The sequence below is a fragment of the Staphylococcus arlettae genome (genome assembly GCF_002902345.1).
GTDB classification, from domain to species: Bacteria; Bacillota; Bacilli; order Staphylococcales; family Staphylococcaceae; genus Staphylococcus; species Staphylococcus arlettae.
In genome coordinates, this window is record NZ_PPQB01000010.1 from 315,174 (window position 1) to 372,844 (window position 57,671).

55 protein-coding genes and 2 tRNA genes (1 of these 57 only partly in view) are annotated in these 57,671 nt (G+C 33.0%); 41 read left to right on the plus strand and 16 right to left on the minus strand.

Features of this window, described 5'->3' with window-relative positions; all coding sequences use genetic code 11:
• Nucleotides 1–270: 270 nt before the first annotated feature.
• Nucleotides 271–462 carry a YjzD family protein gene (locus CD036_RS05280; protein WP_103388124.1) on the minus strand — a complete coding sequence of 64 codons (192 nt, stop codon included), beginning with the start codon at nt 460–462 and terminating at the stop codon, nt 271–273.
• Between the two features lie 228 nt (nt 463–690).
• On the opposite strand from CD036_RS05280, the gene CD036_RS05285 reads away from it, so the two are divergent.
• Together CD036_RS05285 and fabF are read left to right on the plus strand one after the other, a co-directional pair.
• The gene (locus CD036_RS05285; RefSeq protein ID WP_103388125.1) at nt 691–1,632 is read left to right on the plus strand and encodes a beta-ketoacyl-ACP synthase III; all 942 of its coding nucleotides are present in this window, start codon (nt 691–693) and stop codon (nt 1,630–1,632) included.
• Nucleotides 1,633–1,643: 11 nt separating this feature from the next.
• The gene (gene fabF, locus CD036_RS05290; RefSeq protein ID WP_103388126.1) at nt 1,644–2,888 is read left to right on the plus strand and encodes a beta-ketoacyl-ACP synthase II; all 1,245 of its coding nucleotides are present in this window, start codon (nt 1,644–1,646) and stop codon (nt 2,886–2,888) included.
• 143 nt (nt 2,889–3,031) lie between these two features.
• Here the strand turns inward: fabF and CD036_RS05295 are convergent, their stop codons facing one another.
• On the minus strand, nt 3,032–3,406 hold the full coding sequence (locus tag CD036_RS05295; RefSeq protein ID WP_002510175.1) for a DUF3899 domain-containing protein: 375 nt from the start codon (nt 3,404–3,406) through the stop codon (nt 3,032–3,034).
• A 245-nt stretch (nt 3,407–3,651) separates the two neighbouring features.
• On the opposite strand from CD036_RS05295, the gene opp3b reads away from it, so the two are divergent.
• From opp3b to CD036_RS05320, 5 genes are read left to right on the plus strand one after another with little or no spacing between them, the layout of a single operon-like run.
• Nucleotides 3,652–4,578 carry an oligopeptide ABC transporter permease gene (gene opp3b / locus CD036_RS05300; protein WP_002510174.1) on the plus strand — a complete coding sequence of 309 codons (927 nt, stop codon included), beginning with the start codon at nt 3,652–3,654 and terminating at the stop codon, nt 4,576–4,578.
• Nucleotides 4,578–5,645 carry an oligopeptide ABC transporter permease gene (opp3C, locus tag CD036_RS05305; protein WP_002510173.1) on the plus strand — a complete coding sequence of 356 codons (1,068 nt, stop codon included), beginning with the start codon at nt 4,578–4,580 and terminating at the stop codon, nt 5,643–5,645. The genes opp3b and opp3C overlap by 1 nt, the downstream gene beginning before the upstream one ends.
• A gap of 17 nt (nt 5,646–5,662) precedes the next feature.
• Nucleotides 5,663–6,748 (plus strand): ABC transporter ATP-binding protein, encoded by a 1,086-nt coding sequence (locus CD036_RS05310; RefSeq protein ID WP_103388127.1) that lies wholly within the window; start codon nt 5,663–5,665, stop codon nt 6,746–6,748.
• Complete coding sequence (locus CD036_RS05315; protein WP_002510171.1) at nt 6,735–7,679, plus strand: ABC transporter ATP-binding protein; 945 nt, start codon at nt 6,735–6,737, stop codon at nt 7,677–7,679. Before CD036_RS05310 ends, CD036_RS05315 begins: the two co-directional genes overlap by 14 nt.
• 19 nt (nt 7,680–7,698) lie before the next feature.
• Complete coding sequence (locus CD036_RS05320; RefSeq protein ID WP_103388128.1) at nt 7,699–9,348, plus strand: peptide ABC transporter substrate-binding protein; 1,650 nt, start codon at nt 7,699–7,701, stop codon at nt 9,346–9,348.
• A 107-nt stretch (nt 9,349–9,455) separates the two neighbouring features.
• Here CD036_RS05320 and trpS read toward each other — a convergent pair whose 3' ends face one another.
• Nucleotides 9,456–10,445 carry a tryptophan--tRNA ligase gene (gene trpS / locus CD036_RS05325; RefSeq protein ID WP_002510169.1) on the minus strand — a complete coding sequence of 330 codons (990 nt, stop codon included), beginning with the start codon at nt 10,443–10,445 and terminating at the stop codon, nt 9,456–9,458.
• Nucleotides 10,446–10,752: 307 nt separating this feature from the next.
• On the opposite strand from trpS, the gene spxA reads away from it, so the two are divergent.
• The 5 genes from spxA to CD036_RS05350 all read left to right on the plus strand — a co-directional run bounded on the left by spxA (nt 10,753) and on the right by CD036_RS05350 (nt 15,955).
• The gene (gene spxA, locus CD036_RS05330; protein WP_048792712.1) at nt 10,753–11,148 is read left to right on the plus strand and encodes a transcriptional regulator SpxA; all 396 of its coding nucleotides are present in this window, start codon (nt 10,753–10,755) and stop codon (nt 11,146–11,148) included.
• Nucleotides 11,149–11,379: 231 nt separating this feature from the next.
• On the plus strand, nt 11,380–12,096 hold the full coding sequence (mecA, locus tag CD036_RS05335) for an adaptor protein MecA (RefSeq protein ID WP_002510167.1): 717 nt from the start codon (nt 11,380–11,382) through the stop codon (nt 12,094–12,096).
• Nucleotides 12,097–12,199: 103 nt separating this feature from the next.
• Nucleotides 12,200–13,180, plus strand: coding sequence for a competence protein CoiA (locus CD036_RS05340; RefSeq protein ID WP_103388129.1), 981 nt, complete (start codon nt 12,200–12,202; stop codon nt 13,178–13,180).
• 52 nt (nt 13,181–13,232) lie between these two features.
• Nucleotides 13,233–15,041, plus strand: coding sequence for an oligoendopeptidase F (gene pepF, locus CD036_RS05345; RefSeq protein WP_103388130.1), 1,809 nt, complete (start codon nt 13,233–13,235; stop codon nt 15,039–15,041).
• Between the two features lie 299 nt (nt 15,042–15,340).
• On the plus strand, nt 15,341–15,955 hold the full coding sequence (locus CD036_RS05350; protein ID WP_002510164.1) for an NAD(P)-dependent oxidoreductase: 615 nt from the start codon (nt 15,341–15,343) through the stop codon (nt 15,953–15,955).
• A 59-nt stretch (nt 15,956–16,014) separates the two neighbouring features.
• Here the strand turns inward: CD036_RS05350 and yjbH are convergent, their stop codons facing one another.
• The 3 genes from yjbH to CD036_RS05365 all read right to left on the minus strand — a co-directional run bounded on the left by yjbH (nt 16,015) and on the right by CD036_RS05365 (nt 17,863).
• The gene (gene yjbH, locus CD036_RS05355; protein WP_103388131.1) at nt 16,015–16,803 is read right to left on the minus strand and encodes a protease adaptor protein YjbH; all 789 of its coding nucleotides are present in this window, start codon (nt 16,801–16,803) and stop codon (nt 16,015–16,017) included.
• A 16-nt stretch (nt 16,804–16,819) separates the two neighbouring features.
• Entirely contained in the window at nt 16,820–17,191 is a 372-nt protein-coding gene (locus CD036_RS05360; protein WP_002510162.1) for a truncated hemoglobin YjbI, read from the minus strand.
• 93 nt (nt 17,192–17,284) lie between these two features.
• Nucleotides 17,285–17,863 (minus strand): CYTH domain-containing protein, encoded by a 579-nt coding sequence (locus CD036_RS05365; protein WP_103388132.1) that lies wholly within the window; start codon nt 17,861–17,863, stop codon nt 17,285–17,287.
• 179 nt (nt 17,864–18,042) lie between these two features.
• Between CD036_RS05365 and CD036_RS05370 the strand changes: the two genes are divergently transcribed.
• From CD036_RS05370 to fabI, 7 genes are all read left to right on the plus strand, one after another.
• Nucleotides 18,043–18,390: a UPF0738 family protein gene (locus CD036_RS05370; RefSeq protein ID WP_002510160.1), complete on the plus strand. Its 348-nt coding sequence runs from the start codon at nt 18,043–18,045 to the stop codon at nt 18,388–18,390.
• Between the two features lie 16 nt (nt 18,391–18,406).
• The gene (yjbM, locus tag CD036_RS05375; RefSeq protein ID WP_002510159.1) at nt 18,407–19,042 is read left to right on the plus strand and encodes a GTP diphosphokinase; all 636 of its coding nucleotides are present in this window, start codon (nt 18,407–18,409) and stop codon (nt 19,040–19,042) included.
• Nucleotides 19,043–19,056: 14 nt separating this feature from the next.
• Nucleotides 19,057–19,866: an NAD kinase gene (locus CD036_RS05380; protein WP_002510158.1), complete on the plus strand. Its 810-nt coding sequence runs from the start codon at nt 19,057–19,059 to the stop codon at nt 19,864–19,866.
• Entirely contained in the window at nt 19,866–20,720 is an 855-nt protein-coding gene (locus tag CD036_RS05385) for an RluA family pseudouridine synthase (protein ID WP_002510157.1), read from the plus strand. Before CD036_RS05380 ends, CD036_RS05385 begins: the two co-directional genes overlap by 1 nt.
• Nucleotides 20,721–20,748: 28 nt before the next feature.
• Nucleotides 20,749–22,134, plus strand: coding sequence for a magnesium transporter (mgtE, locus tag CD036_RS05390; protein WP_002510156.1), 1,386 nt, complete (start codon nt 20,749–20,751; stop codon nt 22,132–22,134).
• A gap of 8 nt (nt 22,135–22,142) precedes the next feature.
• On the plus strand, nt 22,143–23,987 hold the full coding sequence (locus CD036_RS05395) for a monovalent cation:proton antiporter family protein (RefSeq protein ID WP_002510155.1): 1,845 nt from the start codon (nt 22,143–22,145) through the stop codon (nt 23,985–23,987).
• 190 nt (nt 23,988–24,177) lie between these two features.
• Nucleotides 24,178–24,948 (plus strand): enoyl-ACP reductase FabI, encoded by a 771-nt coding sequence (fabI, locus tag CD036_RS05400; protein ID WP_002510154.1) that lies wholly within the window; start codon nt 24,178–24,180, stop codon nt 24,946–24,948.
• Nucleotides 24,949–25,087: 139 nt separating this feature from the next.
• On the opposite strand, the gene cozEa is transcribed toward fabI, so the two are convergent.
• Nucleotides 25,088–26,173, minus strand: a complete 1,086-nt coding sequence (gene cozEa, locus CD036_RS05405) for a lipoteichoic acid biosynthesis protein CozEa (protein WP_002510153.1) — start codon at nt 26,171–26,173, stop codon at nt 25,088–25,090.
• Between the two features lie 206 nt (nt 26,174–26,379).
• Here cozEa and CD036_RS05410 point away from each other — a divergent pair, with 206 nt between their 5' ends.
• The 3 genes from CD036_RS05410 to CD036_RS05420 all read left to right on the plus strand — a co-directional run bounded on the left by CD036_RS05410 (nt 26,380) and on the right by CD036_RS05420 (nt 29,393).
• Complete coding sequence (locus CD036_RS05410; protein ID WP_103388133.1) at nt 26,380–27,951, plus strand: alanine/glycine:cation symporter family protein; 1,572 nt, start codon at nt 26,380–26,382, stop codon at nt 27,949–27,951.
• Nucleotides 27,952–28,041: 90 nt separating this feature from the next.
• A complete protein-coding gene (locus tag CD036_RS05415; protein WP_002510151.1) occupies nt 28,042–28,788 on the plus strand; it encodes an esterase family protein in 747 nt (248 codons plus the stop codon).
• Between the two features lie 95 nt (nt 28,789–28,883).
• Nucleotides 28,884–29,393 carry a YjcG family protein gene (locus CD036_RS05420; RefSeq protein ID WP_002510150.1) on the plus strand — a complete coding sequence of 170 codons (510 nt, stop codon included), beginning with the start codon at nt 28,884–28,886 and terminating at the stop codon, nt 29,391–29,393.
• Nucleotides 29,394–29,834: 441 nt separating this feature from the next.
• Here the strand turns inward: CD036_RS05420 and ltaA are convergent, their stop codons facing one another.
• A complete protein-coding gene (gene ltaA, locus CD036_RS05425; protein WP_031266501.1) occupies nt 29,835–31,025 on the minus strand; it encodes a lipoteichoic acid biosynthesis MFS flippase LtaA in 1,191 nt (396 codons plus the stop codon).
• The gene (locus CD036_RS05430; RefSeq protein ID WP_103388134.1) at nt 31,003–32,178 is read right to left on the minus strand and encodes a diglucosyl diacylglycerol synthase; all 1,176 of its coding nucleotides are present in this window, start codon (nt 32,176–32,178) and stop codon (nt 31,003–31,005) included. The genes ltaA and CD036_RS05430 overlap by 23 nt, the downstream gene beginning before the upstream one ends.
• Before the next feature lie 421 nt (nt 32,179–32,599).
• On the opposite strand from CD036_RS05430, the gene CD036_RS05435 reads away from it, so the two are divergent.
• The 7 genes from CD036_RS05435 to CD036_RS05465 all read left to right on the plus strand — a co-directional run bounded on the left by CD036_RS05435 (nt 32,600) and on the right by CD036_RS05465 (nt 41,988).
• Entirely contained in the window at nt 32,600–34,084 is a 1,485-nt protein-coding gene (locus CD036_RS05435; RefSeq protein ID WP_103388188.1) for a UDP-N-acetylmuramoyl-L-alanyl-D-glutamate--L-lysine ligase, read from the plus strand.
• A complete protein-coding gene (locus CD036_RS05440; RefSeq protein ID WP_172606422.1) occupies nt 34,074–34,304 on the plus strand; it encodes a YueH family protein in 231 nt (76 codons plus the stop codon). The genes CD036_RS05435 and CD036_RS05440 overlap by 11 nt, the downstream gene beginning before the upstream one ends.
• Before the next feature lie 12 nt (nt 34,305–34,316).
• On the plus strand, nt 34,317–35,879 hold the full coding sequence (locus CD036_RS05445) for a peptide chain release factor 3 (RefSeq protein WP_002510144.1): 1,563 nt from the start codon (nt 34,317–34,319) through the stop codon (nt 35,877–35,879).
• A 284-nt stretch (nt 35,880–36,163) separates the two neighbouring features.
• Entirely contained in the window at nt 36,164–36,961 is a 798-nt protein-coding gene (locus CD036_RS05450) for a TerC family protein (protein WP_103388136.1), read from the plus strand.
• A gap of 200 nt (nt 36,962–37,161) precedes the next feature.
• The gene (locus tag CD036_RS05455; protein ID WP_002510142.1) at nt 37,162–38,904 is read left to right on the plus strand and encodes a S1C family serine protease; all 1,743 of its coding nucleotides are present in this window, start codon (nt 37,162–37,164) and stop codon (nt 38,902–38,904) included.
• Between the two features lie 74 nt (nt 38,905–38,978).
• Nucleotides 38,979–40,283, plus strand: a complete 1,305-nt coding sequence (locus CD036_RS05460; protein ID WP_369946164.1) for a TrkH family potassium uptake protein — start codon at nt 38,979–38,981, stop codon at nt 40,281–40,283.
• A 196-nt stretch (nt 40,284–40,479) separates the two neighbouring features.
• Nucleotides 40,480–41,988, plus strand: coding sequence for a bifunctional metallophosphatase/5'-nucleotidase (locus CD036_RS05465; RefSeq protein ID WP_103388137.1), 1,509 nt, complete (start codon nt 40,480–40,482; stop codon nt 41,986–41,988).
• A gap of 49 nt (nt 41,989–42,037) precedes the next feature.
• Here the strand turns inward: CD036_RS05465 and CD036_RS05470 are convergent, their stop codons facing one another.
• Both CD036_RS05470 and CD036_RS05475 read right to left on the minus strand, forming a co-directional pair.
• Nucleotides 42,038–42,640, minus strand: coding sequence for a CPBP family glutamic-type intramembrane protease (locus CD036_RS05470; protein ID WP_103388138.1), 603 nt, complete (start codon nt 42,638–42,640; stop codon nt 42,038–42,040).
• A 4-nt stretch (nt 42,641–42,644) separates the two neighbouring features.
• The gene (locus CD036_RS05475) at nt 42,645–42,830 is read right to left on the minus strand and encodes a YkvS family protein (RefSeq protein ID WP_002510138.1); all 186 of its coding nucleotides are present in this window, start codon (nt 42,828–42,830) and stop codon (nt 42,645–42,647) included.
• 196 nt (nt 42,831–43,026) lie between these two features.
• Here CD036_RS05475 and lplA point away from each other — a divergent pair, with 196 nt between their 5' ends.
• Complete coding sequence (gene lplA, locus CD036_RS05480; protein WP_002510137.1) at nt 43,027–44,016, plus strand: lipoate--protein ligase; 990 nt, start codon at nt 43,027–43,029, stop codon at nt 44,014–44,016.
• 76 nt (nt 44,017–44,092) lie between these two features.
• Here lplA and CD036_RS05485 read toward each other — a convergent pair whose 3' ends face one another.
• Complete coding sequence (locus CD036_RS05485) at nt 44,093–44,311, minus strand: IDEAL domain-containing protein (protein WP_021458870.1); 219 nt, start codon at nt 44,309–44,311, stop codon at nt 44,093–44,095.
• Between the two features lie 246 nt (nt 44,312–44,557).
• On the opposite strand from CD036_RS05485, the gene CD036_RS05490 reads away from it, so the two are divergent.
• The 4 genes from CD036_RS05490 to CD036_RS05505 all read left to right on the plus strand — a co-directional run bounded on the left by CD036_RS05490 (nt 44,558) and on the right by CD036_RS05505 (nt 46,203).
• Entirely contained in the window at nt 44,558–45,121 is a 564-nt protein-coding gene (locus CD036_RS05490) for a competence protein ComK (RefSeq protein ID WP_031266496.1), read from the plus strand.
• Between the two features lie 142 nt (nt 45,122–45,263).
• Nucleotides 45,264–45,338 (plus strand) — tRNA-Asn (locus CD036_RS05495).
• Between the two features lie 3 nt (nt 45,339–45,341).
• A tRNA-Ser gene (locus CD036_RS05500) sits at nt 45,342–45,429 on the plus strand.
• Between the two features lie 285 nt (nt 45,430–45,714).
• Nucleotides 45,715–46,203: a GNAT family N-acetyltransferase gene (locus CD036_RS05505; RefSeq protein ID WP_103388139.1), complete on the plus strand. Its 489-nt coding sequence runs from the start codon at nt 45,715–45,717 to the stop codon at nt 46,201–46,203.
• A 62-nt stretch (nt 46,204–46,265) separates the two neighbouring features.
• Here the strand turns inward: CD036_RS05505 and CD036_RS05510 are convergent, their stop codons facing one another.
• Nucleotides 46,266–47,762 carry a glycosyltransferase gene (locus CD036_RS05510; protein WP_103388140.1) on the minus strand — a complete coding sequence of 499 codons (1,497 nt, stop codon included), beginning with the start codon at nt 47,760–47,762 and terminating at the stop codon, nt 46,266–46,268.
• Nucleotides 47,763–48,194: 432 nt separating this feature from the next.
• On the opposite strand from CD036_RS05510, the gene CD036_RS05515 reads away from it, so the two are divergent.
• Complete coding sequence (locus CD036_RS05515; protein WP_103388141.1) at nt 48,195–49,091, plus strand: ABC transporter substrate-binding protein; 897 nt, start codon at nt 48,195–48,197, stop codon at nt 49,089–49,091.
• A gap of 341 nt (nt 49,092–49,432) precedes the next feature.
• On the opposite strand, the gene CD036_RS05520 is transcribed toward CD036_RS05515, so the two are convergent.
• A complete protein-coding gene (locus CD036_RS05520) occupies nt 49,433–49,642 on the minus strand; it encodes a TM2 domain-containing protein (RefSeq protein WP_002510131.1) in 210 nt (69 codons plus the stop codon).
• Nucleotides 49,643–49,826: 184 nt separating this feature from the next.
• On the opposite strand from CD036_RS05520, the gene CD036_RS05525 reads away from it, so the two are divergent.
• Nucleotides 49,827–50,381 carry a GNAT family N-acetyltransferase gene (locus tag CD036_RS05525; RefSeq protein ID WP_002510130.1) on the plus strand — a complete coding sequence of 185 codons (555 nt, stop codon included), beginning with the start codon at nt 49,827–49,829 and terminating at the stop codon, nt 50,379–50,381.
• A gap of 101 nt (nt 50,382–50,482) precedes the next feature.
• Here CD036_RS05525 and CD036_RS05530 read toward each other — a convergent pair whose 3' ends face one another.
• Nucleotides 50,483–51,421, minus strand: coding sequence for a 1,4-dihydroxy-2-naphthoate polyprenyltransferase (locus CD036_RS05530; RefSeq protein ID WP_021459265.1), 939 nt, complete (start codon nt 51,419–51,421; stop codon nt 50,483–50,485).
• Between the two features lie 182 nt (nt 51,422–51,603).
• Between CD036_RS05530 and CD036_RS05535 the strand changes: the two genes are divergently transcribed.
• The 5 genes from CD036_RS05535 (at nt 51,604) to CD036_RS05555 (ending at nt 56,917) form a co-directional block, all read left to right on the plus strand.
• Nucleotides 51,604–52,956 carry an isochorismate synthase gene (locus CD036_RS05535; protein WP_103388142.1) on the plus strand — a complete coding sequence of 451 codons (1,353 nt, stop codon included), beginning with the start codon at nt 51,604–51,606 and terminating at the stop codon, nt 52,954–52,956.
• Nucleotides 52,949–54,631, plus strand: a complete 1,683-nt coding sequence (menD, locus tag CD036_RS05540) for a 2-succinyl-5-enolpyruvyl-6-hydroxy-3-cyclohexene-1-carboxylic-acid synthase (RefSeq protein ID WP_002510127.1) — start codon at nt 52,949–52,951, stop codon at nt 54,629–54,631. Before CD036_RS05535 ends, menD begins: the two co-directional genes overlap by 8 nt.
• Nucleotides 54,618–55,424, plus strand: coding sequence for a 2-succinyl-6-hydroxy-2,4-cyclohexadiene-1-carboxylate synthase (menH, locus tag CD036_RS05545; RefSeq protein WP_103388143.1), 807 nt, complete (start codon nt 54,618–54,620; stop codon nt 55,422–55,424). Before menD ends, menH begins: the two co-directional genes overlap by 14 nt.
• On the plus strand, nt 55,417–56,235 hold the full coding sequence (gene menB, locus CD036_RS05550; RefSeq protein WP_002510125.1) for a 1,4-dihydroxy-2-naphthoyl-CoA synthase: 819 nt from the start codon (nt 55,417–55,419) through the stop codon (nt 56,233–56,235). Before menH ends, menB begins: the two co-directional genes overlap by 8 nt.
• 229 nt (nt 56,236–56,464) lie before the next feature.
• A complete protein-coding gene (locus tag CD036_RS05555) occupies nt 56,465–56,917 on the plus strand; it encodes a MarR family winged helix-turn-helix transcriptional regulator (RefSeq protein WP_002510124.1) in 453 nt (150 codons plus the stop codon).
• A gap of 77 nt (nt 56,918–56,994) precedes the next feature.
• On the opposite strand, the gene CD036_RS05560 is transcribed toward CD036_RS05555, so the two are convergent.
• On the minus strand, nt 56,995–57,671 hold the 3' portion of the coding sequence (locus CD036_RS05560) for an aminotransferase class I/II-fold pyridoxal phosphate-dependent enzyme (RefSeq protein ID WP_021459254.1). Its footprint extends 490 nt past the window's final position; only the last 677 of its 1,167 coding nucleotides appear in the window; its start codon lies off the right edge, out of view; its stop codon occupies nt 56,995–56,997.

The following is a 57,671-nucleotide window of genomic DNA, read 5'->3' on the forward strand; positions in this document are numbered from 1 at the left end:
TTTTGAATAAAATATGGAGTGGGATAGAAATCTGATTTTGGAAAAATGATTTCGTCGTCCCACCCCGGCAAGGATGACTAGCGTTGAAAAAAGCTTGGTTTAAAGCGCATTTTCAATGCAGTCAGCTACTGCCAATATGAAAAGAGACTGGGAGGAATCAATATTGTCCCAGCCCCTCTTATTTGAAAATGGGGATTTATGTCCTAGCTACATTAAAAAAACAAGCCAATGCACTTCTTGTGCATTGGCTTGTTTTTATTTTTTAAATGTCTATTGTTGACTCGTATCTTTTTTTAGTGGCTTCATTGTCATGTCGAATAATACAACAATAATTGTGAAGATAACTGCTGCAACGATTGGTGTAATTAAGTTCAATGGACCACCGCCCTCTAAGCTGTTCAATACAAAGTTAACCATTTCGAGTAACAAAATAGCCCAAAATAATACTGCGAGGTATTTCATAGTATGATGCCTCCAATTAATCTGTATATATCTTCATTATAAGGAAAAGGTTATATTTTGTATAGTAGAAATCGATTACAATTGTTTTGATTTTGTGACGATGGGAAGTGTGATTAATAATAAAATGTGTATATTAACTTAAACCACTGCGCTAGTTCTTGTATTTAACTAAAAAAATATGTTAAATTAATACCTGGTATTAAATATATATTAAGAAGGTGTACAACCATGAATGTGGGTATCAAAGGTTTCGGTGCATATGCGCCAGAAAACGTAGTGGACAATGCCTATTTCGAGTCTTTTTTAGAAACTTCAGATGAATGGATATCTAAAATGACTGGTATAAAAGAAAGAAGATGGGCTGGAGAAGATGAAGATACTACTGATTTAGCTTATAAAGCCAGCGTCAAAGCAATTGAGGATGCTGGAATAGAAGCAAATGACATTGATATGATCATAGTTGCTACTTCAACTGGAGAATATCCGTTTCCAACAGTAGGTAACATGTTACAAAACAGACTAGGTATTAGTAAAGTAGCATCAATGGATCAATTAGCTGCTTGTAGTGGCTTTATGTATGGACTAATTAATGCAAAACAATTCGTACAATCAGGTGATTATAAAAACATCTTGGTTGTAGGTGTAGATAAATTATCTAAAATTACAGATATGACTGACCGTTCAACGGCTATCTTATTTGGCGACGGTGCTGGTGCTGCTGTTGTTAGTGAGGTATCTGAAGGTCGAGGTATTTTAAGTTATGAGCTTGGCTCAGACGGTTCAGGTGGAGAATATTTATACTTAAACCCAGATAATGGTAAAATATTTATGAACGGACGTGAAGTGTTTAAATTTGCGGTCCGCATCATGGGTGAAGCTTCCAATAGAGCGGTAGAAAAAGCTGGTTTACAATCTGAGGATGTAGATATGTTTATTCCACACCAAGCAAATATCCGTATTATGGAATCTGCGCGTGAACGTTTAGGCATTCCAAAAGAAAAAATGAGTGTATCAGTAGATAAATTTGGTAATACTTCTGCAGCATCCATTCCTTTAAGTATTGCTCAAGAACTAGAAAATAATAGAATTAAAGATGATGATGTATTAGTATTTGTTGGATTTGGCGGCGGCCTTACATGGGGTGCCATTACATTAAAATGGGGTAAATAGGAGGTCAATTTATGAGCAAAGAACAACGTGTGGTTATTACGGGTATTGGTGCTTTATCACCAATCGGTAATGATGCGAAAACATCATGGAAAAATGCATTAAATGGAGTAAGTGGAATTGACAAAATTACACGTATTGATACTGAACCATATAATGTACATTTAGCAGGTGAGCTAAAAGATTTTAATATTGAGGACTATATTGACAAAAAAGAAGCAAGACGAATGGATCGTTTTACGCAATATGCAGTCGTGGCTGCAAGAGAAGCAGTTGCAGATGCGAAATTTGAAATCAACGAAAGTACAGCTGATAAAATTGGTGTATGGATTGGTGCAGGTATCGGAGGTATGGAAACATTTGAAAATGCCCACAATACTTTATTAAATAAAGGTCCACGACGTGTTAGTCCTTTCTTCGTACCAATGTTAATTCCAGATATGGCAACAGGTCAAGTCTCTATAGACTTAGGAGCTAAGGGGCCGAATGGTTCAACTGTAACTGCCTGTGCGACAGGGACGAACTCAATTGGTGAAGCATTCAAAATCATACAACGTGGTGATGCAGATGCGATGATAACTGGTGGTACAGAGGCACCAATTACTGATATGTCGATTGCAGGATTCAGTGCAAGTAGAGCACTTTCAACAAACGACGATCCTGAAACTGCTTGTCGCCCATTCCAAATTGGCCGCGATGGTTTTGTTATGGGTGAAGGCGCAGGAATAGTAGTGCTTGAATCATTAGAGTCTGCACAAGCGCGTGGCGCAGAAATTTATGCCGAAATTGTTGGCTATGGTTCAACTGGTGATGCATATCATATTACAGCACCAGCACCTGAAGGTGAAGGTGGTTCTCGTGCTATGCAAGCAGCAATTAAAGATGCTGGTATTGAAGCACAAGACATTCAATATTTAAATGCACATGGTACAAGTACGTCTGTAGGTGACTTAACAGAAGTGCAAGCTATCAAAAATACTTTCGGTGACGCCGCTCATTCATTGAAAGTAAGTTCTACAAAATCTATGACAGGACACTTATTAGGTGCTACTGGTGGTATAGAAGCTATCTTCTCAGCATTATCTATTAAAGAAGGACGTGTAGCACCAACAATCCATGCAGTTACACCTGACCCAGAGTGTGACTTAGATTTTGTACCTAATGAAGCTCAAGATTTAGACATTACTTATGCTATGAGTAACAGTTTAGGTTTCGGCGGACATAATGCAGTAATTATTTTGAAAAAGTTTGCTGATTAATCTATATAACACACATTAGTATCATAACTTTAAACCGTAAAAACCTTTTTATAATGGAGGTTTTTACGGTTGTTTAATTTTACTAAATTCAAAATAAAGTAACGCTTCCTATTGAATGCAATAGGAAGCGTTTTGTGTAGTTACTATATAATATAGGCTAAAGCAATACTAATTAGAAAATAGATAATGTTACAAGCACAGGCATATTTTATCCAAGATGTGATAACATAATGGTCCTTTTTAGCGCTTTTAGGATTGAAAAAGGAATCGTCTGCTACAGATTGTCTTCGTTTTTTTGTAGATAGTTGATATGTTAAACGGCGAAATCCATAGCTTGTAGGATCTAAAACACCTTCTTGAATAATAATCATTACAAAAGATAGGATTGCGATAATGCTAGATAATATAAACAAAATATTTATGTAGTTTGTTAAAGTGAAATCACTAATGAGCGAAAATATAAGTGTTAACACAGGTGTTGCGAGTAACCAAAGTATACTTTTTTTAAAAAAGCGCATAACTCATTATCCTCCAAATAAGCATTTCCACAATTATAACTGAAAATTTGAAAAAACAAAATATTAATATGCTAACGCTTTAATATATTAAAATCACTCAATTAATATAAAAATAATAATGCTATCCTTTAATAATGTGAAGCGAAACTATATTGATTAATACGTAAATTAACTATATAATATGTATAATATTTCTGAAAATTTTGAAAGGAATGTTAATTTTGAACATTTAAGGGGGATGAGCTATGCTTAAATACATTTTAAAAAGATTAGGTTATATGTTTCTATCGTTATTTATTATTATAACGATTACCTTTTTCTTAATGAAATTGATGCCTGGATCACCATTTAATGATGAAAAGTTAAATGAGTCACAAAAAGAATTATTAAACGAGAAGTACGGTTTGAATGATTCGATACCAGTGCAATACGGTAACTATTTAAAAAATGTAGTTACTGGTGATTTTGGAAATTCTTTCCAATATGATAATCAACCTGTGTGGGAATTAATTCAACCACGCTTATTGCCATCGTTAGAAATGGGTATTGCAGCTATGGTTATAGGAGTAATTTTAGGATTGATACTAGGGGTTATTGCAGCAGTTAAACAAAATACATGGGTTGATTATACTGCCACCGTTATTTCAGTTATTGCAGTTTCGGTACCATCATTCGTTTTAGCAGTATTACTGCAGTACGTATTCGCAGTACGATTACAAATATTCCCAGTTGCAGGTTGGGAAGGTATTTCTACAGCTGTATTGCCATCATTAGCACTTTCGGCAGCTGTATTAGCAACCGTAACGAGATACATAAGAGCGGAAATGATAGAAGTGTTAAGTTCGGACTATATATTAATGGCGAGAGCTAAAGGTAATTCGACAATGCGCGTATTATTTGGACATGCATTACGTAATGCATTAATACCAGTAATTACGATTATTGTGCCAATGCTTGCCAGTATATTAACAGGAACATTGACAATTGAAAATATTTTCGGTGTACCAGGTTTAGGGGATCAATTTGTACGATCAATTACAACAAATGACTTCCCAGTTATTATGGCGACCACTATTTTATTTAGTACACTGTTTATTGTTTCTATCTTTATTGTAGATATTTTATACGGTGTGATAGATCCACGTATTCGTGTGCAAGGAGGTAAGAAATAATGACAGATAAAAGAGATGAATTTTTAACTGATGATGCTTCCAATGCAGTAATGGCTAATACTACAAGTGGTGTTATGGCCGAGGACTTTGTTAAAAGTAATAATGATATTGCTAAAGAGCCAGAGATGCAGCGTGAGAGTAAAAACTTCTGGCAGGATGCTTGGTCACAATTAAAACGTAATAAATTAGCAGTAGTCGGCATGATAGGATTGATTATTATTTTGATACTAGCGTTAGTTGGTCCATTAATGAGTTCACATGATTATGCCGAACAAGATGTAGATCGACGTAATTTACCAGCAAAAATTCCGGTATTAGATCAACTGTCATTCTTGCCTTTTGACGGTGAAGGAGCACAAGGTGTAGATGCATATAAAGAGGCCGGCGTAAAAGAAAACTTTTGGTTTGGGACAGACCAATTAGGCCGTGACTTATGGTCTAGAACTTGGCAAGGCGCTCAAGTATCACTATTTATTGGTGTTGTAGCCGCGTTGTTAGATATTTTTATCGGAGTAGTATACGGTGCAATATCCGGCTTCTTCGGCGGTCGAGTAGACAATGTGATGCAACGTATTATTGAAATTGTCGCGTCTATTCCAACATTGATTGTTGTAATTTTGTTCGTATTAATTTTTGAACCTTCCATTTGGACGATTATTTTAGCGATGGCCATAACTGGTTGGATCGGTATGAGTCGTGTAGTACGTGGAGAATTTTTAAAACTAAAAACGCAAGAATTTGTCATGGCTTCTCGTACGTTAGGGTCATCAAAATTAAAATTAATTTTTAAACATATTTTACCGAATACATTAGGTGCTATTGTAGTTACTTCAATGTTCACAGTTCCAAATGCCATTTTCTTCGAGGCATTTTTAAGCTTTATCGGTATTGGTGTACCAGCACCAAGAACATCACTAGGTTCACTCGTTAATGATGGTCGTGCGATGTTACTAATTCATCCACATGAATTATTCATACCAGCATTAGTGTTAAGTTTATTAATATTATTCTTCTACCTATTTAGTGATGGTTTAAGAGATGCATTTGACCCTAAAATGCGTAAATAACAAAGGAGGCGTTTTTTATGTCAGAAAGAATTTTAGAAGTAAAAGATTTGCATGTGTCCTTTGATATTGATGCAGGGGAAGTGCAAGCCGTACGTGGTGTAGATTTTTATTTGAATAAAGGTGAAACATTAGCAATAGTAGGTGAATCTGGATCTGGGAAATCAGTTACTACTAAAGCGATTACAAAATTGTTCCAGGGTGATACCGGTCGTATCAAACAAGGGGAAATTAATTTTTTAGGTGAAGACCTTGGTGTAAAATCAGAACAAGAATTAGTTAAATTACGTGGTAAAGAAATTTCGATGATATTCCAAGATCCGATGACATCATTAAATCCAACGATGAAAATTGGTAAGCAAGTTATGGAACCGCTCATCAAACATAAAAATTACAATAAAGCAGATGCTAAAAAGCGAGCAATAGAAATTTTGGAATTAGTTGGATTACCAAATCCTCAACAGCGATTTAACGCGTATCCACACCAATTCTCAGGTGGACAAAGACAGCGTATTGTCATTGCTACAGCCTTGGCATGTGAACCCAAAGTACTTATTGCAGATGAACCAACAACGGCTTTAGATGTAACGATGCAAGCACAAATACTTGATTTAATGAAATCATTACAAGATAAAATCGATACGTCTATTATTTTTATTACCCATGATTTAGGTGTAGTGGCAAACATAGCAGATCGTGTAGCAGTAATGTATGGAGGACAAATGATTGAAACTGGTGATGTTAATGAAATATTTTATGATCCTAAACATCCGTATACATGGGGATTATTATCATCTATGCCAGATTTAACAACAGGTACAGATACAGAGTTGATTGCTATTCCAGGAACACCTCCAGACTTATTACATCCGCCTAAAGGGGATTCGTTTGCTAGTCGTAGTCAGTATGCATTAGATGTTGATTTCAAAGAGGCACCACCATGGTTCCAAGTCTCACCAACGCACTATGTGAAATCTTGGTTATTGGATGAACGTGCACCAGAAGTTGAACCGCCAGCAATGGTACAAAAACGCATGCGTGAAATGCCAAATAACTACGCTAAGCCTAAACAAGTAGAAAGGGTGTCGTTCAATGGTCAATCATAAAGAAACACTGTTAGAAGTAAAAGAATTAAAACAGTACTTTAACGAGGGCAAACGTAATGAAGTACGAGCGATAGAAAATATTTCCTTTAATATATACAAAGGTGAAACATTTGGACTTGTAGGTGAATCTGGTTGTGGTAAATCAACAACAGGTAAAGCCATTATTAAACTTAATGATATTACTGATGGTGAAATTCTCTACGAGGGTGTAGATATTCAAAAAATAAAAAACAGAAAAGATTCTTTGAAATTCAACAAAAAAATTCAAATGATTTTCCAAGACCCTTATGCATCATTAAATCCTAGACTGAAAGTTATGGATATTATCGCTGAAGGCATTGATATTCATAAATTAGCTTCTGGTACAAAAGATCGCAAAAAACGTGTGTATGATTTATTAGAAACTGTAGGTTTAAGTAAAGAACATGCGAATCGTTATCCACACGAATTTTCAGGGGGACAAAGACAGCGTATCGGAATTGCTCGTGCATTAGCAGTTGAACCAGAGTTTATCATTGCCGATGAACCAATATCGGCACTAGATGTCTCTATTCAAGCACAAGTAGTTAACATCTTGTTAAAGCTACAACGTGAAAAAGACATTACGTTTTTATTCATTGCACATGATTTATCTATGGTGAAATATATCTCAGACCGAATAGCGGTAATGCATTTTGGTAAAATTGTGGAGCTAGGAACGGCAGATGAAATTTACAATAATCCCCTCCATCCATACACTCAATCATTACTATCGGCTGTGCCTCAACCAGATCCAGAAAGTGAAAAACAACGTAAACGTATAACATATAAAGCAGATGAAGCACGAGATAAAGAACGCACTTTACAAGAAGTGTCACCCGAGCATTATGTTTTTGTCACTGATGAAGAAGCAGAAACTTTAAAAAATAACAACGCTCAAACGCAACAATAACAGGGAGAGGGGGAGTTAGATGAAGAAGTTCAAATTACTTATTATCACGATTGCACTTGCTGTTGTGTTAGCTGGGTGTAGTAGTGCAGAAGGTATTTATTCTGATAAAGGACAAGTATTTAGAAAAGTAATACCACAAGATATGGCATCATTAGACACAGCAATGGTCACAGACACAGTGTCATTTGATATTTTCAACCAAGTTTACGAAGGATTATATTCGTTGAATGATAAAGATGAAGCCATTCCAGGTGTAGCAAAAGAGCTGCCTAAAGAAAGTAACGGTGGCAAAACATTAACTATTAAATTACGAAAAGACGCTAAATGGTCTAATGGAGATAAAGTAACAGCACATGATTTTGTTTATTCTTGGCAACGAGCACTTAAGCCGGATACAGCTGCAGAGTATGCTTACATAATGTATGATATTAAAAATGCAGAAGAAGTTAATTTAGGTAAAAAAGATGTCGATGAATTAGGGGTTAAAGCTGTAGATGATTATACGTTAAAAGTAGAATTAACAAAACCGATACCTTATATAAATGAATTGTTTGCTTTTGGTATTTTTATGCCACAAAATGAAAAAGCTGTAAAAAAATACGGTGAACAATATGGTACTACTGCTGAAAAATCTGTGTACAATGGTCCATTTAAAGTGAAAAATTGGAAAGTTGAAGACAAAATTGAATTAGAAAAAAATAATGATTATTGGGATAACAAAAAAGTACATTTAGATAGAGTTAATTATAAAGTATTAAAAGATCAACAAGCTGGATCAGCACTATATGATACAGGTTCAGTTGATGATACATCAATTACAGCAGACCAAGTAGAAAAGTATGAAGATGAGGAAGGATTACAAAAACGATTAAAAGCAAGTACATTTTATATGAAAATGAATCAACAAACTGTACCTGCATTTAAAAATAAAGATATGCGATTAGCTATAGCTAAAGCTATAAATAAAGAAGGTTATGTGAATTCTGTTAAAAATAATGGTTCTAAAGCTATGGATGGTTTCACGTCAAGTTTAACTGCCAAAACACCTAACGGTGAAGATTTTGCGAAAACTATAGATTCTCCATTAAGCTTTGATCCAAAAGAAGCTCAAAAGCATTATGACAAAGCGAAAAAAGAGTTAGGCATTAAAAACTTAACATTCACTATGAATACAGAGGATACTCCGGACGCTAAGATTTCAGCAGAATATATTAAAGCACAAGTTGAAAAAAATCTTCCAGGAGTAACTTTGAAAATTAAACAATTACCGTTTAAACAGCGTGTCAATCGAGAAAAGACTGAAAATTATGAAGCATCTTATTCCGGTTGGGGACCTGACTATCCAGATCCATTAACATACTTAAGTATTATGACAACAGGTAATGGGCAAAATAACACAGGTTGGGGTAGTAAGGAATATGACCAGTTAGTAAAAGACGCTAATGGGAAATTATTGAAAAAACCGGAAGAGCGTAATGCGGCAATGAAAAAAGCTGAGGAAATTTTATTAAATGATGCACCAATTGCACCTGTTTATCAACAAGGTGAAGCACATTTAACAAATCCACAAGTTAAAGGATTGGTATATCACCAAATTGGTGGGGATACATCATTAAAAAATGTCAAAATAGATAAAAGTATTGACCGTGAAACTGGTGAAAAGAAATAGTCTAATCTAAGAACGTATTACTTTTAACGCTTCTTATAAACTAGTTAATAACGGAATAACGCCTGAAACATTACTAATGTTTCAGGCGTTATTGTTTTGCTATAGGTTTATCTTTTACGTCCTAAGCCCATTGCTTTTTCCATTTTCTTCAATGTTTTGAACGACGCTTTTTGAGCCTTGTCACGGCCTTCATCTAAAATTTCATCTAATTGGTCTGAGTTGTAAAAGGCATTGTAGCGCTCTTGGAAATCAGTTAAGAATTGTTTCACTACTTCTGATAAATCTACTTTAAATGTCCCATAACCTGCATCTTTATAACGTTCAACAAGTGCGTCGACAGATTCATCAGTAAGGCTAGAATAAATAGATAATAAGTTAGAAATTCCCGGTTTATTCTCTCGATCAAATTGAATAATACCATCAGAGTCAGTTACTGCACTTTTAATTTTCTTAGCAGCTACATTCGGCTCATCTAATAATGAGATAAAGTTTTTCTGATTATCATCACTTTTACTCATTTTTCTTGTAGGGTCCTGTAAGCTCATTACACGACCTCCAACTTTTGGCATGCGTATTTCTGGTTTGACTAAAATATCATTGAAGCGCGTATTGAAACGATCAACTAAATTACGTGTTAATTCAATATGTTGTTTTTGATCATCGCCAACAGGGACAATATTCGTATTATAAATAACGATATCAGCTGCCATAAGTGGTGGATATGTGAGTAATCCTGCTGGAATACCTTCAGTTTGCTTTTGAGCTTTGTCTTTAAATTGCGTCATTCGTTCTAACTCACCAATAGATGCAATTGTAGTTAACATCCAACTTGCTTGGACATGCGCAGGAACTTCTGATTGAATAAATAACGTTGATTTTTCCGGATCAATGCCTGAAGCAAGATATATTGCAGCGAGTTGTCTAATTTGTTTGCGTAATTTTAATCGGTCTTGAGCAACTGTAATCGCATGTTGATCTACGATGCAGAAAAAACAATCATAATCATCTTGAACTTCGCCAAATTGTTTTAATGCACCAATGTAATTCCCAAGGGTTGGAATACCACTTGGTTGGATACCTGAAAATAATGTTTCCATTTGTGTGATGCCTACTTTCTAATTTATTAATAACTTTGCATTCATTATAACAGTATTTTAATCATTTGTAAGTTATGTTAAACTAGATATATACTCCAGATTTAGTGTTAAAGGTCACATGAGATTTGAGAATTTTTAAAAAGTTTTTAGAAAAATTGTGAATTTCTCATTTAATTTTAATGTTGAAGGGGTATACTAACGTATGTAAGGTTAAGAAAGATAAAAATCATTACGATACAATAACTTCTTAATCATATAAATAATGTGAACAATGAATTTTATTCATGAAAATAGGAGAGTGAGATGTATGGTAACATTATTTACTTCACCAAGTTGCACATCTTGCCGTAAAGCGAAAGCATGGTTACAAGAACATGACATTCCGTATACGGAGCGAAACATTTTTTCTGAGCACCTAACAATTGATGAAATTAAACAAATTTTAAAAATGACTGAAGATGGAACAGATGAAATTATTTCTACGCGTTCAAAAACATATCAAAAATTGAATGTTGATATTGACGCATTACCACTTCAAGATTTATATGCAATTATTCAAGATAATCCTGGCTTATTACGTCGTCCTATCATTTTAGATGATAAACGTTTACAAGTAGGTTACAACGAAGATGAAATCAGACGTTTCTTACCACGTAAAGTACGTACTTTCCAATTGCAAGAAGCACAACGCATGGTTGATTAATTATACATTAAATGAAGTAACGTTATAAAAATTAGAAATTGTGAATGAATTGTGAAATTCAAAAAAACAGCGCTATAAAAAAGTGCTGTTTTTTTGGTATATAGTAGGGTATGTGTTATTATAAGAAATCGATAGATGATAGTAAAATTTAATCAAACAAAACGATTGTAATTCTTACTACGTTCTAATACAATATGGTTACTATTCATCGACTGTAAGGAGTGAGATGATATGAGAATAGAGCGTGTTGACGATACAACAGTGAAGTTATTTATAACTTATAGTGACATTGAAGCTAGAGGATTTAAACGCGAAGATTTATGGACTAATCGTAAGCGTGGCGAAGAATTCTTTTGGAATATGATGGAAGAAGTAAATGAAGAAGAAGATTTTGTCGTAGAAGGTCCATTATGGATTCAAGTTCATGCTTTTGAAAAAGGCGTAGAAGTTACCATTTCTAAATCGAAAAACGAAGATTTAATGAATATGTCTGACGATGAAGCCAATGAGCAATTAGATTATCAAGTAAGCGATATTTTATCACAAACGTTTGACCAAGATGACAGCCTAGAAGAATTGCTTGAACAAAAAGCACAACAATCAACTAGTAATCAGCAAGAACAAAAAGAACACAAACAACAAAATGTTCGTACTGTAATTGTAAAATTCAATGACTTTGAAGAAGTAATTAGTTATGCACATCAACATAATATCGTTATCAATGAATTTGAAGACTTACTGTTCAGTCTTAATAATCAATATTATTATGCTATGTACTTCGATGAAAGTGTAGAGCAAGAAATTATTAATGATTGCTATAGTCAATTGTTAGAATTTGCACATCCTACAGACAAGTCAGAAGTATATTTAAATGATTATGCGAAAATTATTATGAGTCATAACGTGACTTCTCAAGTACGTCGTTATTTTCCTGATACAGTAGAATAAAATAAATACAGTATAGACAAATAAGCCATAGTTTTATGGCTTATTTTTTTGCTTTTAAAAGTAATTCGATGAGTAGTGTCGTGTATCCTTATGAGGTGAAAAAATGTATTATGCTAAACAAAATAACGGATCATTGATAACTGCACATGAAGCACAAAGAGGTAGTGCTTATTTTTGTCCGCATTGTGCTGAAACAGTGGTATTACGACAAGGAACAGTTAAAAGAGCTCATTTCACACATATTAAACGAAATTGTCGACCTAATCATAGTGGGGAAACGCTGACACACTATAAAGCGAAATATCGTTTAGCGCAAGACTTACAATTATTAGGTTATGAGGTGCAAATCGAACCACAAATACGCCAAGGTTCACAAATACCGGATTTATTACTAAATAATAAAGTAGTAGTGGAACTACAATTTTCCAACATTACGCTAGTTGAACTACAACGCCGTACTTCTAACTATGAATCACTTGGTTACATGGTTTGTTGGATAGTTTTGTTACCTACAGTAAAGTATAACTATTTTAAATTAACGGATTTTCAAAGTGCTTGTATTCAGCCTCAATTACGTAGATTATTTGCGTGGCATGCAACTAGTGAACGATTATACGTAATAACACAAATTATGGCGTACGGTCATAACAAGTTTAAAGGGGTCTATAATAAATTAAATCAATTTACGTTCAATAACTGTTCAGAGCAACAAAGAGTATCAACTGCTAAAATCCCTGAGCAAAGTATATTAAAGTATTTGCAATTTTGTCGCAAAAGGAAGTCAGTGTTAGAACCGACATTAAGTTTAATGTATCAATTACAACTTACAGAACAATGGGTAGCTAAGCATTTAGGTTATGTATATCCTGAGCAACTATTAATAAAAACCCACCCTGTTTTATGGCAATTACGTTATATTTACGAATTACAACTACCTAATTTTCAAGTAACACAAGTAGTGAATAGTTTAAAGAGACGTACATTTGCTACGCCAAATATTAATACTACAAAAGAGTTACAACGTTTGATAAATCGATTTGCTCAGCATTATAAAACTAGTAAACAATATAACGTGCAAAATTAGACGTGTCATGAGAAAATTATAACAATTAGATTTCTAGGAGGTTTAGAAAGTTATGAGTCAACAATTAACAAGAGAAGAACAAGAAACTAAATATCCTGAGTATACATGGGATTTAACAACAATATTTGAATCAGATGATGCTTTTGAAACAGCATTCGCTGAGGTTGAATCATATTTAGGTCAAGAAGAACAATTTAAAGGGCATTTAGCAGATAGTGCTGAAACACTATACCAAGCATTAGCTCTAGAACAAGAAGTTGGTTCCAAATTGGAAAAAGTGTATGTATATGCGCATTTAAAACAAGATCAAGATACTGCAAATGATAAATACACTGGTTTAGAATCAAGAGCACACCAACTCATTATTAAATTTAATGCTAGTTGGAGCTTTTTAGTGCCTGAAATTTTACAAATAGATGAAGCACAAATACAAAGTTATATTGAAGCGTATGAACCTTTACAACAATTTGCATTTGATTTGAAATTAATTAATGAAAAGCGCCCTCACGTGTTAAGTGCAGATAAGGAAAAATTACTGTCTCAAGCACAAGATGCCTTATCTACGCCGAATAATGTCTATGGTATGTTTAGTAATGCAGATTTAGAGTTTGAAGACGCTGTTGATAGTGAAGGTAATAAACATCCATTAACACAAGGTACATTTATTAAATGTTTAGAGTCGGATGATAGAGTGTTACGTCAATCAGCATACAATAATTTATATAATAAATATGGTGCCTATAATAATACGTTAAGTGCAACCTTAGCAGGCGAAGTAAAAACAAGTATATTTAATGCGCGCTCACATAATTATCAAACAGCAAGAGAAGCAGCTTTAAGTAATAATCACATTCCAGAGGAAGTTTATGACAACCTAGTGAAAACAGTTCATAAATATTTACCACTATTACATCGTTATACTGAACTGCGTAAATCATTATTAGAATTAGATGATATGAAAATGTATGATCTTTATACGCCGTTGGTAAAAGATGTTAAATTTGATATGCCATATGAAGAAGCTAAGTCATGGATGTTAAAGGCATTGGAACCAATGGGCGAAGAATATATGAATGTAGTAAGAGAAGGCTTGAACAATCGCTGGGTAGACGTTTTTGAAAATAAAGGCAAACGTTCTGGTGGTTATTCTTCTGGTGCTCATTTGACTAATCCGTTTATTTTACTCAACTGGTCAAATACTGTCTCTGATTTATATACACTTGTTCATGAATTTGGCCATTCTGTACACAGTTATTTCAGTCGTAAGCATCAACCTGCTAACGCTAGTGATTATACTATTTTCGTAGCAGAGGTGGCATCGACATGTAATGAAGCATTATTGAGTGATTACATGGATAAACATTTAGATGACGATAGACGTTTATTACTACTCAACCAAGAATTAGAGCGCTTCCGTGCTACATTATTCCGCCAAACAATGTTTGCTGAATTTGAACATAAAATTCACCAAATTGAAGAAGCGGGAGAACCTTTAACAGCAACTCGTATGAATGAAGAATATGCAGCATTGAATAAACTATACTTCGGTGATGCAGTAGAAACTGACGAACATATTAGTAAAGAATGGTCACGCATACCTCATTTCTATATGAATTATTATGTATATCAATATGCTACTGGTTATAGTGCAGCCCAAAGTTTAAGCCATCAAATTTTAACAGAAGGGCAACCCGCAGTAGAACGCTATATTAATGAGTTCTTGAAAAAAGGTAGTTCCGACTATCCAATTGAAATACTAAAAAATGCGGGTGTTGATATGACATCACCAGAGCCAATTGAGCAAGCATGTGAAGTATTTGAACAAAAATTAGATGCATTTGAAAAACTTATGAAAGCTTAATATGAATGAATTCGTTTTCAATTTGACGAGTTTGTGACAAATTTAATTTATTCAGTTTAAATGGTTGAAAAGGGGGGGAGGGCGTGTTATATTATGTACATGAAATTAATCACATAACAAACATACCCCTTTGTTTGAAGTGAGAAATTTCTCCCATCCCCTTTGTTTAGCGCCGTGTAATCAGACACGGCGTTTTTTTATGTCTTTTTTTACTACTTAAGCATTTCTCTTTGACTTCTTTTAAGAAAAGTCTTATATTTAACTTGTATTTAAAATAGTTACAAGTAGGAGGCGTTCATATGAAAATAGCTGTAGTAGGAGCGAATGGGAAAGCCGGTAAATTGATTACTGAAGAAGCAATAAACAGGGGATTTGATGTGTCAGCAATAGTAAGAAATAACAATAAAACAATTGCTTCACAAGTAATTCAAAAAGATTTGTTTGACTTAAATCAAGATGACGTAGCGCCATTTGATGTTATCGTCAATGCCTTTGGTCAACCAGACCCACATAAACAATACGAACATAGTCAAGCGATAGCGCATTTGACAAGTTTAATAGCTAATAGTCCCACACGTTTTATTGTCGTAGGTGGTGCAGGTAGTTTGTATGTAGATGCTGATCATAAAATAAAATTAATAGATACACCAGAGTTTCCAGAACAATTTAAGGCTACTGCTCAAGCACAAGGCAAGACATTAGAGGAGCTGAAAAACCAATCTAATGTACAATGGACATTCGTAAGTCCAGCTCCAGACTTTCAATACGAAGGTAACCGTACAGGAGAATATCGTATAAGCAACGATGAAGTTATCGGTGATTATGTAAGCTATGCTGATTTTGCGATAGCGATTGTCGATGAAATTGCTAATGCACATTATGTACAACAGCGTTTTGCAGTATTTGCAAAATAATAAAATTGTATATAAAAAAATCCCGCAAGCGCTATGGACGCTAGCGGGATTTTTTTGGTTCATAATTTGGCTCTCCAAAATGTTCCTTTTGGATCACGTAATTTTTCTATTTTTTGTTGCAATGCTAATTTTTTAAGTTCTTTATTTAATACCTTTTCGGGCCATTCATAAATTGTTAGGAGTTCCTCTTTGGTTACGAGTTGTTGTTGTTGAATATATTCTTCTAACTTTGGAGGTAATTCTTTTTCTATTGATGTGCCCATCAATTCATTTATGATATAAGTATAAATATGATAAGGATACAATCCCTCTACTTTCAAGCCTTCTTCATGTACATCTTCGCTAAAGAATACTAATGAAGGCGCTTCGGTAATATCCATTTCTCGTGCAATGTGTAAATCAACTTGCAAGCTTTCTTTTAGTACTTTATTGTGTAAGTCTTCTTTGAACACATCGTAATCTATACCAGCATTATTTATACAATCATTGACCATACCCTCAGTAATAATATCTTTTTTTGTGATTATTTCATTTTGTACAAGGTGTATGAACCTTTCTGCACGCAATCTACCTTGTAATTCAGCTGCTTTATAAGCTAGTGCAATATTATCTAAATCAGAAGTACTTTGAGCTTGGCATTTCGTTAAAACTCTTAAAGATGGGTTTAGAATATGTCTAATTCGGATATATTGCTTATATTCAAGGCGCAATTTAGACAGAATTGCAGATAGTTTGAAACAATCTGTACTGAATGGATCGAAAAATGAATAAATTTCTATTTTACTTACAGGTGAAAGATTGGCATCTTCACGACTATTAGCATGTATCATTTTTAATTCTCCAGTCATGTGTTTTCACCTACAATTAATTTTCGGAATTTACCATATGATTAGCAGTTAGACGTAGACGTTCATATAAATAATCACCTACACCTGCAGGAAACTGAGCTGCTGTAATTGCAGTAGCCATATTTTCTAGCCAAGCATCACGTTCGAATGTCGTGATAGTAAAATCTAAATGACGTCTTTTAAGCATTGGATGTCCGTGCTCTTGTGAATAGAGACTTGGACCACCTAAAAATTGGGTCAGAAACTGTTTTTGTTTACGGCTCGTTTCTTCAAAATCTCCAGGAAATAAATGGTTTATACGTTGGTCTTTTGCTACAAGCATATAAAAGTGATCAATCATGTTGTATAAAGCTTCAGAACCGATAATTTCATAAGGTGTTTGAGTCATTGTTATCACCATATTTCATTTATATATTAATAATATAACATGAATATTTACATATGAAAGTAATTCGACTTTTAGGAGAATTGTCCGTGTTTATTATTGCAACTCTTCTTTACGGTTAAAGAAACGTTGTACTTTATTATCGGGTGTGACAGCATCGATATCATGTTCTGCTAATAACGCATGAAATTGTGCCAAACCTGAGTTATACTCTTGGACTTCATATTCTAATTCATAATCAGTTGTATTTAGGTAAGTACTTTTATCTAGGACTAATAGATTATTGTCTATCTCTCGTTCTAAACGTTCAGTGGTAAGTGAACCTAATATTACTAGTGATTCGATATCAATATGCATTTGCGATAAAACGTCTTTGATATCTTGAGGCAGTTGAGAAGGAGGTAGTGGTGCGTTAATTTCAGGTTGTACAGTAGTATCGAAGTTATATTCTAATAATCCTACTGCGGCTGGAACTTTTAACGTCATTTCATTGTGTTGGTCTTTTACACGAATGCGCAATGCACAACGTTGTGCTTTTAATTGAAAATCTGGTGTGTCTATATAATGATTCGTTTGTGAAAATGGTGTCTCATTTTTAAAGTAAAAATCTGTTAAATTGTCGTATTGTGTTGCTGTTAATAATTGTTTGAATTCAATTTCATTATTTGTAGCCAAAATAATTCACTCCTCGGCTTTTATTATGCAAAATTTTGTTGTAGATTTAAAGTAATCCGAAAAAATAATACTATATATACATAATAAATCTTTAAAAAAGTTGGATTTCATAATAGTCATGTGACGTGTTATGTAATAGGAAATTATGTTAAACTAATGAAGAATAAGGAGGAACAAGCATGCGTATTTATGTTAACGAAATCAAAATTACAGATGATAGCATTCTTTGCTATACCGAAGAATCAATAGAAGGATTACAAGAAGCAGGACAAATGCTTGTTGATAGTGATAATCATGCCTTCGCACATATTTTAGATAATGGGGAATCTTATACATACCTTATTTTTGTACAAGAAACATGGTCGATGTTACACGAAAATAAAGGTAAAAAAATAATAGTTAATGACACGTTAGAATTAACAGAATTTAATAACGAACTAACTTACATATTAGAAAATATTAAGGGTAATTCAAATTATGGTAAGGAGTTTGTTTCAGTAGTTGAAGACACGTTTGAATTAGAGTGAAGCGGAGTGAGACGCAATGAATCAATGGGATCAGTTTTTAGCTCCATATAAACAAGCTGTAGATGAATTAAAAATAAAGTTAAAGGGTTTACGTAAACAATACGAAGTTGGTGAACAAGCATCACCAATTGAATTTGTCACTGGTAGGGTTAAACCTATGACTAGTATTATCGACAAAGCGAATAAGCGACATATCCCTTTTGATCGATTACATGAAGAAATGTATGATATAGCAGGTTTACGTATGATGTGTCAGTTTGTGGATGATATTGATGTTGTGGTTAATCTACTAAGGCAACGTAAAGATTTTAATGTTGTTGAAGAACGTGATTATATTAGTAATACTAAGCAAAGTGGTTATCGTTCATATCACGTGATTATAGAATATCCAATAGAAACACTGTCAGGTAAAAAAAGAATATTGGCTGAAATACAAATCCGTACATTAGCGATGAATTTTTGGGCGACGATTGAACATACATTGCGTTATAAATATGATAGTGATTATCCGCCTGAAATCCAACATAGACTTGAACGTGCGGCTGAAGCGGCATTTTTATTAGATGAAGAAATGTCGGAAATTAAAGATGAGATTCAAGAGGCACAACAATATTATTCCAAAAAGCGAGCGAAAAAACATAACAATGACTAGTGAGGTGTATATCCATGCGTTATACAATATTATCTAAAGGCGATTCTAAATCTAATGCCTTAAAGCATAAAATGATAAACCATATGGAAGACTTTAATATGGTAGAAGATGAAGACAACCCAGAAATTGTAATTTCTGTAGGTGGAGATGGCACCTTACTTCAAGCATTTCATAAATATAGTCATATGTTATCACGTTGCGCTTTTGTCGGGGTACATACTGGGCATCTCGGCTTTTATGCAGATTGGTTACCACATGAAGTAGAAAAATTAATAATAGAAATTAATAATTCACAATTCCAAGTAATTGAATATCCATTGTTAGAAATCATAGTGCGATATAATGACAATGGTTATGAAACAAGATATTTAGCGTTAAATGAAGCGACAATGAAAACCGAAAATGGTTCAACATTAGTTGTGGACGTAAATATACGTGGTAAGCAATTTGAACGTTTTAGAGGTGATGGATTATGTGTATCTACACCTTCAGGTTCAACAGCTTATAATAAAGCACTTGGTGGTGCACTTATTCATCCATCTTTAGAGGCAATGCAAATAGCAGAAATTGCATCTATAAATAATAGAGTATTTAGAACAGTAGGTTCACCATTAGTCTTACCTAAACATCATACTTGTTTAATTACACCTGTGAACCATGACACTATTTTAACAACAATTGATCATGTAAGTATAAAACATAAGAATGTCAATGCCATTCAATTTCGAGTTGCGAATGAAAAAGTGCGATTTGCTAGATTTAGACCATTTCCATTTTGGAAGAGAGTGCATGATTCATTCATTTCTAGTGAGGACGATATTTGATGAAATTTGTCTACCGAATCTTTCGTAATGAAATGCTGAAAGATTTTTTACACAGACATTTATACTCACGTAAGACGATAAGCGCCATTAAAAATAATGGCGCTTTAGTTGTTAATAATGAGCATGTAACGGTAAGAAAAAAATTAACTGAAGGTGATGAGTTAGTTGTTTGTTTGCCTCAGGAACAACCGAGTTTCAATTTACAGCCTTATCATTCACCATTAACTATTTTATTTGAAGATGATTATATTCTTATTGTATCGAAATCAGCGAATCAAAATATTGCACCTTCTAGAGAACACTTACATCAAAGTTTAGTAGAACAAGTGCTTGCATATTTACAGCAATCTTTCACACGCTATGTGCCACATATCGTTACACGGTTAGATCGTAATACTTCAGGTATTGTTATATTTACGAAACATGGGTATATTCATCATTTAATGTCTGAAACGCAAATAGATAAGCGTTATTTATGTATTTGTATGGGTAAAGTACAGGATAATGGAATAATCAAAGCACCGATAAAGAGGCATCCTGACAGTATTATTCAAAGGATGGTAGATCCAACTGGTAAATACGCAGAAACACATTTTAAATGTTTAGCTTCTACAGACAACTTTAGTTTATGTCAGGTCAAGTTACTAACTGGAAGGACACATCAAATTAGAGTTCACTTTCAGCATATAGGTCATCCACTAGTAGGAGATGGGTTATATGGGGGGATAACATCCCGTTATCATCATCAACTACTACAATGTATGCGTGTTTCCTTCACGCATCCTATTACGCAACAAATCATTACAATTGAAGATCAAACAGATAAACTTACTACTATTTATAATATGCTATAATTTTAAATATATTCTGGAGGTGTCGACTATGAATAATGAGAATGAAACAATCACACTAGATGATGAAAACGTATATAATAAAGTTTTACTTGATGATTTATTGTTACAAAATCATATAGATGAATTTAGAACTGAATTTTTAACAATGCATACATATGAACAAAGTGAGTATTTTGAAGATAGCGAGGATGAAATTCGACAACGTATATTTGAAGTCTTATCTCCAGAAGAAGTAGCTAATTTTTTCGATCAATTAGAAATTGATGAAGAAGAGTATGAAGCACTTTTTGATACGATGAATGCATCCTATGCCAGTCATGTGTTAGAAGATATGTCATATGATAATGCTGTAGACATAATGAACAATTTATCAAAACAAAAAATAGTCAGCCTCTTAACTTTAATGAATAAAGATGATGCCAAAGAAATAAAAGCATTGCTGCATTATGAAGAAGACACTGCCGGCGGTATCATGACTACTGAATATATTTCGTTAAAGGCTACTATGCCAGTGAAAGAAGCATTGATGCACGTTAAAGAACAAGCTCCAGACGCAGAAACCATTTATGTAATTTTCGCAGTGAATGATGATAAACAATTGGTTGGTGTGTTGTCATTAAGGGATTTAATTATTGCTGAAAATGATGCATATATTGAAGATATTATGAGTGAACGTGTTATTAGTGCAAATGTAGCTGATGACCAAGAAGACGTAGCACAAAAAATGCGAGATTATGATTTTATAGCTATGCCGGTTGTCGATTATCAAGATCATCTTCTTGGTATTATTACCATTGATGATATTTTAGATGTAATAGATGAAGAAGCAAGCGAAGACTACTCACGTTTAGCAGGTGTTAGTGACGTCGATGCTACGAATGATTCTGTTACTAAAACTGCTTTAAAGCGTTTGCCTTGGCTTATTATATTAACATTTCTAGGTATGATAACTGCCACAATATTAGGCTCATTTGAAGACACATTATCACAAGTTGCACTATTAGCAGCTTTTATTCCAATTATTAGTGGCATGTCAGGTAATTCTGGTACACAATCGTTAGCCGTTTCAGTACGTAATATATCAACTGGTGAAATTGATGAACAAAGTAAATTCAAAGTGGCATTACGAGAAACTGGAAGTGGATTTTTAAGTGGTTTAGTATGTGCTGCTATTCTATTAATGATTATTATTGTCCTGTACCAACAACCTATTTTAGGGCTTATTGTTGCAAGTAGCTTAACTATAGCGATGACAGTAGGAACGTTAGTTGGTTCAATGATACCTCTAGTTATGAACAAACTTAATATTGATCCGGCAGTTGCTAGTGGGCCGTTTATTACAACAATTAATGATATCGTAAGTATGCTAATTTACTTTGGCCTAGCGACGTCATTCATGTCTTATTTATTATAGGAGGCAATATGGAATTTGTATCACTTGTTATAGTTGTTTTAGCAGCATTTTTAACACCTATTATTGTCAACAGACTTAATATTACTTTTATTCCAGTCGTCGTTGCTGAAATACTTATGGGTATTGTGATTGGTAACTCTTTTCTGAATCTTGTAGAAAGAGATGCTATGCTTAATATTTTGTCGACATTAGGATTTATCTTTTTAATGTTTTTAAGTGGATTAGAAATAGACTTTACTGCCTTTAAAAAAGATTCTAAAAAAGGTAGTAATAGTAAAAATGAGAAGAAAAAAGTGCCGGGACATTTACAATTGGCTGTTACTGTCTTTATGTTTATTATGATAATTTCGATTGTCTTTGCCTATCTCTTTAAGTGGTTTGGATTGATAGATGACGTCTTGTTAATGATTATTATTATTTCGACAATCTCATTAGGCGTCGTTGTACCTACATTAAAAGAAATGAACATTATGAGAACGACTATTGGACAGTTTATCTTACTCGTTGCTGTCTTAGCAGATTTGGTTACTATGATTTTATTAACAGCATATGGCACAATTCATGCTTCACATAGTGGTTCTATTTGGTTAATTAGCACATTAGTTGTGTTTACAGTTGTCTTTTATTTAATCGGTGGCGTATTCAAGAAAGCGCAGTTTTTACAAAAGTTAATGGACGGTACTACCCAAATCGGTATTAGAGCAGTATTTGCGCTAATCATATTATTAGTAGCATTAGCAGAAGGTGCTGGTGCAGAAAATATTTTGGGTGCGTTTCTAGCCGGTGTCGTTGTTTCCTTGTTAAAACCAGACGAAGATTTAGTGGAAAAATTAGATTCCTTTGGTTACGGTTTCTTCATACCAATATTCTTTATAATGGTTGGGGTAGATTTAAACATCCCTTCTTTAATAAAAGAACCGTCACTGTTAATTATTATTCCGTTATTAATGGCAGCTTTTTTAGTGTCAAAATTAATTCCGGTCTTTTATATAAGACGTTGGTTTGATCAAAAAACGACGATTTCTACAGCATTTTTATTAACGTCAACATTATCATTGGTTATTGCTTCGGCAAAAATTGCGGAACAATTAGGAACAATCACACCAGAAATTTCAGGCATTTTAATTTTAAGTGCTGTCATTACATGTGTATTCGTGCCGATCGTATTTAAAAAAATGTTCCCAATGCCTGAAGAAGCAACACGCAAAATTGAGGTCAGTATGATTGGGAAAAACCAATTAACGATACCAATTGCTCAAAATTTAGCATCTCAGTTATACCAAGTTTCATTGTACTATCGAACAGATTTAAGTGATAAACGTAAATTAGCTGATGAGATATCTATGATTGAAATTGCTGATTATGAAGCGGACATGTTAGATAGATTAGGTTTGTTCAAAAGAAATATCGTTGTCTGCTCTACTAATGACGATGATATTAACAAAAAGGTAGCGTTAATGGCTAAAGAACGAGGCGTTGAACGTGTTATTTGTCGTTTGGAAAGTAATACCGATGATCAAGAATTACGTGCACAAGGTATTGAAATCTTTAGTAGTTATTTAAGTAATAAAATTTTGCTTAAAGGTCTAATTGAAACACCTAATATGTTAAATATCTTAAGTAATGTAGAAACTTCATTATACGAAATTGCGATGTTGAATCATAAATATGATCAAATACAATTACGTAACTTCCCATTCGATGGCGATATTATTTTTGTAAGAATTATTCGTAATAATGAATCTATCGTACCTCATGGTGATACGCAATTACGTTATCGTGATAGATTAATTGTAACTGGCTCTAAAGAATATGTAGATGAATTAAAACGAGAATTAGAATTTTATTATTAACAACGCCCATGTCCAGTAGGCGACTTACTTAACATAATACAAATTAAATAATTAAATTAATGTATTTAATTGTTCAGTTAAATGTAGCAATGTTAAAATAATTACTGGTATAATTAAGTAATATAATGTGGATTGTACTAAACAATCATTGAAGTGAAATCAATTTATATAAATTAAAGGAGTTAGTCTAATGTTTAATTTGGAAAATAAAACGTATGTTATTATGGGTATTGCGAATAAACGTAGTATTGGTTTTGGTGTGGCAAAAGTGCTAGATGAATTAGGTGCTAAACTAGTATTTACATATCGTAAAGAACGTAGTAAAAAAGAATTGGAGCGTCTAGTTGAGCAATTAAACCAAACTGAAACACATATGTATCAAGTTGATGTACAAAACGATGAAGATGTCGTTGCAGGATTTGCTAAAATTGGCGAAGAAGTAGGACACATTGATGGTGTATATCACTCTATCGCATTCGGTAATGTTGAAGACTTACGTGGCCGTTTTTCTGATACCTCAAGAGATGGTTTCTTATTAGCGCAAGATATTAGTTCATACTCATTAACTATTGTAGCTCGAGAAGCTAAAAAATTAATGACTGAGGGTGGTAGTATTGTTGCTACTACGTATATCGGTGGCGAATATGCTGTACCTAATTACAATGTAATGGGAGTAGCTAAAGCTAGTTTAGAAGCTAATGTACGCTACTTAGCAGCGGATTTGGGTGAAGATAATATTCGTGTTAATGCTATCTCTGCAGGTCCAATTCGTACATTAAGTGCTAAAGGGGTTGGCGGTTTCAATACTATTCTTAAAGAAATTGAAGAACGCGCACCGTTAAAACGTAATGTAACTCAAGAAGAAGTGGGTAAAACAGCTGCATACTTATTAAGTGATTTTGCAAGTGGTGTTACTGGTGAAAACATTCATGTAGATAGCGGCTATCATGCAATAAAATAATAAAGTGTAAAACGTTGGTGCATGCACCAACGTTTTTTATATATGAACTGATGATAAAAAGAGGCTAAGATAATAAAGAGGACCAATCCATATAAGGATTAGTCCTCTTATTTTACGATTGGGTATTTAAGTCCATCCGTTAATCATGCACAGTAGATTGTGCTTTATCTATAATTTTTTGTCTATAGTTGAAAATATTTCTAACAATACATTTAATTACTGCATATAATGGTACAGCAATAAGTATTAGCATAAAGCCACCTAAATTACCTGCAGCTAAAATCACTACAATGATAGTTAATGGGTGAATATTTAAAGATTTACCCATAACGTTAGGTGTTATGACATTTCCTTCTAATTGTTGTGCAATTAATGTAATGATACAAACCCAAATAAATGTAGAAGGGCTTTGAATAATTGCGATAATACCTGCTGGTGCAAACGCCATCCAAGGACCTAGGAATGGGATCATATTTGCTACAATCGCGAACATTACTAATAATAGTGTGTAATTTAAACCTAAAATAGAATAGCCGATATATAAGATTAGTCCCAAAATTAAACTTACTGTTACTTGACCTTGGATATAAGATTTTACAGTTTCGTTTAAATCTTTCAATAAATCTACAACAAATACTTTGCGTTCACCTTTAAAAATGCGTGCAATAAATGGTATAAAACGCTCATGATCTTTTAACATATAGATTAAGAAAAATGGAACCATAATTAATAAGAACATTGTTGAAATAATAGAAGTAATATAACTTAATGAATTAGATAAAATATCAGCAACGTTATCACCCATAGAGCCAACAACTTTATTGATTCTTTCCGTAACATCTGACGGCAAGCGTTCCATTTGGTTTAATGAAAATTGGATAATATTTTGTACTTCATTTTGTAACATAGGGATTTGTTGGATCAAATTATCAATTTGTTCTACAATCATTGGACCTACAATACCGACGATGATGCCGATAACAATGATTAACCCGATAAAGATAATTGTGATACTTCCCCAACGTGGTACATTATATTTCTCTAAAATCTTTTGAAAAGGAAGACATAGATAGAATAAAAAACCACTTAATAACAATGGTAGAAGTACAGATTGTAAAATAATGATAAACGGTATGAAGATGGAATGAACTTCCATTACTAATTTAATTAGTATAAATAGGATTATTAAGGCAATCCCAGTTCTAAACCATACTTTATTTAACATAGAACTGTCCTCCTAAAGCAATAATAGATTACACTTTAGTATAGCTTATAACGTGGCACAACAAAAGACAAAAATAGAACCATTCATAAATCTACAATTAATGAATGGAAAAGTAAAAAATATCCATTGTGCAAGCGCTTACATATGTGTATAATAATAAGCATTATATCACGCAAATACTGTGATATGACAAGGGGGATAAAATGATGTTAGAAAATTTTGTTGCATGGCTTAATGAATTAGTATGGAGTAAACCGCTAGTTTATGGTTTGTTGTTAACCGGTGTAATATTTTCGTTTATGATGCGTTTTGTTCAAATTAGACATTTTAAAGAAATGATAAGGTTGATGTTTCAAGGTGAGAAATCACCTACTGGGATATCAAGTTTCCAAGCGATTGCTTTATCTTTAGCAGGACGTGTGGGAACAGGTAATATTGTAGGTGTATCTACAGCTATTTTTATTGGGGGCCCTGGTGCAGTATTTTGGATGTGGGCATCAGCGTTCTTAGGTGCGAGTAGTGCCTTTATAGAATCGACATTAGGTCAGATCTACAAACGTGAAGAAAAAGGGGAATATCGTGGTGGACCTGCTTTCTACATTGAATATGGAATGAAAGGTAAAATTGGGAAAATTTATGGTTTAATATTCGCGATTGTTACAGTAATTTCGGTAGGGCTTTTGCTACCAGGTGTTCAATCAAATGCAATTGCAAGTTCAATGAAAAATGCTTTTGGTTTTGATGCATGGATAATAGCTATAGCTTTAGCTGTGTTATTAGCGTTAATTATTTTCGGTGGTATTAAATGGATTGCTAATGCTGCCACTGCTATCGTACCTTTCATGGCGATTGCGTACATTTTAATGGCAGTTATTATTATCATTATAAATATCGAACATGTACCAGCTTTATTTGCGTTAATTTTTAAATCAGCATTCGGAATGGAAGCTGCTTTTGGTGGCATTGTAGGGGCTATGATTGAAATTGGAGTGAAACGTGGACTCTACTCAAATGAAGCAGGACAAGGTACAGGGCCTCATGCGGCTTCGGCTGCTGAAGTGTCTCATCCTGCCAAACAAGGATTAGTACAATCATTTTCTGTGTATGTTGATACATTGTTTGTCTGTACAGCTACAGCACTTATTATTTTATTATCTGGCACTTACAATGTTACTGATGGTAAAACAAATAGTGATGGTGGTCCGAGACTTATTGAAAATAACGAAATTTTTGTACCTATGGCTAATGGTGACAAAGATTATTCTGGTACTGCAATGTATGCACAAGCTGGTATTGATAAAGCATTCCAAGGTAGTTCATATCATTTCGATCCAGCATTTTCTGGTATTGGGTCGTACTTTATAGCGATTGCATTATTCTTCTTTGCTTTTACTACAATATTAGCGTATTACTATATTGCAGAAACCAATATAACCTATCTTACAAAAAATAAAAATTATTCCAACACATTCTTTTGGATTAACGTAACACGTATAATTTTAATAGCTGCAACTATTTTTGGTGCCGTTAAAACTGCAGAGGCTGCTTGGGGTATGGGTGATCTAGGTGTTGGCTTAATGGCATGGTTAAACATCATAGCTATATGGATATTACATCGCCCAGCAATCAATGCTTTGAAAGATTATGAGCGACAAAAGAAAAAATTGGGTTCAGGTAAGCAAGCGATATATAAACCAGATAAGAATGAAGTGCCTAACGCAGTATTTTGGCACTATGATTATCCTGAACGGCTTGAAAAAGAACGACAAAAAGAGTAAATCTATACAATTTAATACTAGTCAGTATATTTGAAAATACTGCGTCTCTTGGTACAATGGCGTTAAGAAAACTAGGAGGCGCATATTTTTATGACCGAGTTTCAAGCAGGAAGCGTAAATGAAATTAACTTTCCCAGTAAAATATTAGAGAGGGATATTAAGTTGTCTATTTATTTACCCAAAGACTATACAGCCTTATTTAAATATAAAGTAGTATTTTGCTTTGATGGTAAAGACTTTTATAGTTTTGGACAAATTCATAGAACTTATGAAAAATTAAGAGCAAACAATGAAGTAGAAAGAGCGATATTTGTTGGATTTAACTATGAATCGGTAGATAAAAGAAGAGCAGAGTTTCACCCACAAGGTGAGCGTACACCTTTAACAGTTAAAGCTATGGCTCAAGAAATATTACCGTATATAGATCAACAATTTCCGACTTATAAAGTAGGTAATGGACGACTACTACTTGGAGATAGTTTAGCAGCCAGTGTTGCTTTAATAACGGCGTTAACTTATCCACGCGTGTTTAGCCAAGTAGGTATGCTTAGTCCACAACATGACGACGTGATTACAACATTGGTGCAAAGATGTCAATTTACTGACATTTTAACAGTTTGGCATACTGTAGGGTTAGAGGAGGCCGATTTTGCCTTACCAACAACTGGTAAAAGAGCCGATTTTTTAACGCCTAATAGAGCATTGAATCAATTATTAGCAACACAGGAAATGACCTATTACTATCAAGAATTTGATGGTGGTCATCGTTGGAAATCTTGGAAACCATTATTAGCTGATACACTTACTTATTTTTTATCAGATAATATTTCTTTTTAATAAAAACTAAAAATTGAAGTTAAATAAAGTTTAAAGTAACGAATTTTTCTGAAATTTGCTATAATGGTAATATGTTAAACAAAGGAGGAATTTCAATGATTTTAGGATTAGCATTAATTCCGTCAAAAGCATTTCAAGATGAAGTAAATGCTTACCGTAAGCGTTATGATTCACATTATGCGACAATTATGCCGCATATTACAATTAAAGGGCAATTTGAGATTAAAGATGAAGATTTCGAAGCTGTTAAAGAAGATATTAAATCACGTCTAGAAGGGCTTCAACCAATCGATGTGCATGCAACTAAGGCTTCTAGCTTTGCACCGATAAATAATGTTATTTATTTTAAAGTGCAAAAAACAGATGAAATTCAAAACTTGTTTGATCAATTTAATAATGGTGATTTTTATGGACAACCTGATCATCCGTTTGTTCCACATTTTACAATTGCTCAAGGATTAACAAGTCAAGAATTCGAAGATATTTATGGACAAGTTAAATTAGCAGGTATTGATTATAAAGAAACTATTGATCAAGTTTCTTTAGTGAAATATGATGATGAAGCTGAAAAGTGGAAAGTTGAAGATACTTTTAATTTAGCTTAATTGTAAATTATCCTCATAGAGACTAACAATGTTAGCTCTAGTGAAATAAAAGGTATTATTGCAATAAAACCTAATTGAAATAATACTTGATTAGGCTAGACTGTCGACAAAGTTTCCGGCTTTGTTGGCAGTTTTTTTGTGCACGCTTTCCGCGAGCACTGCCTCAGCCTGTAGTCTTCGGCGAGCGCTATTACCACAGGAGTCGGCCAAAATCGCTACCAAAATTAATCATTGTATTTAAATCTTAAATATACATTAGTAAATATAAAGAAGGGGAGATATGGGTCAAGGCGTTTCCGCTCAGCAGTTTCACAATAAGAAGCATTTAAATAGCAACTATGTAATTATAAAAAACACGGTCGTAAAATTTAATAGTGTTAACTAAATTTTACGACCGTGACTTTTATATACGTTAAAACATTATTGATTGTCAGTAGTACTTTATATTAAATTTTTGCGGTTTTTTATAAAGTAGAGCGCATAAAAGACTGCTAAAAATAAAAAGACTAGTGCTGAAAAATAAAATGTATTGTTAACACTATGCGTGAACTCTTTAATAAGTCCGCCACATAACGGACCAATCATAGAACCGAAACCTTGAACACTATTAAAAACTCCCCAAGTTTCTTCTTGTTCTTCAGGATTAATGTGACCTGCCATAAATGTATTCCATGCAGGTAGTAGTAGACCGTACATTAAACCGATGAAAACAGCGAGTCCCCATACTATATAAATATTAGTAATAAGAGATAATGCAAAAATTAATAATGCATACAATGTGAAACCACCGATGATTACACTATAGGTAAATAGTCTTCCATTATTATCTATTAATTTTGACAGAATAAGCATTGAAATGGCACAGCCAATGCCACCGATAATAAGTGCAATGGTGTATTCAACAGTTGATACGCCAACAACTTCTGTTGCATAAATAGGTAAAATAGGGACTAATGCAGTAATTGCTGCACCTTGTAGTAAAATACCTGGAAATAGCAGCATATGCTTTTTAGTTACATTTTTAATTTGTGTGATTTGTTGGGCTACAGGTTTCGTATTGTAATTTGTTAATCTGATTTTTACGAAATAATATAATACCCATGCGACTAAAACCATGAGTGACATCATAAAGGCAAAATTCGTTGGATGGAATTTAAAGATAATATTCATTGAGACCATACCAACTAATAAACCTAGCAACCAAGAAAAATAAACATAGCCCATTTGTTTGCCACGATTTTTTTCTTCAACACTAGCTAACATTATGACCCAAATTGGACTAACAGCGATTCCTAGTAAAATTGCACTAGCAATTAAGACAATTGGGTTTGTTGGAAACCAAATAACTAGAAATAAGCTGAAAAAGGCAAGTAAGAAACCTAATGTTAATACTACTTTAGTACCTAATCGTTTGAGTAAAAAACCAATGACAAAATTGGTTGCAGCGTCTGCTATAAAATGAATAGAAATAGCGATAGATGTAACACCTACCGCTATGGAAGTTGCTGTTGGAAGTAGTGATAAATAACTCAATATATACATTCCTCGGGCAAATTCCATTAAAAATAATATTATAAGCATGATTATGAAATTTTTATTGTGTGCGTAATTATTTAACGAAGAGCTTTGCATATAAAGGAACCTTTCCATATACTTCCTCATATTGACTAGAATGATGCATGAGGTCTAGTAAATCTTTACATAACTTATAAGTTGAATATGTTACTCTAGAGTCGTCCATTTGTTGTGACATCATTGCTAAAGCGTCAGGCTGTGATGTTAACTCTGCAACATACGAGATAGCATCATTTGGTGTATAAGCAATCTTACCAAATCCTTTGGCTTCAAAATAATGTGCGTTTTCTAACTCTTGACCTGGTGCTGGATCTAAGAAAATCATAGGAATTTGTCTCGTCAGTGCTTCAGAAATAGTTATACCCCCTGGCTTAGTAATCATCAATTGACTCGAAGCCATCCACTCATTCATATGTTGAGTATAACCTAAAATTAACACATTATTATAGTCTTTAAATTGTCCCGTTAAGCTACGTTTTAATTCTTTACTTTTACCACAAATCATAACTATTTGAGATTGTGGACTTTGGATAAGCATATCTTTAATCATCTGACCGAAACCAGTAGAAACACCAAAAGCACCTGCTGACATTAATATAGTAGGTTTATCAGGATCTAAGTGATTGCTACTTAACCACTCACTTTTATCGATAGCTGCCTCAAATTTATCAGAAATAGGAATACCCGTTACTTTGATGTTATTTTTAGGAACACCAATAGATGCAAATTCTTCTTTTAAGTCCTCAGTAGCTAAATAATATCTTTCAGAATGAGGGGTAATCCAATTTTTATGCATTTTATAGTCAGTCATTACTGTGGCAACAGGAATATTAATGTTAAATTGTTCAGTCAATACTGACATAACCGGAGTAGGGAATGTTAGTAAAATTAAATCCGGTTTTTCTTTTAATAATAAATTTATTAATTTATTTAAGCCGTAATATTTATAAAAACATTTGTCTAACTCCTCAGGTCGACTATAATAAAATGATTTATACATGTTTCTAAAATACTTAAAACTATTGATATACCATTTTTTACATATAGAAGTTAATAAAGGGTGAGCTTCTAAAAATAAATCATGTTCAATTACAGTTAGGTTATCAAGGTTCATAGCATTAAATTCATTCACGATACTTTGCGTAACTTGTAGATGACCATTACCAAATGAACCAGTAATTATCAATAATTTTTTCTTTTGAGTAACCATGAAAGCCACCCTCCAATAATGTAGTGTGATGCATAATTATTTTATCGTAATTTTAAGCAGTGCGAAAGAAAAAAACGCAATTAAAGAAGATTATATCATTTTACAAGTTGATGTAAAATGATTCATACTAGTTTAAGTATATATGAGTTACAATGAAATCTATTTTTATAAGTATAGATTAGCATTAATAAAGTAAAATGTATCGTCAGATTCATTATAATCAGCAAATTATAGAAAGACTTAACATATGACTTACATCAAGTTAAAATTCTCCAAGTATTATTAAACTTTCTAATAGTTTGTTTATTTAAACTATAGCCATAAAATGAAGAAACAAATCATGAATTTCAAGAAATCATTGCTATAAAAACAAGAAAAAACGTGTATAATAAATATATGTGATTTAAAGGAGCGATAGATGTTGGATGCGAAAACGTTGTTTGACAAAATAAAAGTAAAACAAGTTATTGGATCATTAGAACAAGATATAGTAGATATAACAACTGACTCACGTACTGCTACAGCACAAAGTATATTTGTAGCATCAGAGGGCTATACAGTGGATAGTCATAAGTTTTGTCAAGATGTAGTGGATGCAGGGTGTGAAATTGTTGTAGTTAATAGACAGTTGACACTTACAGGTAATGTGACACAAGTTATAGTGCCTGACACTTTACGTGTAGCAAGTATCTTAGTCAACTTATTGTTTAATTATCCAAGCCAGCAATTAATAACTTATGGTGTAACTGGAACAAATGGTAAAACATCTGTTGCGACAATGATTCATCATATTTATAGAAATTTAAATAAAGGCAGTGCCTATTTAGGTACTAACGGCTTTCAAATAAATGAAGAAAAAACTAAAGGTGCTAATACAACACCTGAAACGGTAGTATTAACGAAGAAAATAAATGAAGCTGTCCAACAACAAGCTGAAGCGATGACTTTAGAAGTATCGAGTCATGGTTTGGCGTTGGGACGTTTACGCGGAGTCGAATTTGATGTGGCAATCTTTACAAATTTAACGCAAGATCACTTAGATTTCCATGGCACTATGGAGGCATATGGGCATGCTAAATCATTATTGTTTAGCCAATTAGGTGAAGATTTAGCAAAAGAGAAATATGCCATTGTTAATAACGATGATGATTTTGCTGAATATTTAACATCTGTGACACCGTTTGAGGTTTTTACTTATGGTATCGATCGTGAAGCACAATTTACGGCCATTAATATTAATGAAACATTGCAAGGTGTTACTTTTGATTTGGCAACGCCTTTTGGTGTGTATCCAGTTAAATCCCCATACGTTGGAAAATTTAATATTTCTAATATCATGGCAGCAATCATTGCAGTATGGAGTAAGGGCATACCTTTGACAGAAGTTATAGATGTTGTTGAATATTTAGAGCCTGTCGATGGACGTTTAGAAGTGCTAGATCCTGAATTGCCAATTGACTTAATTATTGATTACGCGCATACAGCTGATGGAATGGATAAATTAATTGATGCTGTAAAACCATTCGCACAACAGCGCCTAATCTTTTTATGTGGAATGGCGGGAGAACGTGATTTAACTAAAACTCCTGAAATGGGCCGTGTCGCTTGTCGTGCTGATTACGTTATTTTTACTCCTGATAATCCGGCAAACGATGATCCGAAAATGCTAACTTCAGAATTAGCGAAAGGTGCTACGCATAATAACTACGTAGAGTTTACTGATCGTGCAGAAGGAATTAAACATGCTATTGAAATTGCACAGCCAGGAGATACCGTTGTGTTAGCTTCGAAAGGTAGAGAACCTTATCAAATTATGCCAGGACATGTTAAAGTACCACATCGTGACGATTTAATTGGTTTAGACGCAGCATATGCAAAATTTGGCGGTGGGCCACATGCAGATTAGACACTTACCAGATGATACTAGAGTGTACCTGCATAAAGATGACCAAATACATCACTATTTTGTAGGGATACCTGATTATAATTGGTCGTTAGAGTTAACAACTCACGTCGATACTTGTGAAATGAAAGAAGAAATAATCATGCATTTATTTACAATATTCGACGAACAAAAATGTACCCAAATTGCAACAAGAGTAATTGAATGGATAGACGAGTATTAAAGGAGAATTAAAATGACAATTAAGGAAGAAATTGAAGCACGAAAAACGTTTGCTATTATTTCTCACCCCGATGCTGGTAAAACGACATTAACTGAAAAACTATTGTTATTCGGTGGTGCAATTCGTGAAGCTGGGACAGTAAAAGGTAAAAAAAGTGGGAAGTTTGCTACAAGTGATTGGATGAAAGTAGAGCAAGAACGTGGTATTTCAGTAACTAGTTCTGTGATGCAATTTGATTATGATCACTATAAAATTAATATATTAGATACACCAGGCCATGAAGATTTTTCAGAAGATACGTATCGTACATTAATGGCTGTTGATAGCGCAGTTATGGTAATTGACTGTGCGAAAGGGATTGAACCACAAACATTAAAATTATTCAAAGTGTGTAAAATGCGTGGTATTCCTATTTTTACATTTATTAACAAACTAGATCGTGTAGGTAAGGAACCATTTGAATTATTAGAAGAAATAGAACAAACACTCGAAATAGAAACTTATCCAATGAACTGGCCAGTAGGCATGGGACAAAACTTTTTCGGTATTATCGATAGAGAATCAAGAACTATTGAACCTTTTAGAGATGAAGAAAATTTATTACACTTAAATGATGATTATGAATTGGAAGAATCTCATCCTATAACGAATGATAGTGCTTTTGAACAGGCTATCGAAGAATTGATGCTTGTCGAAGAAGCGGGTGGTTCATTTGATAATGATTCATTATTAGCGGGTGAATTGACACCGGTGTTCTTTGGTTCGGCATTAGCTAATTTTGGAGTAGAACAATTTCTAAATGCTTATGTGGATCATGCGCCTATGCCAGATGCACGTCAAACAAAAGAAGATACAGCTGTTTCTCCTTATGACAAAGACTTTTCTGGTTTCATTTTTAAGATTCAGGCCAATATGGATCCTAAGCATAGAGACCGTATAGCATTTATGAGGATAGTGAGTGGCGCATTTGAACGTGGCATGGATGTGACATTACAACGAGCAAAGAAAAAACAAAAAATTACACGTTCAACATCCTTTATGGCTGATGATAAAGAAACGTTAAATCATGCTGTCGCTGGTGACATTATCGGATTATATGATACCGGTAATTACCAAATTGGAGATACCTTAGTAGGTGGAAATCAAAAATATAGTTTCCAAGAGCTACCTCAATTTACACCTGAATTATTTATGAAAGTTTCTGCTAAAAACGTTATGAAGCAAAAACATTTCCATAAAGGAATTGAACAACTAGTGCAAGAGGGTGCAATTCAATATTATAAAACATTGCACACGAACCAAATCATTCTAGGTGCAGTAGGACAACTCCAATTCGAAGTGTTTGAGCATAGAATTAAAAATGAATATAACGTAGATGTAGTTATGGAACCAGTAGGGAAGAAAATAGCACGTTGGATTGAAAATGAAGATGATATTCAAGAAAAAATGAATTCTTCACGTTCGATATTAGTAAAAGACCGTTATGATCAATACGTCTTTTTATTTGAAAATGATTTTGCAACGCGCTGGTTTGAAGAAAAATTCCCTGAAATTAAGTTATATAGTTTATTATAAGTAAAGTTTCGTGTATAATAAATAAAAAATAGAATACCTATGACTAAATGTCAGAGGGGAGTAACTTAGCTCTAATAAAGCACTGTAGTAATACAAGGAGCAATTAGAGTCGTTTTATCGTCATTACGAAGTGTTTGCACTTCCGGTAAAATGGGTAAATGTATTTTTGCTGAGTGAGACCTTTGCTTGTAGTTGTGTCTTTCTGTAGTTTATGTGAAGCAGTGGGTCATAACTTATTAGCTTAGGTCTCTATTTTTATGTAAAATTAAAGGAGTTGTAATGTCATGGATCCGAGTTTGATCTTACCTTATTTATGGGTACTAGTTGTTTTAGTATTCTTAGAAGGTTTATTGGCGGCTGATAATGCGGTCGTAATGGCTGTTATGGTTAAGCATTTACCCCCAGAACAACGTAAAAAAGCCTTGTTCTATGGTTTATTAGGTGCATTTGTATTTAGATTTATAGCACTATTTTTAATAAGTATTATCGCAAATTTTTGGTATATCCAAGCAGCAGGTGCACTTTATTTACTTTATATGTCCATCAAAAACCTGTACAATTTCTTCCAACATAAGGATGAAAATGAAGAAATTGGCAATGATAGTCATCACTACGATGAAGATGGAGAAGAAATTAAAACAAGTTCCAAAGCGTTTTGGGGCACTGTAGCCAAAGTTGAATTTGCAGACATTGCTTTTGCTATCGATTCAATGTTAGCGGCAATGGCTATCGCTATTACTTTACCAAAAGTTGGTATTCATTTTGGTGGTATGGACTTAGGGCAATTCACTGTAATGTTCCTAGGTGGTTTAATCGGTGTCGTAATCATGCGTTTTGCGGCAACATACTTTGTAGAGTTGTTAAATAAATATCCAGGTTTAGAAGGTGCGGCATTTGCTATCGTAGGCTGGGTCGGCATTAAGTTGATAGTTCTTGTGTTAGCGCACGAAGACATTGGCTTAATACCTCATGAATTCCCTCACGGTGCCATTTGGCAAACTATTTTCTGGGCTGTTATGATTTTACTTGTTATCGTAGGCTGGTTAACGTCTATGCGTAATAACAAAAAACATAAAAACTAATTATCAAAGCATTGGATTGACCTTTTCAAAGGTGTAATCCAATGCTTTTTCAGTTATATTATGGTTAACTGTTAAAAAATTAACAAAATAAAGATATTGTGTATCAACTTTTTGCATATTAAGATGAAATAAAGAAGAATTTTTTTGTGCAATATGTCATAATGAAAGGATAATGATAAGCGGATGAAGGAGGAGATTTGGTGGATAAAGACAACAAAATAATCATACCTAGAAAAAAATATCGTCGTAAACGCCGCCAGTTCTTTCATAATGAAGAACGTGAACAACGTATCAAATACGAGCAGCAGCTACAACAACAACAAGCACTTAAAGATGAAGAGGTAGCTAAAAACAACGAAGAAAGAGTGAAAGAAAATTTACAAAAGTCACGTATCGAAAAACTCACTCAAGAAGAAATTCAACAGCAACAACAAGAAATGAAAAAGCGCAACACGTCAGTTGAAACTGACGCTCAAACTAGCCCAACAGCTAATGAAGATGCAACAACAGATGATAAAACAATTGAGCAAGAAACAACTGAAGTGCAAGAAAGTTCGAGTCCAGAAGCAACAACATTATCAAAATCGACATCAAATGAAGCAACAACTGATCAAAATGAAGATGAGCATCAGTCACAATTAGCAGCGGATGAAAATACGAATTTTCACTCTGAAGAAGCACAACAATCTCAGGTGAGCGATTCTGTTGATGCAGACACTACGTCGAATACAACTAGTGATGAGCAACAGTCAGCAACACAACAAGCAACATCTAAAACTGAACCAACATGGCAAGATAAGACACGAGCTTTTATTAAATTCCATTGGGCTAAAATCTTAATTGTTATTGGCGTAATTTTAATATTAACCTTGATGAATGCGATATTTAATAATGTAGATAACAACGGTCACAATAAAGATGGATTTTTAAATGGCAGTATCGATGATCATAAACAGTACACAAACACGATGAAGAGTGCGAATAAAGCTATTCATTCTGTAGTCACTGTAGAAAATAATACAAGTGATGACGCTTCATCAGTACAGAATGAAACTAAAGAAGCAGGACAAGAAAATGAACTAGGTTCTGGTGTCGTCTACAAAAAAGTGGACGACTCTATTTTTATTATAACGAATGCACATGTTGTTGGAGATAAAGAACAACAAAAGATTACATATGGTGATGACAATGAAACAATTGGTAAAGTCATTGGCACTGATAAATGGTCAGATATAGCAGTTGTCAAAGCTAAAATAAAAAAACAAAGTGATATTAAAGCAATTAAACATGGTGATTCGCAAAAACTGGTTTTAGGTGAACCAATAATTGCAGTAGGTAATCCGTTAGGTGTTGATTTTAAAGGGTCTATTTCCAGTGGAATAATCTCAGGTCTGAATAGACATGTACCAGTTGACATTGATAAAGATGACAACTATGATGTGCTGATGGATGCATTTCAAATTGATGCTCCAGTAAACCCTGGTAACTCTGGTGGCGGCATTATAGATAGAGATGGCAAGCTAGTAGGTATTGCTTCCTTGAAAATTAGTATGGATAATGTAGAAGGAATTGCATTTGCTATACCTGTAAATACAGCATTATCAACTGCACAAGAACTAGAAAAAAAAGGTGAAGTAAAATATCCAAATACTGGCGTGAAAATTATTGATACTGCAGAATTAAATGATGACGCTAAAGCTTCATTACAATTACCTGAAGACATCGATAATGGTGTAGTTATTGGTGAAGTACAAGAAAATAGTTTAGCTGAAAAATCTGGGTTGCAAAAAAATGATGTCATAGTAGAATTAGATGGTAAAGAATTAGAAGATAAACTAAGATACAGACAAATTATTTTTAGTCACAAAGATGATTTGGATACTCTACCACTTAAAATATATAGAGATGGTAAGGTAAAAGATATTAAACTTAAATTGAAGTGACGTTGAGGTGAGTAAAAGCGTTGTCTATTTTTAATAAATTATTTAAAAAATCTAGCCCTCAACAAGGGATTGTCATGTATTATCTCGTTGCTATAGTCGTATCATTTTTATTACTCAATTTACCATTTGTATATAAAAGTGGTGTAGATGTAAAACCGATTGATACTTTATTTGTCGCAGTATCCGGAGTAAGTGTTACGGGATTAACTCCTATAAATATTTCCGAAACTTTTTCGACTTTTGGCCAAATCATTATTATGGTGATTTTAAATATTGGTGGCATCGGTGTTATGGCAATCGGGACGTTATTATGGGTAGTTTTAGGCAAAAGAATTGGTATCCGTGAACGTCAACTCATTATGTTGGATAATAATAAAGATACGATGAGTGGTACAGTTAAATTAATATTAGATATTGTGAAAACAATGCTTGCTATTGAATTTGTGGCAGCTATGTTATTAACATTTTATTTTTACAGAGATAATCCGGATTTATCATATGCGATCATGCAAGGCTTTTTCGTGTCGGTATCAGCAACAACTAACGGTGGTTTAGATATAACCGGCCAGTCCTTGATTCCTTACGCAAATGATTACTTTGTACAAACTATAGTAATGTTTTTAATTATTTTAGGTTCAATAGGTTTTCCGGTGTTACTTGAAGTGAAAGCGTATATTAAAAATAGAATACCTAATTTTAGATTTTCATTATTTACTAAAATTACAACGTCAACATACTTATTCTTATTCGTTTTTGGTGTAATTATTATTTTAGTACTTGAGCATAATCACGCTTTACAGAACATGAGTTGGCATAAAAGTTTATTCTATGCACTATTTAATTCTTCAACTACACGTAGTGCAGGTTTACAAACTATTGATGTAAGTCAATTTAGTGAAGGTACAAATGCCATTATGGGATTCTTGATGTTTATTGGTTCATCTCCAAGTTCCGTCGGAGGAGGAATAAGAACAACAACATTCGCAATATTAATCTTATTTCTACTTAACTATAATAATAATTCAGAGAAGTTTTCCATTAAAGTATTTAATCGTGAAATCCATGCGATGGATGTACAACGTTCATTTGCAGTTTTCACTATGGCTAGTTTGATTACTTTCGCTAGTATTGTCAGCATTTTAATCATTGAAAATAGTGAAATGACATTGTTAGAAGTGTTTTTTGAAGTCATGTCAGCATTTGGAACATGTGGTTTATCGTTAGGAATTACGAGCGATTTACATTCAACATCCAAAGTAATACTTATGGGTCTCATGTTTATAGGACGTGTTGGATTGATTAGCTTTATTATTATGCTCGGTGGTAGGAAAGAACCAGATAAGTATCATTATCCAAAAGAACGTATTCAAATTGGTTAATATTAGACTAAGCTAAAAAACAATATAAGGTCATTTGTACTAATAATTTTGTGGGCAAGGTGGCAATGTCAAAAAAGTAATATTGACATTGTTATTGAGTCCACATTTTTTAATCAGTAACACGGTTAATTAATTACTTTAGTATCGTAATATAGCGCAATCGTGTTAAACTGTGAGTGATAAAGGGGCGAGGTATATGACACAAAGTGAAAAAATAAATGTTGATATTATAGCGACTTCGGATATGCATAGTTATTTTTTAAATGGACATCATGGATCTAACATTTATCGCGCTGGTACATATGTAAAACACATGAGACAGCGCAATAACAATGTAGTATTGCTAGATAGTGGAGGTAGTTTAGCCGGTTCTCTAGCTGCATTTTATTATGCAGTAGTAGCACCGTATAAACGACATCCGATGATTAAGCTTATGAATGCTATGGAATATGATGCGAGTGGCATAAGCCCAAATGAATTTAAATTTGGGTTGTCATTTTTCTCTAGAGCAGTATCACTATCAAGGTTTCCTTGGTTATCTGCAAATATAGAATATAATCGTACTAAGGAACCATATTTTTCAACGCCTTATACGATAAAAGAAATAGAAGGTATTAAAATCGCTATCGTTGGTTTAACTTCCGATGGATTAATGGAACGTGAATATTTTGAAATGGAACACGATGTGGTTATTGAAAAAACACTAGTTTCTGCCAAAAGATGGATTAGCTATATTCATGAAAGTGAAGCCCCAGACTTTTTAATTGTTATATATCATGGTGGTCTAAATCAGCTTAATACTTCTACGAATGAAAGAGAACAAAAAGTAAATGAAGCAGAAAAAATAATGCAACATATAGGAGTGATTGATTTATTAATCACAGGTCATCAGCATCAAACTTTTGTCGGTAGAAACGACCAAACAGTATATGTACAAGCAGGTCAAAACGCTCAAAAATTAGTACATATTAAAGTTGATTTTAAAAAACGAACAAGTTCTTTTGAATTAGAAGGTATTAACTCTGAAATTATTGATTTAAATGATTTTGAAGAAGATAAAGCATTATTAACAGAGACGTATTACGATAGAAAAGCAGTAGAATATTGGGCAGACGACATTATTACTGCTCATAACTTAGAAGCTGGAGTAAATGGACTCGAAGATGTAATTACACAGCCCCATGCTTTTACCCAATTGTTACATGATAGCATTAGATTAGTTTATGACTTAGATATTTCTTGTGTTCATTTACCGAAGAGTGGGGAAACAGGATTACAAGGAACAGTAACAAATGCGGAATTATATAATGCTTATCCACATCCAGACGTACCTATGGATTTAACAATTAAAGGACAACATATAAAAGATATTTTGGAATACAGCTATGCACATATTGAATTTTCAAATGATGCCTTAAGCGTTACAATTATCGATGAAACGCTATGTACATTTTGGCAAGGCGTGGATTATACAATTGATATGAATGCACAACCATTCAATCGAGTGACCTTAAACAATATTAATTTAAATCATATGTATCGCGTATCAATGACTGACTATTGTTACCGCAATTACCAATCATATTTAGAAAATGCAGTTATCCATGATAAACATTCAATTACTATGAATGATCTTATTGCTGATAATTTAAGTAATGATAGTTATCAAATACAACAAAAACAACAATTTAAAGTTTATTTATAAGTGAAAAAGCGTACCCACTATGGATACGCTTTTTATTATTCAGAAATATTTAACCATGGAAAATAAGTAAAAGCACCACAGCAACAATTTGTGCAATAACAGTAGTAGCTATTCTACGTGTATAGAGGTAGCTAATAGATAATAATATTTGGACAATGAAAATAAGACTAACTATCCATAAGTTATCTAAGTAATAAAATAATGAAGCTGAACAAAGTGCTGTAATTATAATACTTAACCAATTTGGTATATTTAATTTAATTAGTTCTTTTTGAAGTACGGTTCTCATATATAATTCATGGCAAGGTATTACAAATAATAATGTGACCAACATTTGCCACTTGAAATATACACCTGTACGCGTAAGCTCTTTAATAAGCTCAGAATATTTCAAATCATATGATATAGCAGCAAAAATTAATTGAATGATAATGAGCGTCAGTCCACTCAAAATACCTACACCTATAGATGTCAGTAGTCGTTTTGATTCTATATCACGTTGATAAAAGACGTAACTAACGCCTGCAATTAGCATGATACCAGTATAGAGGTACCAATACTCTTGCTTTTCGCCCCACATAATATATAAAATTACGTGAAAGACCAAAAAACTAATGATAAACCACACTAATGCTTTTGAAATTGATTTCATAATATTATCCTTCTTGGTCGACGATTTTATATCGTTTATGATTAATGACCGTTTTTTCAGGTAAGTCTAATTCAGTGAAATTCTCCATGATTGTTAAATCGACAATTACTGAATTATCATTAATTTTTTCTACACGGCCTTTTAAACCATCATAAAATTCTACAATATTTCCTACTTCTGCAACAGTCATTTTGAGTCCTCCCTAGAATAGTTAACTAGATATATTGTACTAAAAAATACAAGACAAATAAACAAATATCCATTATATCGTGTGAAATGAATGAATTGAGTAATAATTATAAAAAATGCGAGTATATAATTGGCAATTTTAATAAAAATAATGCATAAATAAGATAAGGGTATATATTAGGAGAAGGAGAGATACAATGAAGTTTATTAGTAATAAAAATATTACAGACCCAACTATGAATTTAGCTATGGAAGAATATGTGTTAAAAAATATGCCTAATGATGATAGCTACTTTTTATTTTACGTTAATAGACCTTCAATTATAATTGGGAAAAATCAAAATACGATTGAAGAAATTAACAAGCCTTATATTGATGAACATAATATAGATGTAGTAAGAAGAATATCTGGCGGTGGAGCAGTTTATCATGATACAGGCAATTTAAATTTTAGTTTTATTACAAATGACGACGGTGATAGTTTTCATAATTTCAAAAAATTCACCGAACCTATTGTAGAAGCATTAAATAAACTCGGCGTAAATGCTGAATTAAGTGGGAGAAATGATATACAAGTAGGTCAAGCTAAAATATCTGGTAATGCGATGGTTAAAGTTAAAGATCGTATGTTCAGTCATGGTACTTTGATTTTAAATAGTGATTTGAATGAAGTACAAAACGCATTAAAAGTAAATCCGGCAAAAATTAAATCTAAAGGTATTAAATCCATACGTAGTCGTGTTGCTAATATCGTTGAATTTTTAGATGAGCCACTCGATATTGAAACCTTTAAATCCATTATATTAAAAACTATTTTTGGGGAACAAAGTGATGTGGAAGAATATGAGTTAACTGCAGACGATTGGTCAAAAATAGAAGAACTAAGCAATACTAAGTACCGTACATGGGATTGGAATTATGGCAAAAATCCTAAGTATAATTTTGAACGTGAAGAAAAATTTGAAAAGGGCTTTGTGCAAATTAAATTCGATGTAAAACGAGGACGTATTGAACATGCTAAAATATTTGGAGATTTCTTTGGTGAGGGAGATATTACAGATTTAGAAGAAGCATTGACAGGCACTTTACATGATTTTGAAAGTATTGAAGCAGCATTAGATGATTTTAATTTGTATCATTATTTTGGTGATATTGATAAATATGAACTAATAAGATTGATGTCATAACATTAAAAAAAGTCTATTCTCATACTTGATTTAAAAGTAGGGAATAGACTTTTATTCTAAATGTGTGGAGTATAAATTAGCCAACGAGAAATTCCTCCAAGTTTTTGTATTCTTCTGTGTAGCGCTTGAAATCATTCTCATTTTTGTTTTTAAGTGCATTGTCTATAAGAATTTCTAATTGTTCTTTACGAACATTTCTCAGTGACTCATCTATAATAAGTTCAATGCCTAAGTCGTTAATTGTAGAAACAAAAGATTCTAATGTATTATATTTTACATTTGTGTTGTGTTTCATTTTGAACACGTCCTTTCTATATATTTAATTTCATTATACAATCATTATTTTTTGAAATCAACGAATATTCTGACTTTTTAGAATTTAAAAGTGTAAAAAGAAACTTTTAAAAGTTAGAATTTTACAGCCAAATATCCCTGGAATTTAATTAATGGAAATATTAAAGAAGAAAATAATATAAACAATTGATTTTAAAATAGTAATACTATAATATATTGTTAATTAATAGCTGAGGAGGCGATTACAATATTTAGTAAATATGTCATTAAGAAAGGAGACATGGTGATACAACCCATTGACACTAAAGAAAGAAAATATGGAGGGACGCGAATATTAAAATATAAACAACAGATAGAAGAAGTAAAAGATAGAACACACAAAATTATTGAGAGATCATGTCGTTTTTATGGCAGTAGCTATCACTTTAAAAAAGAAGATACCATTAGAATTACTGGAATTATCAGTAAACCGCCGATATTATTTACACCGCTATTTCCTACTTACTTTTTTCCTACCCATTCTGACAGAAAAGATGAAAATGCTTGGATTAATATTCATTATGTACAACATATAAAGAGATTAAAAGACAGAAAATGCAAAATTACTTTTGTTGATGAGCAAACACTCAATATAGATATTTCTGCACATAGTATGAGGCATCAATATTTAAACGCCATTTATTACTATTATATGATGGATAGAGCAGCAAGGATTGCTACTTTTGATCCAGATGCACCAATCGATTATACTAAACCGCAATTAAATATTTATGAAGCATTAGCTAAGTACTCATTATTTGAACATAAATAAAGAAATACTTGTAAAAATGAAATATGCGGAATAAAGTATTAAATTAGTGTAAATATTCCGCATATTTTTTTAACATTAACACTTGAAAATTTATGTGTAATTGATATAATTATATTTGTGCTTGATGAGAGACACATATTATTCCACAGTAGCTCAGTGGTAGAGCTATCGGCTGTTAACCGATCGGTCGTAGGTTCGAGTCCTACCTGTGGAGCCATATGAAACGTACTCAAGTTGGCTGAAGAGGCGCCCCTGCTAAGGGTGTAGGTCGCGAAAGCGGCGCGAGGGTTCGAATCCCTCCGTTTCCGTTATAACATGTAAGTATTTACTATGAATACTTCACATTATCGTGAGAACGTTGTTAACGCAACGTTCTTTTTTTATCCAAATGTTAAGAAACAGCGAATGCTAATAAAATGTAGGGTGATAAATATTATAACTTCCACTTTAATTACTTTACATTTATAGTTATAAAGCTAATTTTGAATATCAAATAATATGATGTATTAGTCATGTGAATAATGTCAGTTTATCTCACACAAATTTGCACGTGATATTTGGTTTCAGTAGTATGATGTGCAAGGAGTGATAAAATGATTAGACAGGCCCATGAACAAGACATACAAAATATAACTGAAATTTATAATGATACGATATTAAATACGACAGCTGTTTATTCTTATGATCCAGTAACACTTGAGAATAGACAAGAATGGTATGCGCAAAAACTTGCAAAAAATGAACCTGTACTGGTGTATGTGAAAGATAATGAAGTCGTTGGTTTTGCTACATATGGCTCGTTTAGAGATTGGCCGGCATATAAAAATACTGTGGAACATTCTATATATGTTGATCCTAATACTAGAAAAGAAGGTATAGCTTCTAAGCTGTTAACTGAATTAATTAAAGAGATAGAGTATAAAGGATATAAAACTATTGTTGCTGGCATAGATGCTACTAACGAAGGAAGTATCAAATTGCATGAAAAATTCAACTTTGTTGCGTGTGGTAACATTAAAAGCGTAGGATATAAATTTGATAAATGGCTAGATTTAGCATTCTATCAATTAATACTGAAGTAATCCCATAAAAAACCATCCATATTCGAAATGGATGGTTTTTTTATTATGTTAAATGATGATTATTAAGCATCATTTAATAGAGAAAATAGTTGTTTGTAATTATTTATAGCGGTGTCATATTTTACTGTTGATGTCGTTTCAACACTTTTGAGTGGTGAGTCAATGATCTTCGTCATGTATTCTGTTAATTCAGTTATATTGTTGGCTTCGACTAAAAATCCGTTTTCACCATGCGTTATGATTTCGGATGGACCATATCTAATATCATATGAAATAACAGGACATCCAACTTCTATACTTTCCATTATGGTTAAACCGAAGCCTTCATATTGACTTGTAAGAAGGGAAGCTTTGGATTGTTGTAGTTCTTGTATGGGGTTATTTGTATGTTCATTAATTGTTATTTTTTGTTGTAGCTCTAAATAATCAATCAGTGTTTCTATATATGATCTATAATTGGCGTCGCCACTACCGAAGATACTTAATGTAGTCGAGTATCCTTTAGCTATGAATTTTTTGTATGCATGTATAATATGTTCTATTTGTTTTTCAGGTACCAATCGTCCAATAAATATGAAACGATTTTGTTGTGGTAGCTGTGTATCTATATTTACGGGTTTAATGAAATGAGGTATAACGGAAATTTTGTTTTCAGTTATAACATTATTGGCTAAAATATCTGCTTTTTGTTGGTGTGTTAAAACGATGTATTGTGTCACTTTGTCAGCGTTTTTTAAAGCATATTTATATGAGCTTTTTATATTGTGTTTACCAAGATGACTACTGTGAAATACTAAAATATTTTTAGTACGCTTTGTTTGTTTTAATAGTGGTGCATCCAATAAGCGTGCATCATTAAATATTATGTCGCCATCTTTGAACTTGCAATCAAAATAATATCGAAATAATTGTTTTTCTGAAGTGAAAGTTTTATGTGGCTGTTTATCCTTGTACGTCTGGATAAAGCTTAAGTCATTGTCTGCATTATCTTCAAAAAACTTCATACAATAAATAGCACCATAAACATCGAAAAATTCTTCTAATATTTTTTGAGAAGATTTGGGTGCGTAATATACTTTTTTGTGCAATATGCCATTTTTATTATATTGCCAGCGTTGAACTTTTTTCTTACTGATAGGGGACATATAGTCTTCAAATTTAACTACTTTAGTATTGTCATAATAGCGTCTATATAAAACATACGTTTCATTATCGTAGTACCGTACGATGCTTTTGTCTTTTGAAATTTCTGAAGTAAAACCTGATAATTCATAAGGCGTTTCATGGTAAGTCAGTTGATTGGGATTATCAGTAGTGGGTTCAATAAGTAATTTATAATCTGCTAACCAGTCATAAATGTTTTCAAAATAAGTATTAGTTGTTATTTTTTCATCTTCTAAATATGATTTATAAATATCGTTATAATTGGAATTATAGTTAGTTGTTAAAATTGTTGTATTGATATTTAAAGCTTGATCTATTAATTTTATTCTATTCAGTAAAGCTTTTGTTCTTCCGCCATGTTGTAATGGCAATGTTGAAGTTATTGTATAGATCATTTTTAAATCCTTTCTGTTTTTCGTAAGTATCGGTAACCCAACACCATATTGTAAGTTATTAAGCTATTTTATCACTATAAAAAATCAACAATATATGATTGTTACGGCAATAAAACTAGCAGTATCTACAGCATAATTATAAAAAATTAGCTATAAGTTATTAACATAGTACCAGAGTATTTATATATTGTTTGAAATAATATTATGGACAGTAAAATAGTATATAAGATTTGATTTTCAATTTAAAGTCTAAATGAAGGAATTTAAAAAAGTTAAGCACTCTGCGGAGTTATAATTTGGAATAAGTAGGTATATTTACATTTTTAGAGACTTTTTTAGTTAAGATGAAAATAATTCGAGTCAAAAACTTTAAATGATATTGATAATTATTATCGATTAAAGGTATAATGGATAAAAAAAGAGGTAAAGTATATGAAGAAATTATTAATAATAGCATTATGTTTATGCTTCATTGTAGCAGCTTGTGGCAATAAAAAAGAAAGTGAAAATGAGCAAAGAGAATATACAACTACAGATGATAGCAAAGTGAAAATACCTAAAAACCCTAAACGTATAGTATTGTTAACTGCAAATTATGGTAGTTTGAAAAAGTTAGGGGTTGAACCTGTAGCGATTACGAATGCTTTTCCAGATTCTAAATATCTAGGGAATAGTAAAGTGAAAAAGGTAAATCCAGAAGATGTTGAAGCTGTAGCTAAATTAAAACCAGATTTAATTATTACATATAAAGAAAATAAAAATAATAAAAAATTCTCTAAAATTGCACCAACAGTACCAATTAAAGTACAAAAATTAGATTATAAAGAAACACATATAGAATATGGTAAACTTGTTAATAAAGAAGATAAAGCTAAGCAACAGGCTAATGAAGTTGCGAAAAAATTAGAACAAGATGGTAAAGAGATCAAAAAACACATCGGTAATGATGCAACATTTTCAATAATGGATATTCAACAAAAAGACATTTATCAATTTGGACCACGTTTTGGTAGAGGCAGTGACACATTATATGATGGTTTTAAAGTAAAACAAGATCCTGAGGCACAAAAAGCTATGCCTGCAGAACGCTTTATGAAAGTACCTAAAGAAAAATTTAATGACTATGCAGGAGATTATTTAATGATTCCTACGCCTGATGGTAAAAAATCAAAAGCAGAATTTACAACTTCAGATATGTGGAAAAATAATGAAGCAGTAGTACAAAATAACGTGATTTATTATGATGCAGATGAAGCCATCTATAGTGACTTGATAACAATTGAAAAACAAGGTGAACAATTTAAGAAAGAAATCATGAACATTAATTAATACTATGATAAGAGCACTGAATGGTCGTCATTATGCACGCATTCAGTGCTTTTTATTGTAATTTAATGACATAGTCATGGTGTGATATTACACAAAAAAGCCCTTTGAGTCACATTAAGTGCTACAAAGGGTGGGGTGTGTTTATTACTTGTTATTTTTTTTGCTAAATAAGCGTTTTATGCCTCTAATGATAAAACTAACAGCTACTGCTCTTAGTACACGTTGTATAATTTGTTGCATTTTTTATACCTCCTAAGTTGTTACAACTCAATATTATTTATTTACCCAAATTCTTTAAGTTAAGTCTATAAAAATTAAACTTTAAATAGTAATCATGTAAATTAAGGGAAGTAAATCATGCCTTCATCATCTGCTTTTTTGAAAAATATCGTAATAATTCCACTAATTATAGCGATGATATATGGAATGCCGGTCCAAAAGAAGATGATGTGCATTATACCTTGTAGTACTTGATTTGAATAAAATTTATGAACTCCTATCCAACCAAGGAAAAAGGCTAAAACTACATAAATAACTTTGTTAACTTTCATTATTCTAAAAACCCTTTCTTTCTTTTTCTTTATTATAACAATATTACTTACAAAAGAAGATTAATAACATTTATTGTCATAATAACAATAGTTTTTAAAGATAGATAGTTAATTATTTCAATTACTAGTTCAAGTTATTATATAATGAAAAGGATAAAGAATTTAGGCAAAAGGAGATATAAAAATGATAAGAAAGGCAGAAGCGAAAGATAAAGCAGCTATTGCACAACTGTGTTATATCATATGGGATGAATTAGAAGTAGATATGGTGAAATTTGTAGAGCGAGAAAGATTGTTGTCAATTCTTGAACGTAGCATAGTCGAAGTACCATATCGTGGAAATTTAAATAATATATGGGTATATGAAATCGATGGCAATGTAGCAGGGTGTTTAATTGCATATCCAGGGGAGAAAGAATTGGAATATGAAAAGGCATGGTTAGACATGGACTTAGATCATGATGTTGCTGCATTAGGCACACCAATGCCTATGAAAGAAGCAAAAGATGATGAATACTACATTGAAACAATCGCAACTTTTCCTAATTATCGTGGTAGAGGTGTCGCTACACAATTAATACAATATGTAATTGATCTAGCACCACACGAAAAATGGAGCTTAAATTGTGATTATCACAATGAACGAGCTTTTTATGTCTACAATAAATTTGGTTTCGTCACTGATAGTGATATCGATTTATATGGTCATAAACACAGACATATGATTTACCAACAATAAATCAACAAAAAAGCGAGAGTACCAATCAAAGATAACTACTTTGATTTAGCACTCTCGCGCTGGTTGATGTATAACATTTGAGAGACACTTAATTTTAAGACTTAAATGCCTCCAAGAAGTGCGCTTATATAAATACCTAACGCATATAACACTCCGAAGAATGTATTAGTTTTACCAGTAGCTGCCATAGCTGGCATCATTGTCGCAGGTGTATCATTCTTTTTAAACCTACGAACTGCTTTAACAGGCAATGGAAATGACAGTAAAGCTAATAAAAAGAAAATTGAACCACCAGGTATGAAAAATGTAATGTAAACGACAAACGCATAAGCAACAATGTACATTAATGCTAAGAAGCGGATGGAATTTGCTTTACCTAAAACAATAGGTAAAGTTAAGCGTCCACTTTCTTTATCTTTAACTCGGTCTCTTATGTTATTAGCCATGTTGATTAAGCCAATTGTAATGATAATTGGTACGCTAATCCATACTACTAACGTTTGTAGGTTGCCAGTTTGGATAAAAAAGGCAAGAAGTATAATTATTCCGCCCATAAACACACCTGAGAATAATTCTCCAAAAGGTGTCCAAGATATTGGCATAGGGCCACCTGTGTATAAGTATCCAATTGCCATACACACTAGACCAATAGGTAGAATCCAGAACGAACTTTGGACAGCTAAATATATGCCGAGTAGTGCGGCAATAATATAAAAAGCAATTGCAAGATTCATGACTAGCTTAGGACTCATTCCATTGCGAACAATTGCGCCGCCGATACCTACTGATGTATGGTCATCTAGACCCTTTTTAAAATCATAATACTCATTAAACATGTTTGTTGCAGCTTGAATTAATAAACAAGCTAGAAGCATGGCTAAAAGTAAACTGATTTTAATGTGGTCTTCGCTACCTAGTAAAAATATTTTTGCAGTAGCTGTACCAACTAAGACTGGAACAATTGCTGCTGTAAGTGTATGAGGTCTCATAAGTTGCCAATACTTTCTCACAGTTGAATATTGTTGATATTGAGAAGCCATAGTTTAATTACCTCTTATTCTATTATTTATATTTTAATAAAGTAATTTTAATAGAAGTTGTATTAAAGGTCAAATTACGTAAAGTTTCTTATGTAAGAATTAAGCAAGAATGCGTACACACATTGTGAAAGATGGTACAATATACTAATGAGTAAATTAGAATTATGAAAGAAGTGAACTAGATGACTGTGGACGTCAAGGAAGACAAAATTGTCTCAGCTGTATACGATAGTAGCCGTACATGGGTTTCGGTAGAAGCCAAAATAGACTATGAACTGGACCCGACAATGTTATTCCAAATAACTGAAGACAGTGCTGACGACCGATTTTTCTTCAAAAAAAATGATAATACGATGTCATTCTTTGGTTATCGCGCTATTAATAGGTTTAAAAATGATTTCGAAAATAAACAATCTATATTCCGGGAATGGGAAAAATATAAAAATGATATAGAGCTTATACATCCGAATTCAGATAAACATCACTTAAAGATTTGTGGTGGTTTTCAGTTTTCATCACACAAATCAGGCGATGAATGGCGTCAATTTGGCATTAATCATTTTATTTTGCCCGAAGTATTAGTAACTATGACAGAAGGCAGTACTTATATTACTTATACTACAAAACGAGCAACATTTGAATTAGCTAAATTTAATGCTGTGATTCAACATTTAACACAAAATACGACAGTTATACACGATGACTTAGGGAAGGTCAAACGTATAGAAGATATTTATAAAGAAGAATGGCGTGATTTAGTACGTGATACTATTGCACAATTAAATGAAAACAATAAAATTGTGCTAGCTCGTAAACGTATGATTCAATTTGAAAAACAAATTAAAATACCATTTATTTTAAATCAAGCAATGCAATCCGAACGAAATAGCTATTTATTTGTGTTGGAATCAGAAGATAGTATCTTTTTCTCACAAACACCAGAACAGTTAATGGAAGTAAAAAATGATGTGATTTATACGAAAGCAGTTGCAGGTACAATTAAGCGTACCCACGATGAAGCAGAGGACTTGAGGAATATTGAACAATTCCTACAAGACACTAAAAATTTAAATGAACATCAATTTGTTGTGGATAGCATACTTAATGATATTAAACCATATGTCAATGAAGTTAATTACAATGAATCACCTAAAATATTAACAAATGATCACCTGTACCATTTACTTACAGAGATAAACGGAACGTTGACAAATGAATCTTATATTGGACTTATAGATCATTTACATCCAACACCAGCATTAGGTGGTTTTCCGAAAGATGAAGCGGTTAGCTATATCGAAAAAAATGAATTTGGTACGCGTGGATTATACGGAGCACCAGTAGGCTTTATTGATATGTATGATGATTGTGAGTTTATTGTGGCGATACGTTCAATGTTGATAAAAAATCAACAAGCAACTTTATTTGCTGGTTGTGGAATTGTACATGATTCAGATCCAGATAGTGAAGTTGAAGAGACTGCAGTTAAATTCACACCAATGATGAGAGCATTAGGAGTAGATGGAAATGACTAAACATGTAGAAGCCTTAACTAAACAAGTTTATACTTTGGCATCGGAATTATATGCATATGGCATAAGAGAAGTTGTTATTAGTCCAGGTTCGCGCTCAACACCATTAGCTATAGCAATTGAAGCTCACCCTAAATTAACAACATGGATACATCCAGATGAAAGAAGCGCGGCTTTTTTTGCTTTAGGTTTGATGAAGGGTAGCGAGAAACCTGTAGCTGTATTATGTACTTCAGGCACTGCTGCTGCCAATTACACTCCAGCAGTGGCTGAAAGTCAAATCAGTCGTTTGCCTTTAGTATTACTCACAAGTGATCGACCACATGAATTGAGAGGCATTGGCGCACCACAGGCGATTAATCAAATACAAATGTTTGAAAACTATGTCCAATACCAGTTTGATTTTCCTCTTGTTGACAGTGGTGAAAATAGTGAAAAAATGATGGATACTATTGCTTTTCAAATGCAAAAAGCAAGTCAACATTTATATGGACCACATCGTGGACCAATCCATTTCAACTTGCCGTTTAGGGAACCACTTACACCAGATTTAACAAAGGTGAGTTGGTTAACGTCAGATAATAAAGCTTTACCACATTATCAAAAAACGACAACACTAAATGAAATTGCGACAATTATTAAAAAGAAACGCGGTCTTATTTTGGTAGGAGATATGCAACACCAAGAAGTAGACCAAATTTTAACATATGCGACTATTCACGACTTACCAATACTGGCAGACCCTTTAAGTCAATTAAGAAAAATTAAACATCCAAATGTAATTAGTACGTATGATTTGATGTTTAGAGCGGGTCTCGAACTTGAGGTAGACTTTATAATTCGTGTAGGAAAACCAGTTATTTCCAAAGTTATTAATCGTTGGTTGACTCAAACATCTGCATATCAAATTTTGATTCAAAATAATGATCGACCAGATGCTTTTCCAATAGCACCGCATATTTCTTATGAAATGTCAGCGAATGATTTCTTTAGACAATTATCAGAAACAGTGACTGTAGAACGTAAACAATGGCTAGAAAAATGGCAGTTGTTAGAAGTGCGTGCACAAAATGAAGTGAGAGATTATATACAGTCAGCTACAGATGAAGGTGCATATGTGGGTCATTTACTGGATAAACTGACTGATAAAGATGCATTATTTGTAAGTAACAGTATGCCAATACGAGATGTTGATAACTTATACATTAATTGTGAAGCTGAAGTATATGCGAATCGAGGCGCAAACGGTATTGACGGTGTTGTTTCGACAGCGATTGGGATGGCTGTCCACAAAAAAGTTACATTACTAATAGGTGATTTAGCATTTTATCATGATATGAATGGCTTATTAATGGCTAAATTAAATAATATTAATTTAAATATCGTGTTACTGAATAATGATGGTGGTGGCATCTTTTCTTATCTACCTCAAAAAAATGCTGCAGAACCTTATTTTGAACGATTATTTGGTACGCCAACAGGATTGAATTTTGAGCATACAGCGTTATTGTATGATTTTGCGTTCCATAAATTTGAAACAATGGCAGATTTTAAATATGAATCATTATCGCAATTTGGCTCACATATTTATGAAATTATAACTGAGAGAGACTCCAATCAATTACAACATCAAACCTTGTATCAAAAATTGGGGGACATTATCAATGCTACATTATAATTTTCATGGTGCACAAATAACTACTAATAATTTAATAATATTATTGCACGGTTTTATAAGTGATCATTCAAGTTTTGATGACCATATTGATACTTTGAATCAACATGCAAATGTCTTAACAATTGATTTACCAGGGCATGGAGATGATATTTCAGCGAATGATGTGACATGGGATTTTGATTTTATTGCACAACAATTAGATGAAGTTATCCGACTATATGCAAGTTATAATATTTACTTACATGGTTATTCTATGGGCGGTAGAGTCGCCTTATATTATGCTTTATACGGTAATATGGCACTTACAGGGCTTATTTTAGAAAGTACTTCTCCTGGCATCGCAACTGACAGTGAGCGCGAAGAGCGTCAAAATGTCGATAATGCTAGAGCTAAAGTTTTGGAAATTGCTGGCCTTGAAATATTTGTCAATGATTGGGAAAAACTTCCACTCTTTTACACTCAATATGATCTTGAAAAGCCAATACGTAAAAGAATACGTAATATGAGAATGAATCAAGATCCGTATAAATTGGCCAAAGCTTTACGAGACTATGGCAGTGGCTATATGCCTAGTTTATGGTCAGAAATAACACAAATTGATATTCCTGTTGTTATATTGGCAGGAGCGTTAGATCAAAAGTTTGTTGCCATCGGTAATAAGATGACTAATTTAATACCACGCAGCAAATTTTATGAAGTTCCACACGTTGGACATACAATTCATGTGGAAGATGCTTCAGAATTTGATAAAATAGTAGTAGGTTTTTTAAATAAGGAGGAGCAAAATGACTAGACAGTGGGAAACAATTAAAGAATACAAAGAAATTAAATATGAATTTTACAATGGTATTGCCAAAGTAACGATCAATCGTCCAGAAGTACGTAATGCGTTTACACCTAATACAGTACAAGAAATGATAGATGCATTTACACGTGCTAGAGATGATCAACGTATCTCAGTTATTATTTTAACTGGTGAAGGCGATAAAGCATTTTGTTCAGGTGGAGATCAGAAAAAACGTGGACACGGTGGTTATGTAGGTGACGACCAAATTCCTCGTCTAAATGTGTTAGATTTACAACGTTTAATTAGAATTATTCCTAAACCGGTTATTGCAATGGTTAGAGGATATGCAATCGGTGGCGGTAATGTATTAAACGTCGTATGTGATTTGACGATTGCTGCAGATAACGCTATTTTCGGTCAAACAGGTCCAAAAGTTGGTTCATTTGATGCGGGTTATGGCTCAGGCTACTTAGCGCGTATCGTTGGACATAAAAAAGCTCGTGAAATTTGGTACTTATGTCGCCAATACAATGCACAAGAAGCATTGGATATGGGCTTAGTAAATACTGTAGTACCTTTAGCTGAAGTTGAAGATGAAACTGTTAAATGGTGTGAAGAAATTATGCAACATTCACCGACTGCTTTACGTTTCTTAAAAGCTGCTATGAATGCTGACACTGATGGTTTAGCAGGTCTACAACAAATGGCTGGCGATGCTACATTATTATACTATACAACGGATGAGGCAAAAGAAGGCCGTGATGCGTTTAAAGAAAAACGTGATCCTGATTTTGATCAATTTCCAAAATTCCCATAAATCAATACAGAAAAGCTCGAAGGTGGAAAATGCTACCTTCGAGCTTTTTATTTTAACTAAATTAAATATGTACTAATAATTTTATGAATTTAATATAGTTGAATTAGCAACCAGATAAATAAATATAAAAAAATTAACACTTAATTTAATGAATTTTGTTTTAATTAAAATATATATTTGACACACATTAATTTAGATATTATATTATAATTAATGAGGTGAGTAGTCGATGAATAATGAATACGGAGAAGATGCAAGAAAAGAACTATGCTTTTTATTTTATGTTTCTACTAAAGAATTCGTTAATCGTTTTAACAAATATTTAAAGCAATATAATATTAGTTTCCCCAATTATATTGTGTTGCTGTATATAGAAAATAATATTCCAATCTATATAAAAACGCTTTGCGAAAAATTATATTTAGACTCAGGGACGATAAGCCCAATAATTAAACGATTGGAAAAGAAAAATCTAATCCAACGTACACGAACACTAGAAGATGAACGACGTGTGAAGGTTCAGTTGACAGCTGAAGGCATTGAGTTAAAACGACATTTTAATAAAATTTCAGAAGAAGTATTTAATCAATTTGATATGGAAGAAGAAGATACGCGTCAATATCACAAAATATTAAAAAAATTCACACAAATTAATGTAGTAGAAAATTCCAATGAATCATAACTTTCATGTGACTATGTAGTCCAATATTACATAATAAAAAACAACCCTACAATGCTTAAGCGTAGGGTTGTTTTTTATTATACAGCACTATAATGTTCAGCGATAAAGTGTTCTAATCGACGCATGCCTTCTTTTAAAACTTCTAAGTCATATGCATAAGATATTCGAACATGTCCTTTACCATAATCAGTAAATGATGATCCAGGTACAATGGCTAAATGAGCTTCTTCTAATAATTGGACGCAAAATTCAAAGTCATTGTCTGTAAACTTGCGAATACTAGGAAAAATATAAAATGCTCCTTCGGGTTGAGCATCTAATTCAAAACCAAGTGATTCTAATTTTTGAACTAAATAATTTTTACGTTCAATATAAGCTTCGTTCATATATTGAGGCGCCTCTAAACCTTCGTTTAAAGCAGCTATACAAGCGACTTGTGCAGGTACATTTGCACAAATGCAATTATAGGCATGCATGAACGTCAGTTTTTCAATTAAATATTCAGGACCAATTAAAAAGCCAATCCGAATGCCAGTAGCAGAATGTGATTTACTTAGACCACCAATTAATAACAGTTGATCACGAATGCTGTCAAATTGTGCAAATGATGTATGCGTACCATTAAACGTATTTTCCGCATAAATTTCATCACTGATAATAAATAACTCATGTTGCTGTAAAGTCGTTACTAACGCTTCGACTTCGTTAAAAGTTAAAGTGACGCCAGTAGGATTGGTAGGGTAGTTAAGTAATA

Coding starts and splice junctions, on each gene's coding strand:
- CD036_RS05465 (WP_103388137.1), top strand. CDS start 40,480: ATGACACAAAGTGAAAAAATAAATGTTGATATTATAGCGACTTCGGAT.
- CD036_RS05370 (WP_002510160.1), top strand. CDS start 18,043: ATGCGTATTTATGTTAACGAAATCAAAATTACAGATGATAGCATTCTT.
- spxA (WP_048792712.1), top strand. CDS start 10,753: ATGGTAACATTATTTACTTCACCAAGTTGCACATCTTGCCGTAAAGCG.
- CD036_RS05475 (WP_002510138.1), bottom strand. CDS start 42,830: ATGACTGTTGCAGAAGTAGGAAATATTGTAGAATTTTATGATGGTTTA.
- mecA (WP_002510167.1), top strand. CDS start 11,380: ATGAGAATAGAGCGTGTTGACGATACAACAGTGAAGTTATTTATAACT.
- CD036_RS05320 (WP_103388128.1), top strand. CDS start 7,699: ATGAAGAAGTTCAAATTACTTATTATCACGATTGCACTTGCTGTTGTG.
- CD036_RS05525 (WP_002510130.1), top strand. CDS start 49,827: ATGATAAGAAAGGCAGAAGCGAAAGATAAAGCAGCTATTGCACAACTG.
- pepF (WP_103388130.1), top strand. CDS start 13,233: ATGAGTCAACAATTAACAAGAGAAGAACAAGAAACTAAATATCCTGAG.
- CD036_RS05460 (WP_369946164.1), top strand. CDS start 38,979: ATGTATTATCTCGTTGCTATAGTCGTATCATTTTTATTACTCAATTTA.
- CD036_RS05360 (WP_002510162.1), bottom strand. CDS start 17,191: ATGACTCAAACACCTTATGAAATTATCGGTTCTGAAGCTTTATACAAC.
- menH (WP_103388143.1), top strand. CDS start 54,618: ATGCTACATTATAATTTTCATGGTGCACAAATAACTACTAATAATTTA.
- CD036_RS05410 (WP_103388133.1), top strand. CDS start 26,380: ATGTTAGAAAATTTTGTTGCATGGCTTAATGAATTAGTATGGAGTAAA.
- CD036_RS05530 (WP_021459265.1), bottom strand. CDS start 51,421: ATGGCTTCTCAATATCAACAATATTCAACTGTGAGAAAGTATTGGCAA.
- opp3C (WP_002510173.1), top strand. CDS start 4,578: ATGACAGATAAAAGAGATGAATTTTTAACTGATGATGCTTCCAATGCA.
- CD036_RS05515 (WP_103388141.1), top strand. CDS start 48,195: ATGAAGAAATTATTAATAATAGCATTATGTTTATGCTTCATTGTAGCA.
- CD036_RS05295 (WP_002510175.1), bottom strand. CDS start 3,406: ATGCGCTTTTTTAAAAAAAGTATACTTTGGTTACTCGCAACACCTGTG.
- CD036_RS05350 (WP_002510164.1), top strand. CDS start 15,341: ATGAAAATAGCTGTAGTAGGAGCGAATGGGAAAGCCGGTAAATTGATT.
- CD036_RS05555 (WP_002510124.1), top strand. CDS start 56,465: ATGAATAATGAATACGGAGAAGATGCAAGAAAAGAACTATGCTTTTTA.
- CD036_RS05505 (WP_103388139.1), top strand. CDS start 45,715: ATGATTAGACAGGCCCATGAACAAGACATACAAAATATAACTGAAATT.
- CD036_RS05430 (WP_103388134.1), bottom strand. CDS start 32,178: ATGGTTACTCAAAAGAAAAAATTATTGATAATTACTGGTTCATTTGGT.
- CD036_RS05485 (WP_021458870.1), bottom strand. CDS start 44,311: ATGAAACACAACACAAATGTAAAATATAATACATTAGAATCTTTTGTT.
- CD036_RS05450 (WP_103388136.1), top strand. CDS start 36,164: ATGGATCCGAGTTTGATCTTACCTTATTTATGGGTACTAGTTGTTTTA.
- CD036_RS05310 (WP_103388127.1), top strand. CDS start 5,663: ATGTCAGAAAGAATTTTAGAAGTAAAAGATTTGCATGTGTCCTTTGAT.
- menB (WP_002510125.1), top strand. CDS start 55,417: ATGACTAGACAGTGGGAAACAATTAAAGAATACAAAGAAATTAAATAT.
- CD036_RS05285 (WP_103388125.1), top strand. CDS start 691: ATGAATGTGGGTATCAAAGGTTTCGGTGCATATGCGCCAGAAAACGTA.
- cozEa (WP_002510153.1), bottom strand. CDS start 26,173: ATGTTAAATAAAGTATGGTTTAGAACTGGGATTGCCTTAATAATCCTA.
- trpS (WP_002510169.1), bottom strand. CDS start 10,445: ATGGAAACATTATTTTCAGGTATCCAACCAAGTGGTATTCCAACCCTT.
- CD036_RS05380 (WP_002510158.1), top strand. CDS start 19,057: ATGCGTTATACAATATTATCTAAAGGCGATTCTAAATCTAATGCCTTA.
- CD036_RS05340 (WP_103388129.1), top strand. CDS start 12,200: ATGTATTATGCTAAACAAAATAACGGATCATTGATAACTGCACATGAA.
- opp3b (WP_002510174.1), top strand. CDS start 3,652: ATGCTTAAATACATTTTAAAAAGATTAGGTTATATGTTTCTATCGTTA.
- CD036_RS05445 (WP_002510144.1), top strand. CDS start 34,317: ATGACAATTAAGGAAGAAATTGAAGCACGAAAAACGTTTGCTATTATT.
- CD036_RS05440 (WP_172606422.1), top strand. CDS start 34,074: ATGCAGATTAGACACTTACCAGATGATACTAGAGTGTACCTGCATAAA.
- menD (WP_002510127.1), top strand. CDS start 52,949: ATGACTAAACATGTAGAAGCCTTAACTAAACAAGTTTATACTTTGGCA.
- CD036_RS05315 (WP_002510171.1), top strand. CDS start 6,735: ATGGTCAATCATAAAGAAACACTGTTAGAAGTAAAAGAATTAAAACAG.
- fabI (WP_002510154.1), top strand. CDS start 24,178: ATGTTTAATTTGGAAAATAAAACGTATGTTATTATGGGTATTGCGAAT.
- CD036_RS05395 (WP_002510155.1), top strand. CDS start 22,143: ATGGAATTTGTATCACTTGTTATAGTTGTTTTAGCAGCATTTTTAACA.
- yjbH (WP_103388131.1), bottom strand. CDS start 16,803: ATGACTGGAGAATTAAAAATGATACATGCTAATAGTCGTGAAGATGCC.
- CD036_RS05280 (WP_103388124.1), bottom strand. CDS start 462: ATGAAATACCTCGCAGTATTATTTTGGGCTATTTTGTTACTCGAAATG.
- mgtE (WP_002510156.1), top strand. CDS start 20,749: ATGAATAATGAGAATGAAACAATCACACTAGATGATGAAAACGTATAT.
- CD036_RS05510 (WP_103388140.1), bottom strand. CDS start 47,762: ATGATCTATACAATAACTTCAACATTGCCATTACAACATGGCGGAAGA.
- fabF (WP_103388126.1), top strand. CDS start 1,644: ATGAGCAAAGAACAACGTGTGGTTATTACGGGTATTGGTGCTTTATCA.
- ltaA (WP_031266501.1), bottom strand. CDS start 31,025: ATGCAAAGCTCTTCGTTAAATAATTACGCACACAATAAAAATTTCATA.
- CD036_RS05535 (WP_103388142.1), top strand. CDS start 51,604: ATGACTGTGGACGTCAAGGAAGACAAAATTGTCTCAGCTGTATACGAT.
- CD036_RS05470 (WP_103388138.1), bottom strand. CDS start 42,640: ATGAAATCAATTTCAAAAGCATTAGTGTGGTTTATCATTAGTTTTTTG.
- yjbM (WP_002510159.1), top strand. CDS start 18,407: ATGAATCAATGGGATCAGTTTTTAGCTCCATATAAACAAGCTGTAGAT.
- CD036_RS05420 (WP_002510150.1), top strand. CDS start 28,884: ATGATTTTAGGATTAGCATTAATTCCGTCAAAAGCATTTCAAGATGAA.
- CD036_RS05385 (WP_002510157.1), top strand. CDS start 19,866: ATGAAATTTGTCTACCGAATCTTTCGTAATGAAATGCTGAAAGATTTT.
- CD036_RS05520 (WP_002510131.1), bottom strand. CDS start 49,642: ATGAAAGTTAACAAAGTTATTTATGTAGTTTTAGCCTTTTTCCTTGGT.
- CD036_RS05415 (WP_002510151.1), top strand. CDS start 28,042: ATGACCGAGTTTCAAGCAGGAAGCGTAAATGAAATTAACTTTCCCAGT.
- lplA (WP_002510137.1), top strand. CDS start 43,027: ATGAAGTTTATTAGTAATAAAAATATTACAGACCCAACTATGAATTTA.